The sequence below is a fragment of the Kitasatospora sp. NBC_01539 genome (assembly GCF_045040525.1).
Taxonomy (GTDB): Bacteria; Actinomycetota; Actinomycetes; order Streptomycetales; family Streptomycetaceae; genus Kitasatospora.
The window spans coordinates 6,689,231-6,746,901 of record NZ_CP109390.1 but is presented as its reverse complement, the minus strand read 5'-3'; the positions used below and the strand labels follow the sequence as shown (position 1 = coordinate 6,746,901).

At 70.6% G+C, this 57,671-nt stretch carries 41 protein-coding genes, 1 tRNA gene and 1 pseudogene (1 of these 43 cut by a window edge); 13 read left to right on the top strand and 30 right to left on the bottom strand.

Annotated elements, in window-relative coordinates; genetic code table 11:
- Nucleotides 1–57 carry the 3' portion of a rhamnogalacturonan acetylesterase gene (locus OG335_RS29255; RefSeq protein ID WP_405014126.1) on the top strand. The gene continues 777 nt to the left of window position 1, outside the view, so the window shows 57 of its 834 coding nt (coding positions 778–834); its start codon lies off the left edge, out of view; its stop codon occupies nt 55–57.
- Between the two features lie 23 nt (nt 58–80).
- On the opposite strand, the gene OG335_RS29250 is transcribed toward OG335_RS29255, so the two are convergent.
- Nucleotides 81–1,211, bottom strand: a complete 1,131-nt coding sequence (locus OG335_RS29250; protein ID WP_405014125.1) for a hypothetical protein — start codon at nt 1,209–1,211, stop codon at nt 81–83.
- 64 nt (nt 1,212–1,275) lie between these two features.
- Nucleotides 1,276–2,205 (bottom strand): 5-dehydro-4-deoxyglucarate dehydratase, encoded by a 930-nt coding sequence (locus tag OG335_RS29245; RefSeq protein WP_405014124.1) that lies wholly within the window; start codon nt 2,203–2,205, stop codon nt 1,276–1,278.
- 317 nt (nt 2,206–2,522) lie between these two features.
- Between OG335_RS29245 and OG335_RS29240 the strand changes: the two genes are divergently transcribed.
- Genes OG335_RS29240 through OG335_RS29220 form a run of 5 tightly spaced genes read left to right on the top strand, consistent with a single transcriptional unit; the run spans nt 2,523 to nt 7,677 of the window.
- Entirely contained in the window at nt 2,523–3,431 is a 909-nt protein-coding gene (locus tag OG335_RS29240; protein WP_405014123.1) for a carbohydrate ABC transporter permease, read from the top strand.
- Nucleotides 3,432–3,442: 11 nt separating this feature from the next.
- Nucleotides 3,443–4,345 carry a carbohydrate ABC transporter permease gene (locus tag OG335_RS29235; protein WP_405014122.1) on the top strand — a complete coding sequence of 301 codons (903 nt, stop codon included), beginning with the start codon at nt 3,443–3,445 and terminating at the stop codon, nt 4,343–4,345.
- A 55-nt stretch (nt 4,346–4,400) separates the two neighbouring features.
- Nucleotides 4,401–5,705, top strand: coding sequence for an ABC transporter substrate-binding protein (locus OG335_RS29230; protein WP_405014121.1), 1,305 nt, complete (start codon nt 4,401–4,403; stop codon nt 5,703–5,705).
- Nucleotides 5,706–5,707: 2 nt separating this feature from the next.
- Entirely contained in the window at nt 5,708–6,868 is a 1,161-nt protein-coding gene (locus OG335_RS29225; protein ID WP_405014120.1) for an enolase C-terminal domain-like protein, read from the top strand.
- Entirely contained in the window at nt 6,865–7,677 is an 813-nt protein-coding gene (locus OG335_RS29220) for an NAD-dependent epimerase/dehydratase family protein (protein WP_405014119.1), read from the top strand. Before OG335_RS29225 ends, OG335_RS29220 begins: the two co-directional genes overlap by 4 nt.
- Nucleotides 7,678–7,732: 55 nt before the next feature.
- On the opposite strand, the gene OG335_RS29215 is transcribed toward OG335_RS29220, so the two are convergent.
- From OG335_RS29215 to OG335_RS29140, 16 genes are all read right to left on the bottom strand, one after another.
- Nucleotides 7,733–9,133, bottom strand: a complete 1,401-nt coding sequence (locus OG335_RS29215; RefSeq protein ID WP_405014118.1) for an aspartate aminotransferase family protein — start codon at nt 9,131–9,133, stop codon at nt 7,733–7,735.
- Nucleotides 9,123–11,033 carry a 1-deoxy-D-xylulose-5-phosphate synthase gene (gene dxs / locus OG335_RS29210; protein WP_405014117.1) on the bottom strand — a complete coding sequence of 637 codons (1,911 nt, stop codon included), beginning with the start codon at nt 11,031–11,033 and terminating at the stop codon, nt 9,123–9,125. Before dxs ends, OG335_RS29215 begins: the two co-directional genes overlap by 11 nt.
- Nucleotides 11,034–11,126: 93 nt before the next feature.
- Nucleotides 11,127–12,152, bottom strand: coding sequence for an adenosyl-hopene transferase HpnH (hpnH, locus tag OG335_RS29205; RefSeq protein WP_405014116.1), 1,026 nt, complete (start codon nt 12,150–12,152; stop codon nt 11,127–11,129).
- Between the two features lie 2 nt (nt 12,153–12,154).
- On the bottom strand, nt 12,155–12,832 hold the full coding sequence (locus OG335_RS29200; RefSeq protein ID WP_405014115.1) for a 1-hydroxy-2-methyl-2-butenyl 4-diphosphate reductase: 678 nt from the start codon (nt 12,830–12,832) through the stop codon (nt 12,155–12,157).
- A 57-nt stretch (nt 12,833–12,889) separates the two neighbouring features.
- The gene (shc, locus tag OG335_RS29195; protein WP_405015567.1) at nt 12,890–14,884 is read right to left on the bottom strand and encodes a squalene--hopene cyclase; all 1,995 of its coding nucleotides are present in this window, start codon (nt 14,882–14,884) and stop codon (nt 12,890–12,892) included.
- 123 nt (nt 14,885–15,007) lie between these two features.
- Nucleotides 15,008–16,171, bottom strand: a complete 1,164-nt coding sequence (locus tag OG335_RS29190; RefSeq protein ID WP_405014114.1) for a polyprenyl synthetase family protein — start codon at nt 16,169–16,171, stop codon at nt 15,008–15,010.
- Nucleotides 16,168–17,568, bottom strand: a complete 1,401-nt coding sequence (hpnE, locus tag OG335_RS29185; RefSeq protein ID WP_405014113.1) for a hydroxysqualene dehydroxylase HpnE — start codon at nt 17,566–17,568, stop codon at nt 16,168–16,170. The genes OG335_RS29190 and hpnE overlap by 4 nt, the downstream gene beginning before the upstream one ends.
- A 103-nt stretch (nt 17,569–17,671) precedes the next feature.
- The gene (gene hpnD, locus OG335_RS29180; protein ID WP_405015566.1) at nt 17,672–18,529 is read right to left on the bottom strand and encodes a presqualene diphosphate synthase HpnD; all 858 of its coding nucleotides are present in this window, start codon (nt 18,527–18,529) and stop codon (nt 17,672–17,674) included.
- Nucleotides 18,530–18,570: 41 nt separating this feature from the next.
- On the bottom strand, nt 18,571–19,521 hold the full coding sequence (gene hpnC / locus OG335_RS29175) for a squalene synthase HpnC (RefSeq protein ID WP_405014112.1): 951 nt from the start codon (nt 19,519–19,521) through the stop codon (nt 18,571–18,573).
- A 128-nt stretch (nt 19,522–19,649) separates the two neighbouring features.
- Nucleotides 19,650–20,465, bottom strand: coding sequence for an ABC transporter ATP-binding protein (locus tag OG335_RS29170; RefSeq protein ID WP_405014111.1), 816 nt, complete (start codon nt 20,463–20,465; stop codon nt 19,650–19,652).
- Nucleotides 20,458–21,375 (bottom strand): ABC transporter permease, encoded by a 918-nt coding sequence (locus tag OG335_RS29165; RefSeq protein WP_405014110.1) that lies wholly within the window; start codon nt 21,373–21,375, stop codon nt 20,458–20,460. The genes OG335_RS29170 and OG335_RS29165 overlap by 8 nt, the downstream gene beginning before the upstream one ends.
- A 63-nt stretch (nt 21,376–21,438) precedes the next feature.
- Nucleotides 21,439–22,311, bottom strand: coding sequence for a glycosyltransferase family 2 protein (locus OG335_RS29160; RefSeq protein ID WP_405015565.1), 873 nt, complete (start codon nt 22,309–22,311; stop codon nt 21,439–21,441).
- A gap of 8 nt (nt 22,312–22,319) precedes the next feature.
- A complete protein-coding gene (locus OG335_RS29155; RefSeq protein ID WP_405015564.1) occupies nt 22,320–23,057 on the bottom strand; it encodes a CDP-alcohol phosphatidyltransferase family protein in 738 nt (245 codons plus the stop codon).
- A gap of 70 nt (nt 23,058–23,127) precedes the next feature.
- On the bottom strand, nt 23,128–24,189 hold the full coding sequence (locus OG335_RS29150) for an iron-containing alcohol dehydrogenase family protein (protein ID WP_405014109.1): 1,062 nt from the start codon (nt 24,187–24,189) through the stop codon (nt 23,128–23,130).
- Nucleotides 24,177–24,932, bottom strand: a complete 756-nt coding sequence (locus OG335_RS29145) for a sugar phosphate nucleotidyltransferase (protein WP_405014108.1) — start codon at nt 24,930–24,932, stop codon at nt 24,177–24,179. Before OG335_RS29145 ends, OG335_RS29150 begins: the two co-directional genes overlap by 13 nt.
- Nucleotides 24,929–26,776, bottom strand: coding sequence for a DUF5941 domain-containing protein (locus OG335_RS29140; protein ID WP_405015563.1), 1,848 nt, complete (start codon nt 26,774–26,776; stop codon nt 24,929–24,931). Before OG335_RS29140 ends, OG335_RS29145 begins: the two co-directional genes overlap by 4 nt.
- 732 nt (nt 26,777–27,508) lie before the next feature.
- Between OG335_RS29140 and idi the strand changes: the two genes are divergently transcribed.
- Complete coding sequence (gene idi / locus OG335_RS29135; protein ID WP_405015562.1) at nt 27,509–28,036, top strand: isopentenyl-diphosphate Delta-isomerase; 528 nt, start codon at nt 27,509–27,511, stop codon at nt 28,034–28,036.
- A gap of 30 nt (nt 28,037–28,066) precedes the next feature.
- Here the strand turns inward: idi and OG335_RS29130 are convergent, their stop codons facing one another.
- Complete coding sequence (locus OG335_RS29130) at nt 28,067–28,609, bottom strand: ATP-binding protein (protein WP_405015561.1); 543 nt, start codon at nt 28,607–28,609, stop codon at nt 28,067–28,069.
- A gap of 599 nt (nt 28,610–29,208) precedes the next feature.
- On the opposite strand from OG335_RS29130, the gene OG335_RS29125 reads away from it, so the two are divergent.
- Nucleotides 29,209–29,293: transfer RNA gene (locus tag OG335_RS29125), tRNA-Leu, on the top strand.
- Here the strand turns inward: OG335_RS29125 and OG335_RS29120 are convergent.
- From OG335_RS29120 to OG335_RS29075, 10 genes are all read right to left on the bottom strand, one after another.
- Nucleotides 29,275–30,879 (bottom strand): recombinase family protein, encoded by a 1,605-nt coding sequence (locus OG335_RS29120; protein WP_405014107.1) that lies wholly within the window; start codon nt 30,877–30,879, stop codon nt 29,275–29,277. The genes OG335_RS29125 and OG335_RS29120 overlap by 19 nt on opposite strands.
- A gap of 131 nt (nt 30,880–31,010) precedes the next feature.
- Complete coding sequence (locus tag OG335_RS29115) at nt 31,011–31,901, bottom strand: IS3 family transposase (protein ID WP_405014096.1); 891 nt, start codon at nt 31,899–31,901, stop codon at nt 31,011–31,013.
- Nucleotides 31,898–32,206 carry a transposase gene (locus tag OG335_RS29110; protein WP_405014097.1) on the bottom strand — a complete coding sequence of 103 codons (309 nt, stop codon included), beginning with the start codon at nt 32,204–32,206 and terminating at the stop codon, nt 31,898–31,900. Before OG335_RS29110 ends, OG335_RS29115 begins: the two co-directional genes overlap by 4 nt.
- Before the next feature lie 421 nt (nt 32,207–32,627).
- Entirely contained in the window at nt 32,628–33,305 is a 678-nt protein-coding gene (locus OG335_RS29105; protein WP_405014106.1) for a hypothetical protein, read from the bottom strand.
- A 297-nt stretch (nt 33,306–33,602) separates the two neighbouring features.
- Nucleotides 33,603–34,448 carry a DUF429 domain-containing protein gene (locus tag OG335_RS29100; protein ID WP_405014105.1) on the bottom strand — a complete coding sequence of 282 codons (846 nt, stop codon included), beginning with the start codon at nt 34,446–34,448 and terminating at the stop codon, nt 33,603–33,605.
- Between the two features lie 56 nt (nt 34,449–34,504).
- Complete coding sequence (locus OG335_RS29095) at nt 34,505–35,725, bottom strand: McrC family protein (protein WP_405014104.1); 1,221 nt, start codon at nt 35,723–35,725, stop codon at nt 34,505–34,507.
- The gene (locus OG335_RS29090) at nt 35,722–37,875 is read right to left on the bottom strand and encodes an AAA family ATPase (RefSeq protein ID WP_405014103.1); all 2,154 of its coding nucleotides are present in this window, start codon (nt 37,873–37,875) and stop codon (nt 35,722–35,724) included. The genes OG335_RS29095 and OG335_RS29090 overlap by 4 nt, the downstream gene beginning before the upstream one ends.
- 2 nt (nt 37,876–37,877) lie before the next feature.
- The gene (locus tag OG335_RS29085; RefSeq protein ID WP_405014102.1) at nt 37,878–41,897 is read right to left on the bottom strand and encodes an Eco57I restriction-modification methylase domain-containing protein; all 4,020 of its coding nucleotides are present in this window, start codon (nt 41,895–41,897) and stop codon (nt 37,878–37,880) included.
- Nucleotides 41,897–44,800 carry a DEAD/DEAH box helicase gene (locus OG335_RS29080; protein WP_405014101.1) on the bottom strand — a complete coding sequence of 968 codons (2,904 nt, stop codon included), beginning with the start codon at nt 44,798–44,800 and terminating at the stop codon, nt 41,897–41,899. The genes OG335_RS29085 and OG335_RS29080 overlap by 1 nt, the downstream gene beginning before the upstream one ends.
- 61 nt (nt 44,801–44,861) lie before the next feature.
- The gene (locus OG335_RS29075) at nt 44,862–51,206 is read right to left on the bottom strand and encodes a protein kinase domain-containing protein (RefSeq protein WP_405014100.1); all 6,345 of its coding nucleotides are present in this window, start codon (nt 51,204–51,206) and stop codon (nt 44,862–44,864) included.
- A gap of 363 nt (nt 51,207–51,569) precedes the next feature.
- Between OG335_RS29075 and OG335_RS29070 the strand changes: the two genes are divergently transcribed.
- Nucleotides 51,570–52,367, top strand: coding sequence for a hypothetical protein (locus OG335_RS29070; RefSeq protein ID WP_405014099.1), 798 nt, complete (start codon nt 51,570–51,572; stop codon nt 52,365–52,367).
- A gap of 109 nt (nt 52,368–52,476) precedes the next feature.
- Here the strand turns inward: OG335_RS29070 and OG335_RS29065 are convergent, their stop codons facing one another.
- Nucleotides 52,477–54,126: an ISL3 family transposase gene (locus OG335_RS29065; RefSeq protein ID WP_405014098.1), complete on the bottom strand. Its 1,650-nt coding sequence runs from the start codon at nt 54,124–54,126 to the stop codon at nt 52,477–52,479.
- Nucleotides 54,127–54,451: 325 nt separating this feature from the next.
- On the opposite strand from OG335_RS29065, the gene OG335_RS29060 reads away from it, so the two are divergent.
- From OG335_RS29060 to istB, 4 genes and pseudogenes are all read left to right on the top strand, one after another.
- Entirely contained in the window at nt 54,452–54,760 is a 309-nt protein-coding gene (locus tag OG335_RS29060) for a transposase (protein ID WP_405014097.1), read from the top strand.
- A complete protein-coding gene (locus tag OG335_RS29055; RefSeq protein WP_405014096.1) occupies nt 54,757–55,647 on the top strand; it encodes an IS3 family transposase in 891 nt (296 codons plus the stop codon). The genes OG335_RS29060 and OG335_RS29055 overlap by 4 nt, the downstream gene beginning before the upstream one ends.
- Before the next feature lie 13 nt (nt 55,648–55,660).
- Nucleotides 55,661–56,899: pseudogene (gene istA, locus OG335_RS29050) on the top strand (IS21 family transposase); the annotation flags it as partial.
- A complete protein-coding gene (gene istB / locus OG335_RS29045) occupies nt 56,896–57,666 on the top strand; it encodes an IS21-like element helper ATPase IstB (protein ID WP_405014095.1) in 771 nt (256 codons plus the stop codon). The pseudogene istA and the gene istB, both read left to right, overlap by 4 nt.
- The last annotated feature ends 5 nt before the right edge of the window (nt 57,667–57,671 follow it).

The following is a 57,671-nucleotide window of genomic DNA, read 5'->3' as shown; positions in this document are numbered from 1 at the left end:
TGCGGGCTGCACGCCCCGGTGGCGGACGACCGGCTGGTGTGGCCGGCGGCGATCTGAGCCCCGGTGACCGCCGCGCGGGCTCAGGCCAGCAGCGCCCGGATCGCCGCGAGGTCGGCGTCGGAGGCCAGCCCCGCGTGGTAGAGCCGTAGTTCGTCGGCCTCCGGCACGAACGCCGGGGCGCCGCCGCCCATACCGGCGACGACCGGCAGGTTGGCCGCCAGCACGCTGCCCGGCCGCCGGTGCGGCGCGGCGAGCGGCAGGGTGCGGCCGGGTTCGGGCAGCACGAGCCCGTCCGCGAGCGCGAGCACCCGGGCGGCGTCCACGCCCGGGTTGGGGCCGCTGCGGTGCACCAGCGGGTCGCCGTGCAGCAGGATGCGGAAGCCGGGCGGCGCGGCGGCCCGGACGGCGCCGACCGCCGCCTGCTGGAACGCGAGCGCGGCGGCCGTGCGGTGGGCCAGCGCGGCGGCCGCGGGCCCGGCGCCGAGCAGCGTCTCGACGCGGCCCCACTCGTCCGCGGCCTCCGGTTCGGCCCCGCCGCGCCAGAGCGGTTCGAGTGCCGCCCGCACGGCCTTCCGCAGTCCGGCGGCGTGCTCGCCGTAGCCGCGGGTGCAGACGTCGCAGAAGCAGAGCGACATGAGGAACTGGCCGGCCTGGCCGAGCGGCACCCCGGCGATCTTGTCGTGGGCGTGCAGGTGCGCCAGCCCGTACCAGCCGCAGGACTCCAGTTCGGTGCCGGCCGTGCCGGGGCGCACCGCCGCCTCGGCCGCCAGGTCGGCGGCGTACTCGACGACCTCGGGCCGCGCGACGCAGGGCGCCCACGGGTAGTGCTCGCCGTAGGCGTTCTGCACGGTGCTGCCCGGATGCTCCTCGCCCAGACGCGAGTTGTGCGCGAGGACGACCCAGGTGTGCACCTCGATCCCGGCGCGGCGCAGGGCGTCGGCGGCCTCGCCGAACGGGTCGGCGGAGTCCAGCCAGCCCTGCGCGTACGGGCGCAGCGCGCGGCCGCGCCAGCGCTGCGGGGAGGCGGGGTAGTAGACGGCGGAGTGGCGGGCGGTGACGATGCGCCGTTCGGGGTGACGGGGGGTCAGGGCCCGGGTGGAGTGGTAGGCGGAGGCGAGGGTGACCCGGTCGAGGCCGAGCCCGGCGAGGCGCGCTGCGGCGTGCGGGTCGCCGAGCACGTCCCAGGGGTAGAGGAAGGCGGAGGTGCGCACGGCGGCTCCGGGGTGAGGGGCGCCCGGTCCTTCGGACCGGGCGCCGGGGTCGGCGGGGGGTCGGTCAGATCAGGGTGCGGCCGTGCTTGACGAGGGCGGCGAGCTGCTCGACGTGCTCGGGGGCGGGCTCGGTGAGCGGCGGGCGGACGGGGCCGACGTCCAGGCCGTCGAGTCGCACGCCGGCCTTGACCAGGGAGACGGCGTAGCCGGAGCCCTGCGCTCGGAGTTCGACGAGCGGACGGAAGAAGCCGTCGAGCAGGCGGTTGACCGTGTCGTCGTCGCCGCCGTTGAGCGCGCGGTGGAAGGCGAGCGCGATGTCGGGGGCGAAGCAGAAGACGGCGGAGGAGTAGAGGGTGACGCCGATGCCGCGGTAGGCGAGGCCGGTGAGCTCCGCGGTCGGCAGGCCGTTGAAGTAGCGGAACGGCAGGCCGGGGCGGGCGGTGCGGACGGCGCTGACGATGCGCTGCATGCGGTCGAGGTCGCCGATGCCGTCCTTGAAGCCGACGATGTTGTCGATCGCGGCGAGTCGCACGACGGTCTCGGGGTCGATCACGGCGTTGTCGCGCGCGTAGACGATGATCTCCAGCCGGGTGGCGGCGGCGATGGCGCCGTAGTGGCGCAGCAGCCCTTCCTGGGAGGGCTTGACCAGGTAGGGGGGCAGGGCCAGCACGCCGTCGGCGCCGGCGCGTTCGGCGCGGCGCAGGAAGTCGAGGGCGAGGGCGGTGCCGTGGCCCACTCCGGCCACGACGGGGACGGCCCCGGCGGTTTCCTCGACCGCGGCGGCGATGACAGCCTCGTACTCGTCGAGGCCGAGCGCGTGGTACTCGCCGGTGCCGCAGGCGGCGAAGACCGCGGCGGCGCCGTCGTCCAGGCGTGCGCGGACATGGGCGCGGAAGGCGTCGAGGTCGACGGTGCCGTCCGGCGCGTAGGGGGTGACGGGGAAGAAGAGGAGGCCGTCGAGGCGGTCGACGAGCGGGGTGCGGTCAGCAGGCATGGGGGTCGCTCTCCAGAGAGGGGCGGCAGAGGGGCGGGGTGCGCGGACGGTACGGCACCTCTCGACAGCGTTATACATCATCATGACCCCAGTCCACATCCATGAACGTCGAGATCGATGCAAGCGGCCTCTACTCTGCCATCGCACGGTCCCGCAGGAGGGGTTGACGCCAAGAGATGGCAAACCTAGGGTGTCCACACCTGTGAACGACGTCCACGAGCATGGAGCTCACGTTCCACCGCCGAGGCCTGGCGCCCGTTCCACCCCACCCATCTGCCCCTGACTTTGCCCCCGGCAGAGAGGAGGCGAGCTCAAGCGTGGCTCTCGCCGGCACTCCCACCCACCGCGGCGCCCGACTGCGACGGGCTCTCACGCCGTACACGCTCATCGCCCCGACGGTCCTGCTGCTGGCGGTCTTCCTGGTCGTCCCCGTCGGCAGCGTCGTCTACTACGCCCTGCAGCACCACGTCGTCAACGAGCCCTACGACGACGCCTTCGTCGGCCTGGACAACTTCCGCCGGATGTTCGCCGACACGCAGTTCTGGCAGAGCCTGGCCTTCTCCGCGAAGTGGGTGTTCGCCGAGGTCGTCCTGCAACTGCTGCTCGGCCTGGGCCTCGCCCTCATCGTCAACGAGACGTTCATCGGCCGGGCGATGGCCCGCGCGCTGGTCTTCTCCCCCTGGGCGGTCTCCGGCGTGCTGACCACCAGCATCTGGATGCTGCTCTACAACCCGGCCACCGGTGTCTTCCACTACCTCGGGGAGGCCGGCATCGGCGACAGCGCCACGTCCGTCCTCGGCAATCCGGGCACCGTCTTCTCGGCCGCCGTGGTCGCCGAACTCTGGCGCGGCGTCCCCTTCTTCGCCATCCTCATCCTCGCCGACCTGCAGTCCGTGCCGAAGGAGCTCTACGAGGCGGCCTCCATGGACGGTGCCGGCCGGATCCGCAGCTTCTTCCACGTCACCCTGCCGCACCTGCGGGACGCCATCGTGCTGGCCACCCTGCTGCGCTCGGTGTGGGAGTTCAACAACGTCGACCTGCTCTACACCCTCACCAACGGCGGCCCGGCCGGCGCGACCACCAGCCTCCCGCTGTACGTCGCCCAACTCGCCCGCAAGTCGTACGACTTCGGATACGGCTCGGCCCTCACCACGGCGGCCTTCGTGATCCTGCTCTTCTGCTCGGTCCTCTACCTGCGGCTCAGCAGATTCGGCGGCGGGAAGTGACGGCGTCCGCGATGACCACCCCCGACCTGGAGCCCGCCCCCGTGACCACCGCAGCCCTGCCGGCCGGCGCCCGCACCGCCGCCGCACCCGTCCGACGCCCCGGCGGCATCGGCGGCCGGACCGCCCGGATCTTCCTGCCGCTCGGCCTCTACCTGTTGTTCACCGTCGTGCCGTTCTACTGGATGCTGCTCTTCGCGCTCCGCCCCGCCGGCTCCACCTCGCTCCTGCCCTGGCCCGTGACCACCGCGCACTTCGAGACAGTGTGGAACGGCATGGGCTTCAGCACGTACTTCCGCAACAGCGTGTGGATCGCCCTGGTCACCCTGGTGTTCGTCACGTTCTTCGCCCTGATGGGCGGGTACGCGCTGGCCCGGTTCGAGTTCCGCGGCCGCAAGGTGTTCATGCTCGCGCTGCTGTGCACGCAGTTCGTGCCGGGCGCGATGATGCTGATCCCGCTGTTCAACATCTTCCAGACCTTCGACCTGATCAACTCCCGCTGGAGCCTGATCATCGCCGAGACCACCTTCCAACTGCCGCTCGCCATGATCCTCATGAGCGGCTTCGTGAAGAACGTCCCGGTCGAGCTGGAGGAGTCGGCGATGGTCGACGGCTGCGGCCGGATCCGCGCCTTCCTCGCCGTCGTGCTGCCGCTCCTGCGGCCGGGCATCGTCGCCGTCGGCTCGTTCGCCTTCATCGGCAGCTGGAACAACTTCCTGTTCGCGCTGATGTTCCTCAACGACCCCGAGCTGCAGACCGTGCCGGTCGGCCTGCAGACCACCATCGGCGAGAACACCGTCGACTTCGGCGCGCTCGCCGCGGGCGGCGTGGTCGCGGCCGTCCCCGTGGTGCTGGTCTTCGCCGTCGTCCAGAAGTACCTCGTCCAGGGCATGAGCGCCGGCGCCGTCAAGGGCTGAACCCGCTGCCAGGACCACCCCCGAGCAATCCCCCGTCTCCCGACAGGAATCCGCCATGAGCCGCACCCTGCGCACCACCGCCGCCGCCCTCGCCGCCCTCGGCCTGCTGACCGCGTGTTCCTCGTCCGGCTCCTCCTCGGACGGCGCCGGCGGCAAGGTCACGATCACCTACTGGGACAACAACGCCGGCCCGGCCAGAACGCCGCTGATGCAGCACCTCATCGACGAGTTCGAGAAGGCCCACCCGACCATCACCGTCAAGTACGTGGGCGTCACCAGCTCGGAGATCTCCGAGAAGTACAACACCGCCGTCGCCTCGAACTCCACGCCGGACATCGGCGGCGTCACCACCGCCCTGCTCGCCTCCCTCACCGCGCAGAAGGCCCTCGCGCCGCTCGACGACCTGTACGCGAAGAGCACGCTCAACGGCAAGCTGTCGGAGAACTTCCTGACCATCTCGAAGAGCGCCGCGGGCGGCAAGGGCCTGTTCCAGCTGCCGTCCTCCGGCAACCAGGACGTCATCTGGTACCGCGCCGACAAGTTCAAGGCCGCCGGCATCGCGACCCCGAAGACCTGGGACGAGCTGTTCGCCGCCGCCACCACGCTCACCGACCGGTCGAAGAACCAGTACGGCTTCACCATCCGCGGCGGCGCCGGCTCCGGCTTCCAGGTGCTCTCCGAGGCGTACGCCTACTCCGGCGTCGACGCGATGTTCGACGCGAGCGGCAGGTCCACCGTCGACGACCCGAAGAACGTCGCCCTGATCGAGAAGATCGCCGCGCAGTACAAGGCCACCACCCCGGAGGCCGACGTCTCCAACGCCTACCCGCAGATGCTCGCGCAGTTCCAGGCCAACCAGGTGATGATGGTCCACCACAACCTGGGCTCCACCAAGGACGTGAAGACCGCGCTCGGCGACAAGGTCGCCGGCATGCTGCTGCCCGCGGGCCCGGCCGGCACCTCGATCCTCGCCAACCCGGTCGACGGCTTCGGCCTCTTCAAGAACAGCAAGCACCAGGCGGAGGCCTGGACGTTCATGGAGTTCCTCGACTCCCACGACTCCAACAGCTACTGGAACGAGAACGTCGGCCAGATCCCCGCCAACACCGAGGCGTACGCCGACGAGTGGTACACCAAGTCGGGCATCACCAAGCAGGCCGGCGACGCGCTCAACTCCACCAGCATCAAGATCGTCCAGCCGCCCGTCTACCTGCCGCAGTACTCGAAGATCACCAAGACCGACGCCGAGCCCAACTTCCAGAAGGTGCTGCTCGGCAAGATGTCCGCGGCCGACTTCGCGAAGTCGATCGCCGACGCGTTCACCAAGGCCCAGGAGACCTACAAGGCGAAGAACGGCTGACCATGACCGCGACCATCGAACGCATCGAGCTGTCGGTCTTCACGACCACCGCCGCCACCACCGTCGACGCGCACGGCCACCGCCACCCCGCCCCCGCCCACGAGGTCCGCGAGGCCCTCCTCACCGTCACCGACACCGACGGGGCCTGCGGCCGGGTCCTGGCGCAGCCCGACCACCTGCGGCCCGCCGTCCTCGACAAATACATCCGCCCCGCCCTGCTCGGGCAGGACCCGCTGGACCGCGAGCGCCTCTGGACGTCCCTCGCCCGCAAGCAGCGCGGCGCGCACGGCGGCCTCACCGACCGGGCGATCGGCTTCGTCGACCTCGCCCTGTGGGACCTCGCCGGGCACCGCCTCGGCCTGCCCGTCTGGAAGCTGCTCGGCGGCGCCCGCAGCGCGATACCCGCCTACGCCTCCACCATGTGCGGCGACGAGATCCCGGGCGGCCTCGCCACCCCCGCCGACTACGCGGCCTTCGCCGTGCAGCTCGTCGAACGCGGCTACCGCGCCATCAAGCTGCACACCTGGATGCCGCCGGTCGCCGGCGCCCCGTCCGTCGCCCTCGACATCGCGGCCTGCACCGCCGTCCGCGACGCCGTCGGCCCCGACGTCGAGCTGATGCTCGACGCCAACCACTGGTACTCCCGCACCGAGGCCCTCAGGCTCGGCCGCGCCCTCCAGGAGCTCGGCTACCACTGGTTCGAGGAGCCGATGGAGGAGGCGTCCATCGCCTCGTACCGCTGGCTCGCCGACCAGCTCGACATCGCCGTCATCGGCCCCGAGACCGCCTGGGGCAAGAACTTCACCCGCGCCGAGTGGGTCACCTCCGGCGCGTGCGACATCCTGCGCACCGGCACCACCGACGTCGGCGGCATCACCCCGGCCGTCCGCACCCTGCACCTCGCCGAGGCCTTCAACATGGAGTGCGAGGTGCACGGCAACGGCTCCGGCAACCTCTCCCTCCTCGGCGCCACGACGAACGGCCGCTGGTACGAACGCGGTCTGCTCCATCCGCACACCGACTTCGACGCCGTTCCGCCCCACCTGCACTCGATCGTCGACGCGATGGACGAGCATGGCATCGTCCGGTTCCCCGACCGGCCGGGCCTGGGTGACGACTTCGACCTGGACCACATCAAGCGCCACACGATCACGACGGAATGACGATGTCTCAGACCATCCTCCTCACCGGGGCCGCCGGCGGTGTCGGCAGCCTGCTGCGCCACCTCCTGCCCGCCTTCGGCTACAAGCTGCGCCTGGCCGACCTCGCCCCGCTGCCGGGCGAGGACGACGCGCACACCTTCGACCTGCGCGACGCCGGCGCCGTCCGCGAGGCCGTCCGCGGCGTGGACGCGATCGTCCACCTCGGCGGCATCTCGCTGGAGGACACGTTCGCGAACATCCTCGGCGCCAACATCGAGGGCAGCTACCACGTCTACGAGGCCGCCCGGCTGGAGGGCGTGCAGCGGGTCGTCTTCGCGAGCTCCAACCACGCCGTCGGCTTCACCCCGCTGGAGGGCGCCGGCCCCGGCGGCAAGGGGCTGATCGGTACGGCCATACCGCCCCGGCCCGACACCTACTACGGCCTGTCCAAGGTCTTCGGCGAGAGCCTGGCCCAGCTCTACGCCGACAAGTACGGCATCACCACGGTGTCGATCCGGATCGGCTCGTGCTTCCCCAAGCCCCGCTCGACCCGGATGCTCTCCACCTGGCTGAGCCCCGCCGACTGCGCCCGGCTGGTGCACGCGTCGCTCACCGCCCCGGTCGACGGCCACACCGTCGTCAACGGCATCAGCGCCAACACCCGCGCCTGGTGGGACCTCGCCCCGGCCCGCGCGCTCGGCTACGAGCCGCAGGACGACGCCGAGGAGTACGCCGCCGAGGTGATCGCGGAGCACGGCGAGCTGCCGCCGGACGGTGTCGACGCCCGGCTGCTGGGCGGCGGCTTCACCACGGTCGAACCGCCGCGCTGAGCACCGCCGGTGCGGGGAGAGGCGGCGGCCTCCCCCCGCACCGGCGTCACCGGCGTCACCGGTTCGAGACGGCCTGTTTGACCAGGGTGCGGCCGAAGTCCCACATGAGCCCGCTGCCGCGGTGGGCGTCGTCCATCACCTCGGTGAAGGCGTCGACGAACCGGTCGACCTCCTTCTCGGTGATGATCAGCGGCGGGATCAGCTTGATGACCTCCAGGTGGTCGCCGGAGACCTGGGTCAGGATGCGGTGCTTCTGCAGCAGCGGCACCACCACCATCTGGGCGAACAGTCCCTTGCGTGCGGCCTGCAGCGCCGTCCAGCCGGTGCGCAGCTTCAGCGACTTGGGCCGGCCGAACTCGATGCCGATCATCAGCCCGCGGCCGCGGACATCGGCCAGCAGCTCGTACCTGTCGGTCAGCGCCGCCAGCCGGGCCCGGAGGAGGTCGCCGATCCGGCGGGCGTTCTCGACGACCTGCTCGTCCTGCACGACCTGGAGGGTGGCGAGACCGGCGGCCATCGCCTGGGCGTTGGAGCCGAAGCTCGCCGAGTGCACGAGCACCCGGTCCATCGAGGAGTACACCTTCTCGAAGATCCAGCTCTTGCCGAGGGTCGCGCCGACCGGCACGTAGCCGCCGGAGAGCGCCTTGGCCGCGCAGACGAGGTCGGGGCGCACGCCCTCCTCGTGCTGGTAGGCGAAGAACGTGCCGGTGCGGCCGATGCCGGTCTGCACCTCGTCGCAGATCAGCAGCGCCTTGTGGGCGTGCAGCAGCTCCTGGGCGGCGAGCAGCCAGCCGGGCGGGGTCTCGTGCACGCCCTTGCCCTGGATCGGCTCGACGATCAGCGCGGCCACGTCGCCCTTCCTCAGCTCCCGCTCCAGCGCGGCGAGGTCGCCGAGCGGAACGGCGGTGTCGGGGAGCAGCGGGTCGAAGCCCTTGCGGAAGCCGCTCTCGCCGTTGACGGAGAGCGCGCCGGCGGTGAGGCCGTGGAAGGCGTGGTCGCAGTAGAGGACGCGGGGCCGGCCGGTGGCGTACCGGGCGAACTTGAGTGCCGTCTCGACCGCCTCGGTGCCGCTGTTGCCGAAGAACACCCGGTCGAGGCCGGGGGCGTGGGCGACGAGCCGCTCGGCGAGCAGGCCGGGCAGCGGCGGGCAGTCGAAGCGGGTGAGGTCGGGCAGGTCGAGGTCCATGACCTGCCGGAGGGCGTCGCGGACGACGGGGTGGTGCCGGCCGAGGGCGAAGATGCCGAAGCCGGCGAGCATGTCGAGGTAGTCGTTGCCGTCGGCGTCGTAGAAGTACGCGCCCCGGGCCCGCTCGTAGGTGCGGTCGAAGCCGATGGTGTGCAGCATCCGGGGCAGCTGCGGGTTGAGGTGACGGGCGTGCAGCTCGTACCGCTCGGCGCCGCGGTCGGCGAGCAGGGCGGCGAGGTCGAGTCCCCCGGTGGGGCGGTCAGCCGGCATTGTGCGGGTTCGCTCCTCTGATCGGCAGCAGCTGCTTGGCGAAGACGGCGGTCTGGGCGGCGACACCGGTGCCGGTGAGCCCGATCTCCTCCAGGATCTCACCGCGGCCGGCGTGGGCGAGGAACTCCTGCGGGATGCCGAGGTCGCGCAGCGGGGTGTCGACGTCGGCGTCGCGCAGGGCCTGGGCGATCGCGGAGCCGACGCCGCCGGTGCGGCCGTTGTCCTCGACGGTGACGACGAGCCGGTGGGCGGCGGCCAGGGTGACGAGGGCGGGGTCGACCGGCTTGACCCAGCGCGGGTCGACGACGGTGGCGCTGAAGCCCTCGGCGAGGAGCAGGGCGGCGGCGTCGAGGCAGGCGGGGGCCATCGCGCCGACGGCGACGAGCAGGATGTCGGGGGTGGGGCCGGTGCGCTGCAGCACGTCGACGCCGCCGACGCGCTCGATGGCGGGGACGCCCGGTCCGAGCTCGCCCTTGGGGAAGCGCAGGACGGTGGGGGCGTCGCCGACCTCGACGGCCTCGCGGAGCTGGGTGCGGAGCTGCTCGGCGTCGCGCGGGGCGGCGAGCCGCAGGCCGGGCACGAGCTGGAGGATCGACATGTCCCACATGCCGTTGTGGGAGGCGCCGTCGTTGCCGGTGACGCCGGCCCGGTCGAGGACGAGGGTGACGCCGAGGCGGTGCAGGGCGACGTCCATGAGCACCTGGTCGAAGGCGCGGTTGAGGAAGGTCGCGTAGACGGCGACGACCGGGTGGAGGCCGCCGGTGGCGAGGCCGGCCGCGCTGGCGACGGCGTGCTGCTCGGCGATGCCGACGTCGAAGGTGCGCTCGGGGAAGGCCTGGGCGAACGGTCCGAGGCCGACGGGCTGCAACATGGCGGCGGTGACGGCGACGACGTCGGGGCGGTCGGTGCCGAGCTCGACCATCTCGGCGCCGAAGGCCGAGGTCCAGGACTGTCCGGCGGCGGGCGAGACGGGCAGGCAGGTGTACGGGTCCATGGCGCCGACGGCGTGGAAGCGGTCGGCCTCGTCCTGCTCGGCGGGCCGGTAGCCGTGGCCCTTGCGGGTGATGCAGTGGACGATGACGGGCCCGCCGAAGTGCCGGGCGCGGCGCAGGGCCTGTTCGACCGCGGCGATGTCGTGCCCGTCGACGGGTCCGACGTACTTGAGGCCGAGGTCCTCGAACATGCCCTGCGGGGCGAAGGCGTCCTTGAAGCCCTTCTTGGCGCCGTGCAGGGCGCCGAAGATGGGCTGGCCGACGATCGGGGTGCGTTGCAGGGCCTCCTTGCCCCAGGCGAGGAAGCGCTCGTAGCCGCGGGTGGTGCGCAGGGTGGCGAGGTGGTGGGCGAGGCCGCCGATGGTCGGCGAGTAGGAGCGTTCGTTGTCGTTGACGACGATGACGAGGGGGCGGTCGTCGGCCTCGGCGATGTTGTTGAGCGCCTCCCAGGCCATGCCGCCGGTGAGGGCGCCGTCGCCGACGACGGCGACGGTGTGCCGGCCGGTCGCGCCGAGCAGTTGGTTGGCCTTGGCGATGCCGTCGGCGTAGCCGAGCGCGGTGGAGGCGTGGGAGTTCTCGATGAGGTCGTGGTCGGACTCGGCGCGGGAGGGGTAGCCGGAGAGCCCTCCCCTGGCTCGCAGCCGGCTGAAGTCCTGGCGTCCGGTGAGCAGCTTGTGCACGTACGCCTGGTGGCCGGTGTCCCAGAGGATGCGGTCGCGTGGGGAGTCGAAGACGCGGTGCACCGCGATGGTGAGTTCGACGACGCCGAGGTTGGGGCCGAGGTGTCCGCCCGTTCGGGTGACGGCGTCGATCAGGAAGTCCCGGATCTCGTCGGCGAGCAGCGGGAGGTCGCCGGCCGGCAGGCGTCTGAGGTCGGTGGGCCCGGTGATCGTGGACAGGAGTGACATGGCTTCACCTCGCGGCTCGGGTGGAGAGCGATGACCGTCAGTGTCCAGCGTGCGCCCGGCGTGCGCGGGTGCGCACGCCGGGCGGACGGTCCGCTACTTCCCGCGGCCCGCGCCGAGGGTCTCGCGGGCGGCGCGCAGCGACTCCTTGAGCGAGCCCATGGTGGCGAGGACGGCGGTCGGCTCGTAGCCGCAGTGCGCCATGCAGTTGTCGCAGCGGGCGTCCTTGCCGCGGCCGTACTTGTCCCACTCGGTCTTCTCGATGAGCTCCCGGTAGGTGGGCACGTAGCCGTCGGCCATGAGGTAGCAGGGCCGCTGCCAGCCGAAGAGGGAGTAGTTGGGGATGCCCCAGGCGGTGCACTCGAAGTCGACCTTGCCCTCCAGGAAGTCCAGGAAGAGCGGGCTGTGGTTGAGCCGCCAGCGCAGGCGGTTGCCGCCGGCGAACGACGTGCGGAAGAGCGCGCGGGTCTGCTCGACGCCGAGGAAGTGGTCCTGGTCGGGGGCCTTCTCGTAGGCGTACGCCGGGGAGATCATCATCTCGTCGACCTGCAGCTCGTCGTTGAGGTAGTCGAGCACCTCGATGACGGTCTGCGGGGTGTCGGTGTTGAAGAACGTCGAGTTCGTCGTGACCCGGAAGCCGCGCCGCTTGGCCTCCTTGATGGCCTCGACGGCCTCGTCGAAGGTGCCCTCCTTGGCCACCGACGCGTCGTGCCGCTCGCGCAGCCCGTCGATGTGCACGGTGAAGGTGAAGTACGGCGAGGGCGTGAACTTGTCGAGCTTCTTGCGCATCAGCAGGGCGTTGGTGCAGAGGAAGACGTACTTGCGGCGGGCGACGAGCTGGCGCACGATCTCGTCGATCTGCGGGTGCATCAGCGGCTCGCCGCCGGCGATCGACACCATGGGCGCACCCGACTCCAGCACCGCGCCGACCGCCTGGGCGACGGGCATTCTCTGCTTGAGCACCCCGGCCGGATGCTGGATCTTGCCGCACCCCTCGCAGGCCAGGTTGCACGCGTACAGCGGTTCCAGCTCGACGATCAGCGGGAACTTCTCACGGCGCTTGAGCTTCTGCTGCAGCAGGTAGGTGCTGACGCGAAGGGACTGGCGCAGCGGCATGGCCATGGCTAACTCGCCTCCTGAGGGAGCGTCGATGGCTTGGGGTGGGGCTCGGACTGTGCGGGTTCGCCGGTGGCGGCGAGCCGGTGCCACTCGGTGAGCGCCGGTACGGCGGCGCGCAGCGTCCGCCAGGACCGGACGCCCGCGGGCAGCGTGCCGGGCCGGAGGAGTTCGCGCTCGGGGGTGTCCACGACGACCCGCAGGACGGCGGCGGGCAGCCCGGGCCGCAGCTCGGCGCGGGCGGCGAGGACGGCGGCGGCCTCCATGTCGACGGCGAACGCGCCGCGGGCGTGGAGGGCGCGCCGCTGCACACCGCGGACGACGTGGTCGGCGGTGTGGTGGAGGCCGATGTGGGTGGTCATTCCGCAGGCCTGGAGGGCCTTGGCGAGCGGCGCCGCGGAGTCGAGCTCGTACCGGCCGCCCTCGGAGTCGCGGACGGCGTCCGCGACGATGATGTCCCCCGGATCGGTGCCCGGGGCGACGGACGCGCCGAAGCCGGCGACCACCAGGGCGCCGTAGCGGCCGGTGGCGAGCAGGGTGCGCAGGCTGCGGCGGGCCCGGGTGCGGCCGATCCCGGTCCGGACGAGCACCGGTGAGCCGCCGACCGCGCCAGCCCAGTCGCCGCCGCGCAGGGCCCACGCCTCGGGGCCGAGCGCGCACACCACCAGCAGGGGTTCACCGGTCATCCTGGGCCTCCGCGCGGTCGGGGTCGTCGTATCGATCGGGGTCTCCGTGGTGGTCCTTCACCGGCCACCGCCTCCTGAGCCGAGCGCGCGGCCGGTGACGTACCGGCCGAGGGCCGTGACGGGGAAGACCAGCCGGTAGAGGTGGTAGTTGATGGAGAAGTCCCAGGGGAAGCCGGTGCCGGTGAACTGCGGTTCGTCCCAGGTGCCGTCGGCCCGCTGGGTGCGGGTCAGCCAGCGGACGCCGCGCTCGACGGCCTCGCTGCCGGTGCGGTCGGCGCCGCCGGGCTCCCCGGCGGGCCCCTCCCCGGCGGCGAGGAGCGCCATCAGGGCCCAGGCGGTCTGCGAGGCGGTGGAGTCGCCGCGGCCCGCCCAGGTCGCCGGGTCCTCGTAGGAGCGCATGTCCTCGCCCCATCCGCCGTCCGGGTTCTGCCGGCTCTCCAGCCAGCGGACGGCGCGGCGTACGGCCGGGTGGCCGGGCCGGACGCCCGCGGCGACCAGGGCGGGGAGGACGGAGCCGGTGCCGTAGATGTAGTTGGTGCCCCAGCGGCCGAACCAGGACCCGTCCGCCTCCTGCTGGGCGAGGAGCCAGGCCACCCCGCGCCGGGTGCGCGGGTCGCGGGCCTTGCCGACCTCGGCGAGCATCTCGACGACGTGGGCGGTGACGTCCGCCGACGGCGGATCGATGACCTCGCCGAAGTCGCAGAACGGCAGCTTGTTGGGGAGCGGGCTGGTGTTGTCGACGTCGAAGGCGCCCCAGGCGCCTTCGCGGGACTGCATGCCGAGGTTCCACTCGACGCCCCGGTCCACCGCGGCGTCGATGCGCTGGGGCTCGGGGTGGGCGACCCGGCGCAGGGCGAGCACGACCTCGGCGGTGTCGTCGATGTCGGGGTAGGTGTCGTTGTGGAACTCGAACGCCCAGCCGCCGGGGGCGAGGTTGGGCCGCCGGACGGACCAGTCGCCGGGGGTGGTGATCTCCTCGCCGAGCATCCAGTCGGCGGCGCGGACGAGCGCGGGGTCGTCCGCGGGCAGGCCCGCGTCACGCAGGGCGACGGTGGCCAGGCAGGTGTCCCACACCGGCGACTGGCAGGCCTCCATCCAGCGCCGGCCGTCCTCGGTGTGCACGGTGAAGCCGTCGAACGCGGTCAGGCCGGCCTTCATCACCGGGTGGTCGAGCCGGTAGCCGAGGAGGTTCAGGGCGATGAGCGAGTAGACGGCAGGCGGCTGGATGCCGCCCCAGCAGCCGTCGGCCTCCTGCCGGTGCACGATCCAGCGGCCGGCCCGGGCGAGCGCCAGCCGGCGCAGCGGCCGCACGGCGTACCGGTGGTAGTGGTGCATCAGGCGGTCGAGCCGCTGGAACAGGCCGTCCCAGCTGGCGGCGGGCGCGAGCGGGCGGAGCGGGTACGGGTCCGCGGGGTCGGCGTGCAGCTCGGTGAGGGCGAAGGGCGCCGGGTGCACCGGGCGGTGCGCGGAGACCACCGTGAGCGGGACGATCGTCTGCCGGGCCCACTGGCCGAAGGCGTAGATGTTGAGCGGCGCCCAGCGGGGCAGGAAGAGGATCTCGGGGGGCAGCTCGGGAAGGCGTTCCCACGGCCACCAGCCGAACAGGGCCAGCCAGATGCGGGTGAAGACGCGGGTGGCGGCGATGCCGCCCGCCTCGCGGACGTAGTGGGCGGCCGCCGCCATGTGGGGGGCCTGTGGGTCGTCGCCGGCGAGTCTGAGGGCGACGTACGCCTCGACGGTGGTGGAGAGTTCGGGCGGCCCGCCGTGGAAGGTCGCCCAGGTGCCGTCCGCACGCTGCTTCGAACGGATCCAGGCTGCCGTGGCCAGGGTCTGCTCAGGGGTGCGGATGCCCAGGAACTCGCGCAGTAAAAGGTCCTCGGCGTCCATGGTGACGTTGGTCTCCAGGTCGCCCTTCCACCAGCCGTCGGAGTGCTGGAGTGACAGCAGGTGGGCGGTGGCCCGGGCCAGCGCCTCCTCGGCAGGAACATCGTCGGACAGTCCTACCGCAGTCGCGCCGTCGGCCGACGCCTGCGCGGCGTCGGCGGGTGGCACGCCGCCGTCCGGTACCGACCGGGCCTGCGCCCGGTCGGGTGCCGGAGGGCGGTCACCCACCGCGGCCGGCTCGGAATCGTACTCGGGGTCGAGCCGGCCGCCCGCGGTTGCTGTCAATTCACGTCACCTCTCTCGTACCACCACGAATTCGGCGAGTGCGACGAAGTGCTCGCGCACCTCGTCGGCCATCGGCACCTCGTCCAGTGCGGCGAGGGCGGTCTGGTGCTGGCGGCGGGCCTCGTCCTGCGTCCAGGCCCGGCCGCCGGCCTCCTCGATCAGGGCCGCACGGGCGGCGAGCGCCTGCTCACTCTCCTCACCCCGACCTTCGGGGTCGGCCAGCAGTTCGGCGAGTCGGCGCGAGGCGGCGCCGCCCTCGGCGAGCGCCGCGCACACCGGCAGCGACTTCTTGCGCTGGCGCAGGTCGCCCCAGTGCGGCTTGCCGGTCACCTCGGTCGCGCCCCAGATGCCGAGCAGGTCGTCGACGGCCTGGAAGGCCAGGCCGAGGTGGTGGCCGTAGCGCTGCAGCGCGTCGGAGACCCGGTCGTCGGCACCGGCCAGCACCGCGCCGATCGCGGCGGAGGCCGCCAGCAGGGCGCCGGTCTTGCCGCCCTCCATCTCCAGGCACTCCTCGACGGTCACGACGTCGCGCTGCTCGAAGGCCACGTCCATCGCCTGCCCGTCGATCAGGCGGCGGGTCGCGGTGGTGATGAGCCGGACGGCGCGCGCCGCGTCGACCGCGCTCGCCCCACCGGTCACGGCGGCGTCGAGGAGCACCTCGGTGCCCAGCGTCGCCATCGCGTCGCCGGCGAGCACGGCCTGGGCCGGACCGAAGACCGTCCAGGCCGTCGCCCGGTGCCTCCGGGTCTCGTCACCGTCCATCAGATCATCATGGAGCAGCGAAAAGTTGTGCACCAGTTCGACGGAGACGCCGCCGGGCACGCCGGCCTCGGCCGATGCCCCGGCCGCCTCGGCCGAGAGCAGGGCCAGCGCCGGGCGCACGGCCTTGCCGCCGTCCCCCGCCGCCGGGCGCCCGTCCCGGTCGATCCAGCCGAAGTGGTAGGCACCGACGGTGTCCATCGGTGCGGCCAACCGGGCGACGGCCTCCCGCAGCGACGGGGTGCACATGGTCCGGCCGCGTGCCAGCAGGTCCAGCACCGAGGTGGTGTCCTTCACCGCTCCGGTGCCCTGGGTGCGAGCCTCCACGTGCGTTCCCTCTCCTTGCGAATGCCCGGCCTTTGCGGGGGCCGGGCGTGTAGCGGTGTCGGTGGTGCCCGGGCGTGCCGTCATCGCGGCCACCGCCCGTCCCCGCGGTCGGCGGGCGACCGCCGGCCGGTGGCGGCGAGCTCGGCGTCCGCCGCGGCATGGCCGCTGCGCACCGCGCTCTCCATCGTGGCGGGCCATCCGGTGGCCGTCCACGACCCGGCCAGCAGCAGGCCGGGAACGTCCGTGCGTGCCCCGGGCCGCAGCCGGGCGGTGCCGGGGGCCGGGTCGAACGTCGCCGTGCGCTCGCGCGTCACGAAGAAGTCGAGCACCTCGGCCGTCCGGGCGCCGGGGATCAGCCGTTCCAGCTCCGGCAGGTAGCGGGCCCGCAGCTCGGCGACCGGCAGGTCGATCTCGTCCTGCACGGCCGACTGCGAGAGCGCCAGGTACTGCGCGCCGGGCACGGCGAGGCCGGAGTGCGGCGTACGGTCGAACACCCACTGCACCGGCGAGCCCAGCGCCGCGAAGAACGGCTGCCGGAGCAGGGTGCGGTCGTAGACGACGTGCACGTTGAGGATCGGCGCGTGGCCGAGCGCCGACAGCCGGTGCTGCGCGGGGATCGCCCCCGGCGGCAGCAGGGCGGCGGCGGCCTCCTGCGCGCCGGCCAGCACCACCGTGTCGGCGGTCAGCAGCTCGCCGTCCTCCAGGCGGACGGCGTGCCGGTCGGCCGGCTTGATCTCGGCCGCCCGGGTGCGCAGCCGGACCTGCACGCCGGCGCGCTCCAGCTCCGCGAGGGCGGCGTCGTGGTGGATCTCCCCGAGCGGCACGTTGGCCATGCCGATGTCGGAGGCGCCCGGGTCGGAGAGCAGGCCGGTCTTAAAGACCATCGCGGCCAGCGCGAGCGAGGTCTGCTCCGCGGTGGCGTTGAGCGTGGCCACGCCGACGAGGTCCCACAGGGCGGCCACGGTGGCCGGGGTCTGCCCCTGACGGCGCAGCCACTCCCCGAAGGAGAGGTCGTCCAGTGCCGGGTCGGCCAGGTCGAGGGCCTTCAGGGCGAGTGCCGCCCGCACCACCCGCAGCCGGTCGGCCGGGCCGAGGTGCGGATATCCGCCGAGGCTCGCCGCCAGGTGCAGCGGCACCGGGAGCCCGGCCCGCCGCAGCCGGCCGAACGTCCGCTGGCCGTCGGCGGTGACGCTGAGCACCGGCACGTCGAGCCGCGGCTGGACGTCCACCAGACGGCCCGCGCCCAGTCGGTCGATCAGGCCGCGGTAGGCGGTGCAGCAGCGCAGGAAGACGTGCTGGCCGTTGTCGACGACGAGGTCGCCGCGGCGGAAGGAGAAGGCCAGCCCGCCGAGGCGGGGCCTCGTCTCCAGGAGCGTGACCGCGTGGTCGGCCTCGGCCAGCCGCAGCGCGGCCGTGATCCCGGCCAGGCCGCCGCCGACGACCACGGCGGAGGACCGACCGGCGGTCGTCCGTGCACTCATCGATGCCACCCCCTGCCCTGGTCGCGCTGCCGCTCCGAACCCAACGTCGCCGCACATGCAGGTGATTCCCTGTTGACACAGCGTGACATAACTCGGGGGAGAATCAAGAACGCCCTCCGGCGAGCCCGGACAGCGCCACGTAGGCCTTCTCCCAGCCGGGGAGCGAGACGCGGCCCCGCAGCACCGACTCCGGATCGGCCGCGATCCGGCCGAGCAGGCGGTGGTAGATGCCGGCCATCGCGGCGGTGCAGGCCCGGCTGCGGCGGTCGAGCATCGGCAGCAGCCGCAGGCCCTCCTCGAAGGCCTGCTGGGCGCGCTGCGCCTCGAAGGCGACCAGCCCGGCGAAGTCGGCACCGACCGGCGGCGCGGACAGGGCGAAGCCCTCCTGGCACCCGAACCGGACGAGGTCCTCGGTGGGCAGGTAGGTGCGGCCGTTGGCGGCGTCCTCCCGCAGGTCGCGCAGGATGTTGGTGAGCTGCAGGGCCAGGCCCAGCGTGTCGGCGTACTGCGCACCGAGCTCCGGGTCGTCGCAGCCGTACACGCCGAGCGAGAGGCGGCCGACGGAGCCGGCCACGCAGCGGCAGTAGACCTTGAGGTCCTCGAAGGTCCGGTACTCGACGCCCTTGAGGTCCATCTCGACGCCGTCGATCAGCTCGTCGAAGCCGCCGAGCGGGATCGGGAAGCGCCGGGCGGCGTCCGCGAGGGCCACCTTGATCGGGTCGGTGTCGTCCTCGCCGACCGTGCCGGCCCGGACCCCGTCGAGCAGCTCGCGGGTGCGCTGCAGGTGCTCGGCCTTGCGCTCCGGGGGGAGGTCGCCGTCGCCGATGTCGTCCACCCGGCGGGCGAGGGCGTAGAGCGCGGACATGGCGAGCCGCTTGGGCTCCGGCAGCAGCCGGATGCCGTAGCTGAAGTTGCGGGCCTGGAGCGCGGTGACCGCCTCGCAGTACCGGTAGGCCGCCATGACCGGCGCCGACGCCAGTGGTGATGCCGCCACGCGGGCGTTCACCTTCCCTTCGCGAAGAGTGCCGCCGCTCGCAGGGCGAGGCGGCGCTTGTCCGGCTTGGGCTGATGCGCGAGCACGTCGTACCCGGCGGCCTCGACGGCCGCCAGGGCCGCGTACCCGCCGGCGGTGAAGCCCGCCAGCAGCAGCCGTAGCCTTCCGTGAACCGTACCCACCAGCGGCGCGCCGCGGTCCAGCAGGGTCCGGGCGCGTTCGGCCTCGAAGGCGACGAGCTCGCGCACCCGGGGACCGGCCGTCGGCTCGGCGAGGTCGGCCTCGGTCACGCCGAAGCGCTCGCGGGAGTCGGCGGGCAGGTAGATGCGGCCGCGGCCGAGGTCCTCGGCGACGTCCTGCAGGTGCTCGACGATCTGCAGGCCGCTGCAGATCGCGTCGGAGAGGACGATCCGCTCGGGGGTGGCGACACCGGCGACGGCCAGCACGAGCCGGCCGACGGGGTCGGCGGAGAGCGTGCAGTAGCCGATCAGGTCCTGGTACGTCGCGTAGCGGGTGGCCGTCTGGTCCACCCGGTTGGCCTCGATCAGACGGCGGAACGGCTCCGGCGTGACGGGGTGCCGTTCGACCAGCGGGACGAGGGCGCGCATCAGCGGGTGGCGCGGTGGTTCGCCGCCCCGGCCGAGGGCGGCCTCGAAGACGCGGTCGAGGTCGCGCTCCAGCCCGTCGAGCAGGGCGAGGCGGAAGGCGGTGGTGCCGCCGGGGGTGTCGCCGTCGTCGGCGGGCACGTCCAGCAGTGCGGCGACCTGTCCCGGGTCGGCGAGATCGCCGTCTCCGGCGTCGTCGACCAGACGGGCGAAGCCGTACACCGCCATGAGGTCGGTGCGCCAGGCGGCGGGGAGGAAGGCCGGTGCGACCGGGAAGTTCTCCAGGTCCGCCTTGTCCAGCGTGGTCCCGCCTGTCTGATTGTCTGATTTGGCCGAAGCCGCCACTGCCGTCACTCCCCCGTTCTACACCGCCGTCCGCCGCAGGTCCGCCTCGGACACGGCCGGATTGGTCCGTTCAACGCGTCCGTTCAACGCGGAGGCCGGTGCCGAGAGATCCCGGCACCGGCCCCTTCTTGCGGTGATCAGCCGCGGTTGTGCTTCTCGTACGCGCGGACGACCTCGTCGGTGTGGCCGTCCATGACGAGCTCGCCCTTCTCGATCCAGATGGTGCGCTCGCAGGTGTCCCGGATGGCGTTGTTGTTGTGGCTCACCAGGAAGACCGTGCCGGCCTCCTTGCGGAGCTCACGGATGCGCGCCTCGGAACGCCGCTGGAACTTCTGGTCGCCGGTGGCCAGCGCCTCGTCGATCAGCAGCACGTCGTGCGTCTTCGCCGCGGCGATGGAGAACCGCAGGCGGGCCGCCATGCCGGAGGAGTACGTGCGCATCGGCAGGGTGATGAAGTCGCCCTTCTCGTTGATGCCCGAGAAGTCGACGATGTCCTGGTAGCGGTCCTTCACCTCGGCGGGCGTCATGCCCATCGCCAGGCAGCCCAGCACGACGTTGCGGTCGCCGGTGAGGTCGTTCATCAGCGCGGCGTTCACGCCGAGCAGCGAGGGCTGCCCGTTGGTGTAGATGCCGCCCCGCTCGGTCGGCAGCAGGCCGGCGATGGCCGCCAGCATCGTCGACTTGCCGGAGCCGTTCGAGCCGATCAGGCCGACGGCCTCGCCCTTGTACGCGGTGAAGCTGATGCCGCGCACCGCGTGCACCTCGCGGATCGAGGGCGCGCGCTTGCGCGAGATGATCCGGCTCAGTGCCGACGTGGCACTGCCCTTGCCGGAACCGGCACCGTGCACCTTGTAGACGATGTGCACGTCGTCCACCACGACGGTGGGGACGCGGGTCTGGTCGGCGTCCACCGGGGCCGCCTCCTTGACGTTGCTCGTTGCGATGTCAGCCACGGCCGTACTGCTCCTCTGCCTTCCAGAAGTAGACGAACCCGAGCAGGAACGCCACCAGCGCCCAGGCGATGCCGATCGCCCAGACGTGCGGCGGCAGCGCGCCGCGGTTGAAGTCGGTCGGGTCGAAGGCGAACCGGATCAGGTCCATGTAGACCGACGCCGGGTTCACGTCCGCGATGATCTGGATCCAGCGCGGCCAGGACTTGATGTTGCCCTCGATGCTGTAGAACACGCCCGAGAGGTACATCCAGGTGCGCAGGATGAACGGCATCAGCTGCGCCATGTCGCTGGTCTTGGCGCCGATCCGGGCCATGACCAGCGCGATGCCGGTGTTGAACAGGCAGAGCAGCAGCAGGGTCGGGACCACCAGCGTCCAGGTCACCGCCGGCATGATGCCGCTGGCCAGCACGATGCCGACGAGCACCACCATCGAGATCAGCAGCTGCTGGAGCTGGATGATCGTGAAGGCGATCGGCAGCGCCGCCCGGGGGAAGTGCAGCGCCCGGATCAGGCCCAGGTTGTCCGAGATCGACCGCGTACCGGACTGCACCGCGCTCTGGATGAACTGGAAGATGAAGACGCCGATGCAGAGCCAGGGCACGTAGTTCGGGATCGACTTGTTGCCCAGGATCAGACCGAAGACCAGGAAGTAGACGATGCAGTTCAGCAGCGGCGTCACGACCTGCCAGACCTGGCCGAGCTTCGCCGTGCTGTACTGCGCCACCAGCCTCGCGGTCGCGAACGACACGATGAAGTGCCGCCGGGCCCACAGGTCCTTGATGTACTGGGCCAGGCCGGGCCGGCGGCCGCTCACGGTGAGGCCGTACTTGGCCACGAGCTGCTTCGGGGTCAGGCCCGCGTCGGCACCCCTCGGGGCCGAGAGGTTGAGCGGGTCACTCAGAGTCGACACATTCGTCCTTGATCACGGGAAAGATTGATTCGACCGGCAGGGGGGTACTACCGGCAGCAGCGATCAGATGATTGGCGGTCTGCCCAAGCGGGTCAATCGCCATACCGTACGCCATCGCATCGGCCGTCGCGGCCCGCAGGGCTCGCGCCAGCCTGCCCGGAAACCGCCCGTCCAGGCCTTCAGCGCGTCGCCGGACGGGCGGCGGGCCAGGGTGAGCAGGAACCAGGTTCCCAGGTAGAGAGGCACCAACAGGGCCGGAAGGTTCCGTCGGGCCAGCCAGACCCTGTTCCGGGCCACGTTGTGGAAGTACGTGGCGTGCCGGGCCGGGGACGTGGTCGGGTGGTGCAGCACCACGTCGGCCCGGTAGTCGATGGCCCAGCCGGCGTCCTGCGCGCGCCAGGCGAGGTCGGTCTCCTCGTGCGCGTAGAAGAACTCCCCGGGGAGCTGGCCGGCCTGCGGGAAGACCGCCGTGCGGACGGCGCTGGCGCCGCCCAGGAAGGTCGTCACGCGGGAGGAGCGCAGCGGGTCGCTGGCGCGCAGCCGGGGGACGTGCCGCCGGGCGGTGACGCCGGTGTCCGGGTCGGCGATCCGGAAGGAGACGATGCCGAGCGACGGGTCCTCGGTGAAGGCCCGGCGCAGCAGCTGCGCGGAGTCGCAGTTGGGCAGCAGGCCGTCGTCGTCGAGGAAGAGCACCACGTCGACGTCGGCGCCGTCGGGGCCGAACAGCTCGATGCCGACGTTGCGGCCGCCGGGGATGCCGAGGTTCTCGGGCGTCTCGGCGGTGCGGATGCCCTCGGGCAGCTCGGGCAGCGGGGCGCCGTTGGCGACGACCGCGATCTCGACCGGCGGGCCGTCCTGGGCGCGGACGGACGCGATGAGGGCGTTCAGCTCCGCGGGGCGGTTGCCCTGGGTGATGACGACGGCGCCCAGCCGCAGCGCGTCGCTCATCGCAGCCTGCTGGAGAGGACGATGCTCAGCAGGTGCAGCACGGTCTGCAGCATGGCGATGGCCGCCAGCACGACGACCGCGAGGCGGGTGTAGAAGAGGCCGCCGGCGACCGCGTCCGCGATGCCCGCGGCGAGGATGAACAGCGAGGCCTCGACGGCGCCGACCAGCCGGTGGAACTTCAGCAGCGAGGCGGCCTTGCGGGCCTTGGCGACACCGGAGGAGCGCGGCACGGAGGCGGCGTCCTCGACCGCGGTCATGCCGCTGCGGGCGCGGGCCACGTCGACGAGGTCGGTCTCCGACTTGATCAGGATGGCGCCGAGCGCGGCGAGCGTGCCGAGGAAGGCCCACTGCCAGGCGGAGGAGGAGCCCTCCTCGTGGAGGAGGTCGGTGGCCCGCAGGCCGAGGCCGGTGAGCAGGGCGGCCTCGGACATGTAGTGGCCGACGCGGTCCAGGTAGACGCCGGTGAGCGAGGTCTGGCGGCGCCAGCGGGCGACCTCGCCGTCCACGCAGTCGAGCAGCAGGTAGAGCTGGATCAGCACGGCGCCCAGGACGGCGCCGGTCAGGCCGGGGACCACCAGGGCCGCACCGGCCAGGACGCCGGTGAACATCATCAGGTACGTCAGGCCGTTCGGCGTGATCACCGTGACGGTGCTCAGCACGCGGGTGATCCGCAGCGAGATCCTCCGCATGTAGAGGCGGCCGGCCCAGTGCTCGGCGCTACGGCGCTGGAGCATGCCCTCGGGGTGGATGACGGCCCGCAGCTCCTCGATGGAGGGGCGGCGGGTCAGGTCGACCGGAGGGCGTTCAGCGGTGGACTGATTGGACATAGTCGGCGTACGCGTCCCTGATGTCGGATGGGGAGAGGTCGAGGTGTTCCAGGATGGTGAAGCGCCCGGGACGGGTGTTCGGGGCGTAGTGCACCGCCTCGGTGAACTCCGCCTCGGTGAATCCGATCTCGTCGGCCGTCACCGGCAGGCCGTGGCTCGCCAGGCGTTCGACGATCAGGCCGGTCAGCTCGCGCTCGCCCCGCAGGAAGCTCGCGAAGGCCGCGCCGAGGCCGACCTGCTCGCCGTGCTGGGCGGACCGCTTGGGGTGGAGCACGTCCAGGGCGTGCGAGATCTCGTGGCAGGCCCCCGACGAGGGCCGGGTGCTGCCCGCGATGTTCATCGCGATGCCGGACAGTACCAGGGCCTCCGACAGGGTCATCAGGAGGTCCTGGTCCTCCAGGCACCCGGGGTGCCGGAGGAGGTTCTCGCCGGCCGAGCGCGCCATGGCGACGGCCAGGCCGTCGACGGGCTCGCCGGTGACCCGGTGGGAGAGCTCCCAGTCGGCGCAGGCCGAGATGTTGGAGATGACGTCGCCGATGCCGGCCGCCACGAAGCGCTGCGGGGCCTTGCGGATGACGTCGAGGTCGACGACGATCCCGATCGGGCTGGGCACCCCGTACGAGCCGCGGCCGGCGTCGTTGTCGAGGATGGAGACCGGCGAGCAGATGCCGTCGTGCGCGAGGTTGGTGGCGACCGCGACGACCGGCAGGCCGACCCGGGCGGCCGCGTACTTCGCCGCATCGATGATCTTGCCGCCGCCGAGGCCGACGAGGGCGTCGAAGTGGCCGCCGCGCATCTGGTCGGCGAGGCGCACCGCGCTGTCGAGGGTGCCGTCGGCGACCTCGTACCAGGCGGCGCCCGGGAGCAGCGGTTCGAGCCGCTCCCGGAGCACCGTGCCGGAACCGCTGCTGATCGCCACCGCTATCCGCCCGGAGGCGGACAGCCGCTGGTCGGCGAGGATGCCGCCGAGCGCGTCGAGGGCGCCCGGGCGGATCTCGACGAAGACGGGCGACGGCAGCAGCCGGGTCAGTACTGGCACGCGATCTCCCGCGCACGGGCCAGGTCGTCGTGGTTGTCGACCTCGACCCAGGTGACCTCGCCGATCGGCTGCACGTCGATGCGCAGGCCGCGGTGGACCATCTCCTGGTAGCCGTCCTCGTAGTACAGCTGCGGGTCGCGCTCGAAGGTCGCCTGCAGGGCGTCCGCGAGGGCGTCCTTCGCGGACGGGTTGATGATCGTGACGCCGATGTACTCGCCGGTGGCCTCGGAGGGGTCCATCAGCTTGGTGATGCGGCGCATGCCGAGGGCGGGGTCGACGACGACCTTCATCTCCTCGTCGGCCAGCTTCTTCACGGTGTCCAGGGCCAGCAGGATGCCGGGGGCGGCGCCCTCCGCGGTCAGCCGGTCGTTGCCGTCGAGCATGGTGCGCTGCACGGACGCCGGGTGCACGGTGTCGCCGTTGGCGAGCAGCAGGCCCTCGCCGAAGAGGTCGCGGGCGCACCACAGGGAGTAGGCGTTGTTCCACTCCTCGGCCTTGTCGTTCTCGACCAGGGTGAGCTTGACGCCGTACTTCTGCTCCAGGGCGTCCTTGCGGTCGTAGACCGCCTCCTTGCGGTAGCCGACCACGATGGCGGCCTCGCGCAGCCCCACCTCGGCGAAGTTGCCGAGGGTGAGGTCCAGGACGGTCCGCTCGCCGTCGACCGGCACCAGTGCCTTGGGCAGGGTGTCGGTGTACGGGCGGAGCCGGCGGCCGGCGCCGGCTGCCAGGACGAGGCCGATCATGCGGTGTCTCCTGATTCGTCGTGTTCTGCCGTGGCGTCGCCGAACACCCAGAAGTGGATGGACTCGGCGACGACGACCAGGGCCAGGACGGCGGCCAGCGCCACCAGCACGCCCTGCAGGGCGGCCGCTCCGGGCCCCTCGTGGCCGACGGGCCCGGTCGGGGCACCGCCGTACACGAGTGCGGCGCAGAGGGTGACGAGCAGGACCCGGCCCTCCTGTCCGCCGGTCGCGCGTACCAGCCAGCGGGCCGGCGCGCCGGTGCCGCCGCGGAGGCGGTACACCGTGTCGTAGTGATGGTAGGCGACGGCCGCGACCAGCCCGAACGCGGCCGGGAGGGCGGCGGTGTCCAGGCGCAGCGCCAGGGCGAGGACGGTCAGGTACTCGCCGGCGCGGAAGAACGCGGGGGCGAGCCAGTCGAGGGCGCCGGTGAGCCGGCGGGCCAGGACGAGGGAGCAGAGCAGGACGTAGCCGGCGGCGGCGCCGACCGCGCCCCAGGTGCCGCCGAGGCCGTACGCGGCGAGCGGCATGCCGACGGCGGCGACGGCGGCGGCCAGCAGCGGGACGGCGAGGGAGGGCAGCCGCCGGGCGACGGGCCGCAGGACCGGGGCGAGCAGCTCGGCGAGCGGGCCGCCGTCGGTGAGCACCGCGACCTCGCGGGCGGCCTGGTCGGTGCGGGGACGGCGCCGGTTGACCGAGCGCAGCACCCGGCCGGCCGTGGTGTAGCAGCAGGCGAGGGCGCAGCCGACGAGGAGCACGGTGAGGGTGATCCGCGGGGTGGTGAGGGCCGTGAGCAGGGCTATGAGGGCCCAGCGCTCGCCGATCGGCAGCACGACGATCCGGCGGGCCCAGACCGTCCAGCCGAGGCGGTCGAGGCGGTTGGACAGCTGCGCGGTGGGGCTGCTGTTCGCGGACTGCGCCTTGGTGCCGGCGGTGGCGGGGTTGCGCGCGGTCTCCTGGTCGGCGGCCATGAAGGCGAAGTCGACGCTGTGCCGGAAGGTCATGAGGACCATCGCGGCGAGGGCGAGCGCCCACACGTGGTCGCCGGTGCGGGTGCCGGCGATCGCGAGGCCCGCGTAGAACGCGTACTCCTTGGCGCGGTCGAAGGTGGCGTCGAGCCAGGCGCCGACCGTGGAGTACTGCAGGGAGTAGCGGGCCAGCTGGCCGTCCGTGCAGTCGAGCACGAAGGAGAAGAGCAGCAGGAGGCCGGCGGCGACGAAGCCGGGCCGGGTCGCGGTGGCCGCGCTCGCGGCGGCGGCGAGCGCGGTGACCAGCGAGGCGGTGGTGACCTGGTTCGGCGTGAGGCCGCGGCGGGCGCACCAGCGCGCGAGGTACCGCGAGTACGGGCTGACGCAGAACGTGGTGAAGAAGCCGTCCCGGCCCTTCACCGCGCGGCGCAGCCGGACGGCCTCCTCGTCGACGGCGGCGACGCCGGCGCGGGCGGCGGCCAGCTCGTCGCCGGTGCCGGGCACGGTCGCGACGAGGGTGCCGAGGTCGGGGTGCTGCACGGGGGTGCCGGCCTCGTGCAGGGCGGCGGCCAGCGCGTCCGGGAGCGGGGTCGCGGTGTCCGCCGTGTCGGCCAGCCGGCGGGCCGCGGCGCGCAGCGCGTCCAGGGCGGGTGCTCCGGCGACGGCGAGCGCTCCGGGCACGGCGCCCGCCGGGTACCGGGGGTCGGTGAGGCCCAGGCGCAGGGCGTGCCGGTGGCCGACGAAGCCCGCGTCGACGACGGCGACGCGCTCCGCGGGGCCGGTCTCGGCGAGGAGGGCGGCGACGTCGCCGGCGTCGGCCGCGTGCAGGACGCGGTCGAAGCCGAGGTCCGCCAGGTCGGCGGCGAGCGCCGCGGGCACGGTGCGGGGGACGGGGCGGCCGGTCTGCACGGGGATCGGCAGTGCGGTCACGGTGGCGGTGGTTCCCGCCCCGGCGCGCCCGCCGGAGCCCGTCGCGACGAGCGGCAGGGAGCCGCCCGGTCCTTCGACGGCCGACGGCTCGGAGCCGGTCACGATCACGGTGGACAGCGGGACTCACTCCCTGGCGTTGTGTACGTCCGGCCACAACGGGGTGCGGTGGGACAGGATGTGGGTGGCGGCGCCGCCCTGCGGGTCCGGCGCACCGGTCGAGGCTACCGGACGGGGCGTTTGCCCCCGAATCGGGCATCCTCTGCGCGGCGGCAGGACGGGTCGGGTGCGGACCGCGTCCCGGCGGGCGGTCTGCGGCCGAGCGGGCCGCGGAGCCGTTCGGATCATCATTCCGGACGGTGCACTCCGCATTCAAGCCGGGGACCGGCGGATTTAGGGCACACGTCCGATCACCGAACAGGCACAAGATGAAGAACCGGGAACGAAATCGTTCAGCACTCGAACGCATCTCCCGATCATTCGCCCCTTCCCGGGCCGCATGTGCGTCGCACGGCCGGGACCTCCGGCGATGGGGCAGACTTGGGGCCCGACGCCACTTGCGAAGGGGACCCCATGTCCGACATCTCGTCGACCGACCGGACGCACACCCTCCCGGAGATCGACACAGATCTCGACACGGATCCCGGAACGGCGACCGGCCCCGCCGCGGCCGCGACGGAGATCATGCTGGAACTCGTCGACGACGACGGCTTCACCATCGGCACCGCCGAGAAGCTCTGGGCCCACCAGCAGCCCGGCCGCCTGCACCGCGCCTTCTCGGTGTTCCTCTTCGACCAGCAGGGCCGCCTCCTGCTGCAGCGCCGCGCCCTCGGCAAGTACCACTCCCCCGGGGTCTGGTCGAACACCTGCTGCGGCCACCCGTACCCCGGCGAGCAGCCGTTCGTCGCCGCGGCCCGCCGCACCGCGGAGGAGCTCGGCGCCGCACCCGCGCTGCTCTGCGAGGCTGGCACCGTCCGCTACGACCTGCCCGACGAGGCCTCCGGCCTGATCGAGCGCGAGTGGAACCACCTCTTCGTCGGCCTCGTCACCGCCGACCTCGTGCCCGACCCGGACGAGATCGCCGACACCCGCTTCGTCACCGCGGACGAACTCAAGGCCCTGGAGGCGGAGAAGCCGTTCTCCGCCTGGTTCCGGACGGTCTTCGACGCGGCCCTGCCCGGCATCCGGGAGATCACCGGCCGCGGCTGGTAGCAGGCTCGGACCGGCCGGGCGTCCGGGGCGTCACAGCTCCCAGGGGTGCCCGGCCGGCTCGTCCGCACCCGCCGCCGGGATCGGCAGGGAGGCCCAGATCACCTTGCCCCCGTCGCCGGTGCGCTCCACGTCGCACACCCCGCCCGCCTGCAGGGTCACGCTCTTGACCAGCAGCAGGCCCCGGCCGCCGAGCTTGCCGAGATCGCTCTCCAGCGCCTTCGGCCGGTAGGGGTGGAGGTCCTCCACGGCGATCCGCACCCGGCCGTCGCCGATCGCCAGCTCCGTGGTGAGCTGCGGCGACACCACGGCGGCGTGCGTGACGGCGTTGCTGACCAGCTCGGACACGATCAGCAGCAGGTCGTCGATCAGCTCCTGGTACCGCTCCCCCGCCATGCCCTGCGCCAGCAGCCGGTCGCGGACCGCATGACGGGTCCGCGGCACCGCCGCCTCCTCCGCGACGGCGGCGAAGCGCCAGACGCCCGGCGCGGGGCCGGCACCGCCCTCACGTCCCGGGGCGAGGGCCTCTCTCGGTGCGGGGTCCTCACGGCCGTCGGCCGGGTCGTCGCGTCGCAGGGAACGCTCCTCGCGCCGCGCGCCGGAAGGGGCCGCCCGGCCCGCGTCCGGGGCCTCCGCCGACGGCCGGCGCGAGGCCGCCTCGCTGATCTGTTCCACGTCCAGCCACCCTTCGCATCGTGACGGGAGGCTCCGCCGCAGGCCGCGCGAGGGCCCTCACGAGCCGGCGGCCTTTCGGGAATCGGGCGTTCCGCAAGGCTCCCTCGGTCCACAGAGGCTAGGAGAGCACCCGTCGCCCCTGGGGAAGGGACTGGAACTTGGCGGCGGGTGAACTGTTCAGACCACTTGCGAACGCAACCGGACCGCATCGGTCCGATCTCGACTCGTTCTACCAGCGGAACGGTCAGTCTGCCGACGGTTTTCCCAGATCAGCACGATCGCCGGGCGCAGCCTTCACGCCTCTCACCACGGCACCTCCCGCTCTCGCCCTCGCCCGGCGCATGTCCGTTTCGCCATGATCCATGCCCATTCGCCGGCATCTCCTCGCACCCGCCGCCCAGGGGTGCAGAAACGCAGGTGAGAAGCACTCCCGGGGCCTGGTAATGTTCTCTCTGTCGCCAGGGGGCGAAGGAAACGGAAGCCCCGAGGCAACACACCCCGTCCGGGTGGCGGAATGGCAGACGCGCTAGCTTGAGGTGCTAGTGCCCTTTATCGGGCGTGGGGGTTCAAGTCCCCCCTCGGACACAAACCATTTCCCCACGGGGAGATGATGCAGTGAGAAGGTGCGGGTCGAGGTTCGCCTCGATCCGCACCTTCTGCGTTCCCGGGTGATACGTTCCTCGGATGCCGAGCGTCCGGTAGACCTCGGCCTTGTCCTCCAGTGCAGCGTTCTGGATCACCTTCGCCATGTCGCCGAGGCCCGTGATCATCTTCCGGATCGTCGCCTTGGACGGGGCCGTTGAGCGGGGTACGGTCCGCAGCCGTGCCTGGGCCTGGGTCCGCTGTGCCCGGACCTCGTTGGTCCACTGCGCGATGGCCGCCGGGTCCCCGCCGGCGTCGAGGGCCGCCTGGTAGCGCGCCAGCTTCGTGTCGCACTCCTTCACTTGCCGGCGGGCCCGCTCGATGTCGGCGCCGTCGTCGGTGTGCGCAGGTGTGGCTTGGAGGAGCGCGTCGATGGTGCTCTCCAGGCGGTGCGGGGCGAAGGCGCGGGCCAGCCAGGCGTCCAGCGGCAGCAGGACGTCTGCCTCGCGCAGGTAGATGTTGCGGGGATGGTGGACGTGGTTGGCGAGTGCGTACTCCTCGGGGAAGCGGCAGCGGTAGTAGGGCTTGTCGTGGTTCCACTGGCCCTGCATCTTCCGGTCGCAGAGGCCGCACATCAGGGCTCCGCGCAGCGTGTAGTGGCGCTTGGCGCGGTGGGTGGCGTGTTCCTTGGGCCCGCGCCCCCGGGAGGCGAGGAGGTCCTGGGCGGCCTGGAAGGTGTCGTCGTCGATCAGCGGCGCGTGGACGAGCTCGTCGGAGGTGATCCACTTGTCTTTTGGGTTCCAGCGCATCACGCCGATGTGCCCCATGGTCACATCGTCAGTGTCGAGGAGGACTTCGTCCTTGCGCTGCTTGTTCCAGACCTGGCGGCCGGTGTAGCGGGGGTTGGTGAGGATGACACGCACCGCGCTCTTGGCCCAGGCGATGCCGATCCGGTGAGGATTGCGCGCGGGGTCGTGGGCCGACGGGCAGGGTATCCCGTCCCGGGTCAGCCCCTCCGCGATGGCGAACAACCCAAGACCCGCCAGGTACTCGGCGAAGATGCGCTGGACGACCACGGCGGCAATCGGGTCGGGATCCAGGCCGTGGAGCATCCGGCCGTCGGCGGCCTTGGACGGGTTCGGGTGCGGCCCGAGCGCGACGATGGCGTAACCGTAGGGAGGGCGGCCACCCAGGAACCGGCCCTCGATCTTCGTCTGGGCGGCCATCGAGGTACGAACGCGGAGCTTGATGCGGGTGCGCTCACCCTTCGACATGCCGGCGAAGACCGACATGATCACATCGTGCGCTTCGTTGTCCGCATCGACCGCGCCACCGACCTCCGGCACCCAGAGCGGCACCCCGAAGTGGGTGAACAGTGGGAAGGTGTTGCCGAACTGGTTTCCGTAGAAGGCGCGGTGGGGCTCGCCGATCACCACGGCGTCAAACCCCCGAGCCGGGTCCTTCAGCGCGTCGAGCAGCCGGTTGGCCTGCGGACGGCGCTTCCACGGAACCGACCGGGACAGCCCCGCATCGAAGAACTCCTCAACGATCTCACCGCCGTGAGGCGCAATCAGTGCGGTCGCCCGCATCAACTGCCAAGCACGGGAGGACTCCGGGTCCTGCTGATCCTGAAGTTCCCCCCTGATGCTGGACAGCGGGTTTCTACGCTGCGGGGGTGAAGTCGTGCTGAAGTTCCACCCTGCGGTTGGACACCGATCTTCTACGCCGCGAGGGTATGACCTTGCTGGTGTCGCTGCCGGATCTCGAGTGGCGTGAGGTAGCCCCACTCCGGGTGCCTGCGTAGGCGCCTGCGGTTGTAGAAGGTCTCGATGAACTCGAAGACCTCCGCGCGGGCACTGGCGCGGTCAGGCCAGACCCGGGTGCCGATCTCCTCCTTCAGTACGGCGAAGAAGCTCTCGGCAGCGGCGTTATCGTAACAGGAGCCGACTCGCCCCATCGACTGCCTCATCTTCAACTTGCCTATTTCGGCTCGGAATTCAGTCGACGTGTATTCGCTGCCGCGGTCCGAGTGAAAGATGCAGCTGCGCTCGAGGCCGCCGCGTCCGGCCGCCATCCGCAGTGCGGCCACCGGCAGCTCGGCGCGGTGGTGGTCGGCCATCGCGTAGCCGACCACCTCGCGGGTGGCCAGGTCGATCGCGGTGGCCAGGTAGAGCCAGCCCTCCTCGGTCGGCAGGCAGGTCATGTCGCCGACCAGCCGCACTCCAGGGCGGGGCGCGGTGAAGTCGCGCCCGATCAGGTCCGGAACATGCACCGGCTTGCGGGCCTGACGAGTCAGGTTGCGGCGCCGGCGGCGGGTGACGCCCGCGATCCCACGCTCGCGCATGATCCTCTCCACCCTCTTCCGGTTGACGAGTCGGCCCTGGCGGCGCAGTTCCGCATGCACGCGCGGCACCCCGTAGGAGCCCCTGGAGGCGAGGTGGATCACGGTGATCTCGGCGGCGAGCAGGTCCTCGGCCCGCATGCGGGCGCGGCGGTCCTGCTCGCCGGCCCGCCAGGCATAGAAGGAGGAGCGGGCGATCCCCAGTACTCGGCAGATCCGCTTGACGCCCCAGGCGCCGTGGTGGTCATCAACGAAACGGAAGCGGATCACCGTATCGTCTCGGTCGCGAAATAGGCGGCCGCTTTGCGCAGGATCTCGATCGTCTTCTGCTGCTCGACCGTCTGCCGCCGCAGGCGGGTGAGCTCCTCGCGCTCGGCACTCGTCAGCTCGCCCGGTCGGCCCTCACCCCGGTCGGTCTTGTCCTGCTTCACCCAGCCCCGCAGCCCCTCCGGACTGACCCCGAGCTCCCGGGCGATCTCGGTGACGTTCCGATGCGGCGAGGACCGGACGAGCGCGACCGCGTCCCGCTTGAACTCCGCCGTGTAGCGCTTACTCATGTTGCTCTTGGTTCCCACCTGGCACTGCTTCCTCTGGGCTCACACGTCCCAGTGTCCAGGTGTCCAACCGCAGGGTGGAACTTCAGTTCTCCGCGCCCCGCAGGAGCCGCAGCAGCGCCCTCGCCACTGCTGGATTGAGTTGTGGCTCCTCTTCCGGCAACAGCACAACAAGCCTGCCGTGATCACCAGGATCCACCAGAGGATTTCCACCAACTTCGGCTACCCGTGCCATATCGTTCCCCCAACGTCTCCGGACGACGGCGCTCTTCAGTCAAGACGCGAACAAGGAGATCCTCCGCGCTGCCGTCGGACCACGGACATTAGAGCCGAATTCCGGCCGCACCAAACGAAACCCGACCGCCGACCCCCACGAAGTAGGTCGTCAACTGTGGGTCGATGAGCAAGCCGCGGTGAGGCAGCTCACTGCGGCACCCGATCGTCAGAACGACTGCTTGCCGTTGGCGAACAGCGCTGCCTCGACCTGGTCCGGCAGGACGCCTCGTTTCTGCGCACAGTCGTGCACTCCCGCCAGGTACTGCCTGTACTGGTCGGTGGTCCAGCCGTTCTCCGGCCAGTCGGCCTCGACCGTTCCCTGCTCTTTGAGAGCTCGCGAGACGACACTGTCCAGGATGACCGGCCGGTACGGCCCGGCAAGACTCGCATCCCCAGCGAAGTACAGCACCTTGGTGAAGAACGCTGCCCCCAGGTGGGGAATGTGCTGGTCGTTGTTGAAGGCCCAGTACGCTTCCGCCACTCCTCGCTCTCGGAGCGCCTCGATTGCCGCGCCGAGTCGCGCGTCGATGCCAGCAGCGGGAGAGTGGACGAAGATTTGCGCGCGCCGGTGCACTGACTGGGCCTTGGTGCCCGTGCCCCAGACCAGGGCCGCGACGAGCAGATGCCGGCGCCCTTCGACGGTGTCCACCTTGCGAGCGATGCTGAACACGGTTCGGCGGTCCACTCGCGGCCACTTGCCTACGAGCGGGCATGAGTCGAGTTCGGTCGGCCACCAGGCGGCGTCCGGCAGCGCGGCAATCCAGCGGGCTCGGTCGAAGGGGATCGCCTGGCCGAGCACCGAGTCGTGGTCCGGCAGGTCGAGGTCATATGGCAGGACGATCACGGCGGCTCCTTGATTCGAAAGCGAAGGAAGCGAGTACCGATTCCACACGGGTAGTCAGTCACGCCCCGTACGTCATGACGCCACGTCAGGTGTTCACCGAGCACAGCGCGCGACGCGGGCGATCTCGACAGAACGGCGTCAGGCGAATGACCCTCGAAGATCATGTTCATGACGGATAGGAGACGTTGATGCCGACAGCATCATCGCCATCGCCCTGCCCGTTGCCACGCCCCCATGTGATCGGGCGTTGTCTCCGGACCGCCATACAGCCCATGCCTGGAGAACCCACCCCTGGGTTTAGGGCGCGGTCTGACCCCGGACCGCAGCAAGGCTTACGTCACGACGGGGCAGGTGCATCCAACCCTCGACTGCAGCCATGGCTCGCTCGTGGTCGGTGACGGGCACCTCGGTCAGTCCACGTGCAGCGGCTCGCGCGACGACCGCTGAGATTAGGGCGTCCAGGTCGTGGTCACTGGCCACACACCGGTCACGAACCCGGCCGGAAAGGTCCAGGTCCAGGCCGGCCTCAAGACCGGCAAGAATCCGGGCCCGCGCGGCCGTGGCTTCCTTGCCCTTGTAGGTCCCCTCCGGGCCGAGTCCCCACTGGATCAGCGCGAACGCCGGGTATACCTCGGCAACGGGCCCCGAGCCGTCGCGCGGTACCGCCAGACCGCCCTCGGCCAGCCGAGCCAGCAGACCGACCGCGCGGATTGCGACGATGCCAAGCTTGTCGGCCGACACCGACAGCGGACGCTGCTTGCCCGCCCCAGTGCGCTTCCACGCCACGTCATCGGTCAGCCGGTGAGTGAAGGTGTTGCCGAGTCCAGGTCGACCGTCGGCGCAGGCTGCGTGGTGAGCGAGCGCAGGCAGCTCGACGCCGGTCCGGTGTGCGGCGAGCAGGGCGGTGAAGGCGACGGGCCAGCCCAGGGGCGAGTCTAGCCCGGTCTTGTCCGCGGACCGCATCGCTGCCAACAGGTCGTCGTCATGCCTCGCGGGAAGCAGTTCAACTGCAGGCCGCCGGCCCCACGTCACGCGGCAGACGCCTGTGGTTCCGGTGCGCCCGGCCAGGTCGACACCCACCGTCACCATGGCGGCGTCCTCCACCGCATCATCGGCCTGCTCTATCACGGGCTTCATCTGCATTTAGAAGTCCCCTCTCTCCTGTGCGGAATGTGCACGGATCAGTGATACACACGCATTCATGACGCCTTGTCAGATATTGCACCGAGCGCAGCGGCGATGCGTGAGATGTCGGCAAGCAGAGCGTCGGGCGGTTGATCGAGGTCGAGCGCGTTCTGGTGGATACGGATGCCCGTGTTGCGGATGTGGTGCGCGGCATGCGGGGCGCTGCCCTTGGCGTAGATGAGATGGCCGGCGGGCAGGCGCAGTGCTGTGCAGTAGGCGAGGAGTTGGTACAGGTCGGCGTCAGGGAAGCCTTCGGGGCGTTCAGCCTTGTACTTGGCGTCGACGACAGCGAGGGGGCGGTCGGAGTCGTCGTACCAGACGAAGTCCGGCTTGATGCGGACGGTTTCGGCTTCGTCGAGGTGGATGCCGCCGGCCTGGAGTTCGGTACGGCCGCCGCACTCACGGAGCGCCTCGCGAAGGGCGACGCAGACGAAGTCCTCGAACACCTTGTTCATGTCGAAGAGGAAGCCGTCGATGCGAACCGTGCCCTCGTGGTGTTCCACGGAGGCACTGTTGAGGATGAGCTCGGCGAGGCGCAGCGCGGGATGGTAGCGGTCGTTCAAGCGGGACGGTCGCCAGCGCGGAAGCGGCTGCCCTGTGGTGAGTGCCCGGACGTCGGCGAGGCGGGCCCGGAGGGCGAGCAGTCGCCTGCGCACGTCGAGGTGAACCCCGGGGAGTCGCAGCAGGCGCAAAGTCGCGGCGTGGAGGAGCTGGTTCTCGGCGATGTCGGGGGTGTACTCGTCGTAGGCGATCTCGATCGGAAGGGTCAGGCCGAAGCGTCTGCGTAGTTGATCGTGCTCGCGGATGCGGCCCCGGACCACTGTGGTGGACTCCTCAGTGTGCCGGTATCCCTGGAGCAGGCCCGGCCGCACCGCTCGCTCCGCCTGGCGTTCGAAGGCGTGGGCGACGGCGGGGAGCAGGTCCCGCTCCTGGTCGACCTGCACCTCCCCACCGATCGGGCGCTGAACGCCTCGGGGGTCGGCGGCGTAGCCGAGCAGGAAGAACAGCCGACGGATCGGCAGCTTCGGGGTGATCCGCAGCTCCACACCGCCGATCCGCACCGCACCGACGTAGTTCAGCGCCCGGACCTGCCAGCGGGTGGAGTCGCCGGGCCCGTCCACGTCTGGGCGTGCCTCGACGATCCGGGAGGCGGCCAGGGCCTGTCCCACGGCGGGTGCGAGTCGGGCTGCCATCCAGGGGCCGTACTCGGTGAGGCTCAGGGATGCCTCGGTCATTCAGCGTCGACTCCCGGCGCCGCGTCGGACACTGCGGGGTCGTCGCTGTGCGCCGGACTCTGCTCGGCGGCGGCGAGGGCCCGGCGGAGCGCGGGGAGACCGTAGCGCTTGGCGACGTCAGTGCCGTCGCCGTAGTGGTGTTCCTCCAGGAGAGGGAGGATCGCTGTGCGCCAGGCGCGTTCGAGGCCACCGTCGGCGTAGACGGACTCGCGCATCAGGTAGGAGGGGCCGATCCGGAAGTCCTTGTCCTCTATGCGGCTGTTGAGCACGCGCAGCAGAGCGGGGACGTCGTCGGAGCTGTGCGCCAGGCCCTCGCGGGCGAGCCAGCGCGGGAGCAGGTCGCGTGTGGGCTCCTCGTCCGGGTGCAGCGCGACGAACGCGAAGCGGCGGCGCATGGCGGCGTCGACGAGGGCGATGGAGCGGTCCGCGGTGTTCATGGTGCCGATGAGGTAGATGTTCGAGGGGAGCGTGAACTCTCCCGAGTACTGCAGGTCGACGGTGCGGTTGCGGTACTCCAGGACGAAGTAGAGCTCGCCGAAGACTTTGGCCAGATTGGCACGGTTGATCTCGTCGATGATCAGGAAGTGCGGCGTCTCGGAGTTCTCCTCCGCGAGCGCGACGAGCTTGCGGAACGGCCCTGGGCGCAGCTCGAAGCCCACGGCACCGCTGCCGCCGTCAGCCGACTGCTGGACCGGGCGGAATCCCTCGAAGAAGTCCTCGTAGGAGTAGGAGGGGTGGAACTGGACCAGCTTGACGGCGTGCGGGTCGCCGGCCAGGTCTTCGGCGATTGCTTGGGCGAGGAACGTCTTTCCGGTGCCCGGCGGCCCGTAGAAGATCAGCTGTCGCCTGTCGTCAAGCAGGTCGCGAACCTCCTGCAGCCACGGGCGGTCCACCAGCAGCTCATCGGCCAGCTCGGCACTTGGGTCCGGCAGGTTCGCTCGAACGGCCCGGCGGGTGCCCGACACCTCGGGGTCGTCCTCGGGGGAACGGTCCAGCAGCTCCTCCAAGGTATCGAGAAGTTGAGTGAGGTCGACCAGATCATGCTGGCTGGTGAGCTTCGCCTGAAGTTCCTCGGGCAGGTCTGCGTGGTCGAATTCGAGGGTTGTCCAGTCGACGGTGCGGCGGAGGTTGGAACGGCCGTCCGGGGAGGCCGTGAACTCGGCCGGGCCGATGACAGTGCCGAGGTGGAGGTGGCCGGCGGAGAAGGAGGCCACCAGATCGCCAGGGTGGACGCGGTCGAGAAAGACGGCGAACTGATCGGCCAGCTCGGTGCGCTGGTTGTAGGAGAGGTGACCGTACCGGTCGTCAACGAGCAGCTTCAGCTGATCTTTCGTCAAGCCCTGCGGAAGGGACTGAAGACGGGACGCAGCGAGGGAGCAGAAGCCCTCCGCCAGCCACTTTGGCACCACGTTCACGCCCTGGACCGCCGCACCGCGGATCAGCCAGCCCCGCCGGACGGCGTTTCGCTCGCCGTCGACGCGGGCGGCACGGGCCAGTGCGGCGCCGAGTTGGTCCCGAGTAACGCGCTGAGCACTCGGGGCTGCCCCCGTGGCGTCCAGCGAGAGGCCCTCGGCGGCGAGACGCTTGCGCCAGCGCTGGATCTGATCCGGCTGGGGTTGGATCCGTTGCGGGGGCTTGCCGTCCTGTCCGAGCACACGCTGCCCGCCCAGGGGTCTGATGCCGCACAGCCAGGCCGCGAGCCGGCCCGGATCAAGGTCGGCCATCTCGGCCACGTCGTCCAGAGCTACCCACTGGCCCGGCTGGACCGCAGTCTCCAGGATCTTGGTGGCGTACTGGTAACCGGCTCGGTGCTTCTCGGCGTAGTTCAGGGCGCTGCGGGTGATCTCCAGAAGGTCATCCGGGTCGTCGGACTGCGCGAGCGCGTGCCGACCCAAACTGGTGATGCGCCAGACGCCCTTCTGCTTCCAGATCAGCCCCGCGAGGACGGCGTCGGAGGTGTACCAGCGCCAGTTGTTCTCACCCTTCGTCTGGCGACCGGTCTTGGTCGGAACCGCCTCGTGCTCCTCCAGCGGGAGGTCGGCGACGATGCGCGCCCACAGCTCCTGGACGTGCAGCCCACCGGGCTGCTCGGCGAGGATCTCCAGCGCCCGGCGAAGGCGGGGCGGCACCCCCTGACGGAGCGTCGGCATGGTCAAGCCTCCGGGAGAGTGGCAACGGTTGGGGTGGCGGCAGAGGAACCGAGGCTGCGATCCGAGGTCGTGGGGTGGTCGGGAACCCCGGCTAGCGTCGGGTTCAGATCGCTTGAGGCAAGTCGGTCGAACGCGCGAAGGGTGAGTTCACGGGTGCGAAATCGCCCGTACAGGCGCTGTTCATTGCGCTCAAGCGTGGGAAAGGTAGACACGATGTGCTCGAGCTCTGCGCGGCTTAGGCGGAACAGGAGCTTTGCCACAATTGCATCGATCTCGGCGCGGACTTCAGCCCGATCAGTGTCATCGAGGAGCGCCTCAGCTGGAACCTGCCCCTCGGGTGCCGACGATGTCCAGCCGTACTCGGCCATGCGATTCCAAAATGGAGTCATCTCCGGGCTGGTGCAAGTAAGGCGGAGGACGAGCGGCGCGAGGTGGTCGAGAATCGGGTGACCCGGACGAAGCCGGGGAAAGGGGAGGCTATCCAAAACACCCAGTTGTACATGAAGCGTGATTTTCTTGCGCGCCAAAAAGTCCAATACAAGAGAATTAGCTGTAGCCAGCCACAGGAGGAAAGGCCATTCTGCCCCATCCTCGAAAAGGATGGTCGGCACTGGGTCGCCGCAGATCACATTTGGGGGAATGATCGCAGCGACCAGTGATCGCTCATTGCGGGGGGACGCCACATTGCAAAACCCCAAGCGGAATCGGTGAATACGACCCATTACCTTGTTGGGGATTTTCCGCTCGGGTACGACCCACTGAGGGATGATGGCCTTCTCCTGGTCGCCAAACTCCAGACTGTGCCAAACCGCCGAACGGCCTCGTCCGGATACGTACGCCTTGGCTCGGTGGTCGTATTGGGCCACCATTCGCCCTTCATACAGCGGCAGGCCGGGCTCATCGTCGGTATACCTATCGCGGTCCGTTCCCATGTCGATCTCCCGCTGGTACACCCGCTTCGGGAAGTCGTCCGAGCTTGCCGCGAAGGCCGGCCACTGAAGGTAAAGGTGATCAGTCACTGCTGCATCGATGCCGCCCGCCGTATCGCTGATCGCGAGAGCATCCGGCGACTGACTCTTTACGACCTCTACGGAAAGGCGGTGAGGGCGGTCCAGTGCCGCCATCAGATCATTGGGGTTCTTGATCTGAAAAGCAGCACTGAACTCGGTCGTTCTTCCAAATCGGCGTGCAGTGTACGCAGCGAACCGCATGGTCGCGTCCGCGCCACGGAACCATCCCTCACCCGTGTTGATGAGTCCCATCATCAGCATCAGGGTCCAATGGTCGAAGAGTTCCTCACGGATGGCCTGAGCATTCGCACCGTTATAGATGCCCGACGGGGTGACCTGCGCGACAGAGCCACCCGGTTCAGCCAGCGCAAATGCCGTTTCCACGAACATTCGATAGACGTTGAAGTCACCCTTGCCCAGGTTTCCCTTGGCGAACAGGCGATAGCGGCCACCGGATTTGAGGAAATGAACCAACGCGTACAGATCCCTCCGCGATCGCTCCCAACTCTCGCGGATCGTCGGAATCAGAAGAAGTTGACTAACAGCCGCTTCCCGCTCGTCCTTCTTCATTGCACGGACGCTGGGGTCGTACGTCGAGAAGAACTCCTTCTCGTCCGGGCTCAGTGTGTCCCATGGGGGATTCCCGAGAATACAGCTGAACCCGCCCGTCCGCCTGTCCTGCGTATTGGCATGAGCATCCGCCGGCGGGTGCACCTCGAATACCTCTGGGAATTCGAGATGCCAGTGGAAGAACCGATAGTGGCCGCTTAGACGGACGATCTCCTCATTGGTTGCGGCGGTGGCGCCTGCCGCCTCGGGGTCCTGGAGACCACGGTAGATGCTGTCGGTGACTGGGGGTGGGGCATCGGGAGTCTTGCGCGAGACGAAGGCTGCGCACCAGGCGTCGGCGACATGGCGTGTGTGGAGGTAGACGGGGTCCTGTTCCCAGGTGCGGTAGGCGGCGGACTGTAGGCGGACCTGCCTGAGAGTATTCGCCTGCGCGGCGGTGATGCGGCGCAGGGTAGTGGCGAAGCTGGTGTTGAGGGCCTTGGCCTCGGTGCTGTGGTGGAAAAGGGCGTCCTGGCCGGCGCGTTCCTTCGCGTTGATCTTCTTGAGATCAGCTACGAACTTCTTGTCGTCGCCCTCGATGGGCTTGAACGCGTCGTCAGGGATGCCTTCCGCGAGAAGTTCCGGAGTGGCGCCCATGAGGGCGTTTCCGCCCTTGATGTGGGCGTCGAGGAAGCCGAGCGGCTTGCCGGGTTCCAGGGCCTCCATCCATAGGGAGACCTTGGCGAGTTCGACGGCCATGGGGTTGAGGTCAACGCCGTAGATGCAGCGGGCAGTAACCTCGCGCAGTGCGTGCCGGAGGGCGTCGACGGTAGGTTCGGGGTTTTGTTCGCGTACGGCGGCGAGGTGTTTGGCGATGCGGCGGGCGGCGGCAACGAGGAAGTGGCCGGATCCGCAGGCGGGGTCACAGACAGTCAGGGAGAGCAGTTCGTCGGCGATGGCATCGCGCGGGTCAGGCTGGTCGGCCGCGGCGGCGCGGGCTTCGCCACGCTTTACGGCGTCGTCGATGACCGGATCGAGGGCCGAGTCGAGGAGGCAGTCGATCAACGAGGTCGGCGTGTAGTAGGAGCCGGTGGTCTTGCGGGCGTTGCCGGGGAGTTCGACGAGTTCGAATGTGGGGCCGGCGGGGTCGTGCTTCGGGACGAGTTCGAGCAGGGACTCATAGACGGAGCCAAGCTCTTCCGCGCCGAGGTGCTGGTAGTCCACGGACCGGTTCCGCTTGGCGCCACTGTCGCGAACGACGGACAGGGCGCGGACGGCAGTGAGCAGGTCCTCGTTGGCGAGTTCCAACGAGTGCAGCGGCGCATCCGCCTCGGTGTCGTCGAAGATGCCTCCGAGGCCTGGCAGGCCCAGTTCCGGGCGCCCGTCCTCGGAGCCTAGGCCGTCGAGGACGACGCGCAGCGCCTGGTACAGGTCGCCGTGGGCGGTACCGCGGCGCCGTTGGGCGTGGTGGCGCAGGCGGGCGGAGGAGAAGTAGTCGCGGTATCGGCGCTGGGCGGTCTCGTCGGCGTCGGGGTGGAGCAGGGCGCCGCGGTCCTCGGCGACGAAGAGGAACAGCATCCGGTAGACCAGGCGCAGCAGGGCGTCTCGGAGGGCGTCGGTGTCGAGGGTGTCGCGCAGGGCGGCGTTGCGGGGGTGGCGCAGGAAGCCGGTGCCGAGGGTAGTGATGGCATCCTCGACGCCCTTGCGGAGCTGTTCGAGAGCGCGGACGCCGGATTCGATGGCTTCGGTGCGCCACTTCTCCAGGCGAGAGGCAGAGGGTGCGGCGCCGTCGGGGACCTCGAAGCGGGAGACGTGCAGGAGTCGGTAGAGCAGCACGAATTCGCTGAACAATTCGCCGTCGAAGATGGCTTCGAGGTCGAACTCGACGTATGCGGCTCCGGCCAGGGAGGTGGAGTCGCGCAGCAGGCGGAGTTGGCGGCCGTTGGAGAGGACCGCCCACAGGTGGCCGCCGGTCCGGTTGAGGCATTCCTGGATGAGGGACTGCGGCGGGACGGTGCCTGCTCCGCCGGGCCGCTTGTCGAGGTCGGTGTTCCAGGCGGTGAGGTGGATGGGAACGTGCTGCCAGCGGTGGCTGATGGGGAAGGTCTTGAGGCCGTCGTCGGAGGTGATGCCGGCGGCGGGGCGGGTGAGGCGACCGAAGCCGAGTTCGGCGAAGAGGGGTTCGAGCCACTGGGTCTGGGCGTGGCCGGTGGGGTCGGCCGGGACGGCGTTGTCGGGTGCGTAGGCAAGCTTGGTGCGCAGTTCGCGCCAGACGCCCTTGAGGTAGTCCCAGTGGCGTTCGGCTTCGTCTCGGACGGAGCGGGCGCCGATGAGCTGGTAGTCGGCGGGGGTGGAGCCGGAGACGTCCTTGCCCTCGGCGATGCGCAGCAGCATGTCCGCGGGGATGAGCGCGCCGATGGTGTGGACGGCGGTGAAGACCTGGGTCTTGGCGGTGGACGACATCAGGCGGCTCCCCCGGTGGTGGCGGCGCTGCCGGGCGACGCGGTGGTGGTGGGCAGGTAGACGTAGACGCCGAGGATGTCCGCGGGCTTCTGAGCGATGACCTTCAGGCCGCGCCGGATCTGGTCGGCTTCCTTGCGGACGCGGGTGTGGGAGTCACGCAACTCGGCCGCTAGGGCGTCGCCTTGGCGCTCCAGCTCGTCCATCACGTCCGGCAGGCCGTCCAGGACGCGCTCGATGGTGGATTCGGCGAAGGCGGGGGCGGTGTTCTCGTCCGGGCCGGCGTCGAGCAGCGCGGTGGCCTGGTCGGGGGTGAGCCAGGTGGCGTTGGCGGGTGAGCCCTCGAAGGCGAGGAGGCGGGCGTCCTCGGCGACGAGCTGCTTCTCGCCGCTGCGCGAGGGCAGGGTGAGGTGGAAGCGGTAGCGCACGAGCAGCAGGGTGGTGCGGGTGGTGACGGCGTGGGTGCGGACGACGCCGCAGCGGCGGGCGGGGCGGTGGGGTTCGGGGATCTCGCGGTCGAGGGCGGCGTTGAGGACATAGCCGGCGAGCGCGCCGACGGCGGGGTCGGTGCGCACGAGCGCGGACTCGCCGCGCGCCACGGCCGGGGTACTGCGGAACGGGACGGGGTGGCCGGAGGTGAGCGCGAGGCCACCGACGGCGGGGGCGAGGGCGTCGCGCAGCCCGACTGGGACGCCGTCCAGGGCGGCGGTGAAGTCGCCGCTGATGGCAGTGCCGCCGCGCAGGTCTGCGCCGAGTGAGCGCAGTGAGTCGCGGACGAAGGCGCGAACCTCCGCCGAGGCGCCGAGCGCGGCGCGGACGGAGGCGAGCTCGCGGGCGACTTCGTCGGGGTGGATGGCGTGCTGGGCGAACCGGGAGCGGGAGGCCCGTTCGCGCTCGGCGGTGGAGTGCCACTCGATTTCGAGGGCTTCGGCCTGCTTGTCGATGGTCTCGAACATTGGAAGTTGATCGCCGGTGCCGTGGTCGCGCATCAGCAGCCACTCGATGATGGCGTCGGTGACCCCGGTGGCGGTCTCGTCGGGGATCGAGACGGAGATGCCGAGGTCCTTGCGGATCTGCCGGTGCTTCTTGATAAGCACCTCCAGGACCTTGCCGTCGATGCCGTTGTCACTGCCATAGAGCGTGATGACACGGACCTTGTCACGCTGCTGCCCGAACCGGTCGGCGCGGCCTTCGCGCTGGTCGTGACGGGTGGGGTTCCAGGCGAGGTCGTAGTGGACGACGGCGTCGAAGTGGTGCTGGAGGTTGACGCCTTCGGAGAGGCAGTCGGTGGCGACCAGGACGCGGCGGGCGGCGGGGTCGTCGGCGGTGGCGTCGGCGATTTCCTCGATTCGGGCGAGGCGCTGCTGCGGGGAGATGCTGCCGGTGACGGCGCGGACCACGGTCTTGCGGCCGAGGGCGCCGGTGAGGTGTTCGGCGACGTATTCGGCGGTGGGGATGTAGCGGCAGAAGACGATGGGGTGGTGGCCCTCTTTGAGCAGGGCCTTGAGGTGCTTGGTGAGGACCTTGAGCTTGTGGTCGCTCTCCACGCCTTCCAGTTGCTCGGCGCGGTCGGCGAGGTCGGCCAGGCGGGCCTGGGCGGTGCCCGAGTCGGCGCCGGGGGCGGCGTCTAGGCCCTCCAGGTTCTCGTCGTCGGCGAGGTCGTGCGTGAGCGGGCGCCCGAGCAGGTCGGCTTCCTCGGCGGTGGCGGCCTGGGCGGAGGCGGAGCGGGTGCGCAGGGTCTGGGCTGCGGCACGCGGGGAGGAGACCAGCGAGCGTAGCAGGGCGATGGCGGACCACCAGGCGATCCGGGCCTCGCGCTTGCCCCGCCCGGTGGCGTCGGCGACATGCTCGCCGGCGTAGGCGATGGCATCGTCGAGCAAGGCCCGGTAGGCGGGGGCGAGGCGGTAGGGCTCGTCCGCGGTATCGCGGTCGGAGGGGAACGCGGTTTCCTGGTCGAGGTAGCGGCGGATGTCGGCGCGGCGACGCTGGACGAAGTACCGGGCCAGCTCGACGCGGCCTGCCTCGCTGCCCATGTCGGTTTCGGCGAGGCCGGGCCGCAGCAGGCCGAGGAGGTTGCGGAATGCCGCGACCTTGCCCGAGTGCGGGGTGGCGGTGACCAGCAGCAGGTGCCGCTCGGTGTCCTCGGCAAGGCGGCGCAACAGTTCGTAGCGCAGCTGGCTCTGCTTGCCGCCCATGGCCGGGTCGGCGGCGACGCAGGTGTGCGCCTCGTCGACGATGACCAGGTCGGGGCAGTGGCGAAGAAAGTCCTCCCGGTGGCGGGCAGACTTGATGAAGTCGGTGGAGACGATGACGTGGGGGTAGCGGTCGAAGAGGGACTGGCCCAGGTTCAGACCGCGTTCCAGCCGGGGCACGGTAGAGGAGAGCACGAGCTCAGCGTCGATGCCGAACTTGGTGCGCAGCTCGCCCTGCCACTGTTCGGCGAGCGCCGGGGAGCAGAGCACGGCCAAGCCCTTGGCCTCGCCCTGGGCGAGCAGTTCGCTCGCGATGAGCCCGGCCTCCACCGTCTTGCCGATACCGACGTCATCCGCGATCAGCAGCCGCACCACGTCCTGGCGCAGCGCCATCAGCAGCGGGACGAGCTGGTAGGCGCGCGGTTCGACGGCGATGCCCGCCAGCGAGCGGAAGGGGCCGGCGCCGGAGCGGAAACCGATCCGCAGCGCGGTGCGCAGCAGCGCGGCGGCGCGGGCGTCGCCGAGGTCGTCGGCGCTGGGGCGGATGAACTGGGCGGGCTCGACCTGCTCGAACGCGGGGAAGACGGCGGCGACGTCGTCGTCGGAGCCGCCAAGCGGGCGCAGCACCAGCATGTCGTCGACGCTGTCGGGCAGCACCACCCACTCCCTGCCGCGCGCCGAGACCAGGGATCCGGCGGAGTACGTGATGGTCATCGGGCAGCTCTCCGGGGTCCTCGGTGCGCGGGGCGGGCAGTGCAGATCAACGTGGCGGCGGTCATGACGGGGTGCCGGTGCCGAAGTACCGGTGCTTGCGGGCGGCGATGGCGGGCCAGTCGGCTCCAGCGGGGAACCTGACGACGTCCCAGCCCTGTTCGATCAGTCGGTCTTCGGCGGCGGCGTCGCGGGCGGCGATGGCCTCGTGATCATGGACCGGGCCGTCGACGAACACGGCGACATCGACGCCAGGGAGCCGGTAAATGTAGTCGGGACGCGCCCGCGCGCCCTCGACATACGTCTGGGCCTCGTCCGGGAGCCGGTAGCCGCCCGCCTTGAGCCAGTCGATGAACTCGGACTCCAGCGTGGACTCGGCGCGGGCGTCGAGGCGGCGGTGCTGCTCACTGCGGGTCTCACCACCCCGGCTGGCCAGCGCCCCCGCGTGGGCGAAACGCAGCAGCAGGCTGGTGATCTGGTGGCGGTCGATGGCCTCGTGGTCGAGCTGGTTGGCGTAGGTGAGCAGGCAGTCGTAGCAGCCACGGGCGCACGGGCGCTCGAGGCTGATGCCGCCCTTGTCCTTGCCGTCCTGATCGAAGTGCGCGATGCGCAGTGCCTCGCGGGCCGCGCGGGCGAGCGCATCCGGCTCGGCCTGCAGGCGGCGCAGCACGCCGGCCCCGCCCTCGGCCGACTCGGCGAGCAGGATGCGGTCGCGCAGACCCTCGGCCGGGGGCAGCAGTTCGCTGCTGAGCTCAGAGTCCTCCAGCTGGAACACCGCTTCGATGCCGCGCTCCAGTGCGTACATCAGCGACAGTGCGACCGGCTTCTCGACCGGTTCGTTGAGCTGGATGACGAGGATGTTGCGGCGGTCCTGGACGTAGGGCAGGACGCGGATCTTGCGACGCTGCTCGGCGTCCTCCAGCGCGAGCATCTCGGTGGAGTCGCCGGACGCCTCCTGGGCCTGCTTTTCCGTCAGCCAGCGGCCCTCGACCGGATCCAGCCAGAAGCCCAGCGGCTCGTCCTCCTTGGCGCGAGTGCGCCCGGTGTTGGTGATCCGCACGGTCGCCGAGTCGCCGTAAGCCAGCCGGGCGAGCGGCTGTCCGGCCTGGTCGATGACGGCGGCGTCCATCCGGCCCGAACGGGCGCCGTGGTCATGGAAGCGGTAGGAGGTGACGAGTTTGAAGCCGGCGCGGCGGCGCTCCTCCTCGTCGGAGGAGATCCGCTCGCGCGGGGTGGTGTAGACGGTATGCAGCTCCAGCAGGCCGTAAGTGGGCTCACCCAGGGGCTCGTCACACATCTGGCAGCGTTCCGCGCCGGCATTGGCGTCGTGGTGGTAGCCGCACTGCGGGCAACGGCGGGCGGTGCTGGTCACCAGATCGCCCGAGCCGTCCGGCGGCAGCTGGATACGGGTGACCTGGTAGCGGGCGCCCTCGTGGTAGATCAGCGCACCCGGCCCGAACTCACGGATCGCCAGGAAACGCGGACGCTGCAGGTAGTCGCCCTCGCTGTAGCGGCCCGAGCCGGAGATGTACGCGGCCAACGGCAGCCGGGGGAACGAGTAGCCGGGCAGGAAGCCCTCACTGGCCAGGTACCGGTACGGGTTGAAGTCCGACAGCATCGAGTTGCCGTCCGGTCCCTCGTTGGTCAGCAACGACAGCTGCGTCTCCGCCTCCCGACGGCGTCGCGCGGCGGCGTCGCGGGCACGCTGGGTGAGCCGGGAGTCCAGGCGGCGGCGGTTCTGCTCGGCCTGGTCCACCAGCGCCACCCGATACAGCTCGCGCCACCGCTCGCAGGACTTCTCGAAGAAGTCCGGGGCCTGACGGACCGTCCGCTCAATCCAGTCCGGCTCCCACCACGACGTGCCGGACAGCTCCTCGTCCAAGCTGTCCAGCAGCGCATGCGCGCGGAACGAAGCACGGTGGCGCGCGTCCTGGTCGGCGATGGCGGCCTGGACGTGGTCGTGCAGGCGCAGCGCCGGATCCGGGCGGCGCACCGTCTCGTCGGGGACGTCGATGTCGATGATGTCGCCCATCGCGCTGCCCAGCTTCATGCCGGTCTCGGCCAGCCAGATGGCGTGCACGTGAGACCGGATCAGGTCCTCGTTACCGAGGTCCAGGCGCGGCGGCGCGACCGAGCCCGCGACCATCCGGTCCGAGCGGCGGAAGTAGTACTGGTCGTGGCTGTTACCGGTGGCGCAGTACGTCGTGACCAGGGCCGGCTGGCCCGAACGCCCGGCCCGGCCGGAGCGCTGCGCGTAGTTCGCCGGGGTCGGCGGGACGTTGCGCATCGAGACCGCGTTCAGGTCGGAGATGTCCACTCCGAGTTCCATTGTGGGCGAGCAGTACAGCATCTTCAGGTCCGCGTCACGGAACGCCTTCTCACGCTGCTGGCGCACCTCAGACGGCACCTGCGCGGTGTGCTCGCGCGCGGACAGCCCGGCCAGGCCGCTCGCGGTGTCCCGGTACAGGTGACGGAAGAACGGGTTCACCCGCGGCGCGTCCTCCGCACTGTAGGTACGCGAGAACGGGTCCAGCGCACCGGTCATCCCGTCACCCGCCCGCCATACCAGCGCCGCGGCGGGGATGCGGTAGCCGGGCCGCGTCTCGGTACGGCGATGCGGGCGGTCACCGCGGCCACCCCGACGGAACCGGTCCTCCACCGCCGGCGGCATGATCTTGGTCATCAACCCGGCGCCGGTAAGTACCTCCAGTAGCTCGGCGATCAGCTGCTGGGCTTCGTCCACACCGATCGGGTGCGGGTGGCTGGGGAACTGGCCGGTGCGCCGCAGATACCGGCCGACCTTGCCCCGCCCCGAGACGTGCAGGTTCGCGCGCTGCGAACCCGGCCGCGACGGGAACGGGTAGGCGATTCCCGCCTCCGGCCGGTCGTGCTTACCCAGCACCCAGGCGTCGATCAGCCGCTGCTCGCTGCCGAGCCGCAGCGACTCGAACTCCTGCTCGCCGAAGCACTCCACGTCGATCGCCAGACCCCGCCTCAGCTCGTCCAGCAGCGCCCGCATGATCTCCGCCCGCTTGCCCGGCTCGGCATCGCGCAGCGCCACGTGACAGGAGGACCACCTCGCCTCCTCGGCCGCCAGCCAGTCCAGATCCTCGTAGTCGATCTTCAGCAGGCCGGTCTGCTCCAGGTTGGGCATGGTGACCCGCCAGCCGCGCTCCAGATCCAGGTACAGCCGGAACGCGACCACGTCGCGCAGCGCGGCGGCGGCCCGCCGTGCCAGGCTCGGGGCCTGGCCCGGGTCCTTGGCGTAGTCGTGCGCGGACAGTCCCAGCGATTCGACCACCCGGGCCGCGAGGTCCTCGTGCCGAAGCCCCTCCTCCCCCGCCGCGGCGACCGCCTGGAAGAGCGCCCCGCGCAGCAACGTGACCTGCACGAAGTCGTTGAAGTGGCCGGCCTGAAGAGACGCGTCCTGCCGGTTGTCCACGAAGGTCAGCAGCTTGCGGGCCTTCGCCGACAACGCCTCGGCGGGAATCTCCCGCAGCGCGCGCAGAATCGATGCGGAGATCAGCGAGGTGGCCGAGGAGCGGCCCTCCTGATCCAGGGTGGCCAGCTTGGCGAAGTCCCGCCCGCGAGTCTGCTCGTAGGAGACACCGCAGCGCAGACAGAACCGGAACGGCGAGGGCAGGTACGCGGCCTCCAGCCCACCCTGTCCCTCCGTTCCGTACACATCCACGGTCACCGGGCGCGGCAGCTTGTCGCGCAGCGTCGCCCGCACCACCTCCTGGCCGTGGTCGTCGATCTCCAGCCACGAGTCCGGCAGGCGGCGCTCGGCCACCGCCTGCTGCGGATCGTGCGGCCACGGCAGATCGGCGGAGACGTACAGGTAGCCGTCGGTGGCCCGCCCACCGGTCGCGGTGGTGTCGCGACGCGGCTGGTAGACGAAGTCGCCGCCGCGCTCGGTCCGCCACACCGTCAGGTACTCCTGACCGCACTCACGGCAGAACGCCAGCGGCAGCAGGATCTTGCCGCCCGAGCCCGGCTGCTCGCGCTGATAGTCGCGGGTCAGGTGCCGGCTGCTCTCGTCCTCCAACGTGACGTGGACCGTGTCGCCCTTGGACAGGAACTGGTGCAGCCGGAACGCGAACAGCGGCTGCCCGTTCCGCGGGTCGCGGGCCTGCGCACCGCCCTCCAGCGTCCGCTGGATCGCCACCGCGCACTCGTCGGCGTCCACACCGCTCTCCGCCGCGAGCTGCTTGGCCACCTGCTCCAGGGTGCGCGGACGCTGCCGGAGCAGGCGACCGGTCGACTCGTCCCGGCGCAACCCCACCGTCGACTCGATCCACGACGCCAGCGGGTCGCGTACCAGGTCCCCGTAGTCGCGCGGCGCGGCCGGGGCCTTGATCCGGGTCGCCGGCACCAGACCCGGCACCTCCTCCGTCGCCCGCTCCAGCGTCTCGCCGATCACGCGCTCGGGTGCCACGGCGGTACCGAACAGCTCGGACGCCACCTCTGCGACCACTGCCCGGGGATCGGCCGCGACCTCCTCGCTCGCCATCGTCGCCGACGTACCCACGCACTGTACTGACGGTGCCTCACAGGCGTCGCGCACCCGGCGGATCAGCATCGCCACGTCCGCGCCCTGCCGGCCCCGGTAGGTGTGCAGCTCGTCGAAGACCAGAAACTCCAGCCCCCGCGCCATCCGGATCAGCGACCGCCGGTCGTCCGGGCGCGTCAGCATCAGTTCCAGCATCACGTAGTTCGTCAACAGGATGTCCGGAGGGTTGTTACGGATCGCCTCCCGCTGCTCCTGCGTCTCCTGACCCGTGTAGCGGGCGAACGTGACCGGCTCACGGCACTCGCCGTAGCCGTCCCGCAGGAACTTGCCCAGCTCGTGGAGCTGACTGTTCGCCAGGGCATTCATCGGATAGACGATGATCGCCCGCACCCGCTTAGCCGGATCGCTCTCACGCGCCCGCAGCACCCGGTCCACGATCGGCACGATGTAGGCCAGCGACTTGCCCGAGCCCGTGCCCGTGGTCAGCACGTACGACTTTCCCGTGCGGGCCGCGTCGATCGCCTCACGCTGGTGCCGGCGCAACGTCAACGGAACGCCGTCACACACCTGACCGTTCTCGGTCTTGTCCGTCTGGAAGATTTGCTCGCACTCCGGGTGCAGCACCCCCTCGCGCACCAGGTCACCGACCGTACCGCCGGAAGCGAACGACGGGTTCAACGACAGCCACGGGTCGGGCCACTGCGACTTCGCGTCGAGATCCGCCTCCACGAACGCCTCGATCCGCGGATCCCGGATCACCGTGCCACCCTCGGTGAACGCCCGGTAGTCCGCGATCAACCGCTGGTGAACCCTAAACACGTCCATCGCTGCGCGCTGCCCTCGTTCACTCGATTCGGATGGGGTCACTGCGTCCTCGACCGTAGACCCGCGCACTGACAACTCCCTTGCCCCCGGCGGCATGTCGGCACCCCCGCCTGCCACTGCCTGGGCCTCCGCGTCCGCATGCAACGGCGCCGTGGGGTCGCAACCCGCCAGGTCCGGCGGGACCGGACCGTCGGACGCCGCCGCCGCAAAGGGGAGCAGCGCGAGCCGGACCTCCTCCGCACCCGCTGGCCTGGCCTGCGGGTTCTTTGCCAGCAGGCGGCCGAGCAGTACCTCCAGCCCGATCGGCACCGCGCCACGCAGCGTCCGCACGGGCGCGGGCTGCTGGTCCACGTGCTTGCGCATCAGCTCGAAGCCGGACCCACCGGTGAACGGCGCAGTGCCGGTCAGCAGCTCGTACAGCACGCAGCCCAGGGCGTAGAGGTCGGTGGACGCCGTCACCGGGCGGCCCAACGCCTGCTCCGGAGCCATATACATCGCTGTCCCGACCGTGGCGTCGGTACTGGTCAGCCGGGCCGCCTCGGCGTCGTCAACGATCAGGCCCATACCGAAATCGAGGACCTTGATCAGCCCACCGCGCAGGATCATCACGTTGCCTGGCTTGAGGTCCCGGTGCACCACCCCGGCCAGATGGGCGGCCTGCAGCCCAGCGGCGATCTGCACGCCGATCGCCGCAGCCCACGCCACAGGCAGATACCCGCGACCGTCGCCCAGCAGCCACGAAAGCGGCCGCCCGTCCAGATACTCCATGACGAGGTAGGGGAGACCACCGTTGCTGGCATCCAGCCCGCCGTCGATCACCCGCGGCAGATGCGGATCATCCAGGCGCCGCATGATCCGTACCTCGCGCGCGAATCGCGCGGCGACCTTGGCAGCCTCAGGGACGGACACGACCGCACCAGTTCGCGTCCGACGAATGATCTTGACAGCGACCTGACGATCGGGGTTGCCCTCCGGCGATGCCTCGTCCACGGCGAGGTAAACCTCGCCCATGTTGCCCCGCCCAAGGAGACTGCCCACGCGGAACCGCCCGGCCACGCGGTCAAGCTCCACTCAGACTCCTCCCGCGCGCTGAGGCACCACTGGGCGCAAGCGCTGCCCCCCCAACGGCGCCATCCCAATCCTTCCGAGACGGATGACACAAGGCGATCATCCCATGGAGCGAGTGGCCAGAGCACGTGAACAGCCCGAACGCCTTCGACCTGCGTGTGTATACCGACTACGAGGGGCCTGCGCCCATCTGAAGCCACGGTCTGAAACCCCACTGCCGCCATCCTCGGTGGTTGAGGCGCCCCAGGATGGGAGGCGTTTGCTGTCCAGTGCGGAAGTAGCCCTCTCAGTGGGGTGCGTCATCCGGAATACGACTCGGCCGTTTTCGATTGGTCCTCCCGAAACGATCGCGGGAGGGGGACGCTGGTGGCCGACCTATTGCTGTTCCGGCTGGATTCCAATGGTCAGGACGTCGAGCTGCGGGGCTCGACGGTGGCGCTGGAGGTGGAGCTTCAGCGGCGGGTCGAGGCGGGGATGGAGGCGATGCTCGGCATCCGGTTCGTGGCGTCCGAGTATCCGACCGGGCCGTTGCACCGAGGGCGGATCGACTCTCTGGGGCTCGACGAGAACAACACACCAGTCGTGATCGAGTACAAGAAGGGCAGCGACCACGGAGTCGTGTCCCAGGCGATCTCGTATCTGCACTGGCTCAAGAGCAGCCCCCACGAGTTCGAGGCGCTGGTCAAGGAGCGGCTGGGCTCCGAGGCTGCCGAGGGGATCGACTGGGGAGCCCCGCGGGTGGTCTGTATCGCGGCGGACTTCTCCCACCACGACCGAATCGCGGTGCGCGAGCTGGACAGGCGGATTGACCTCGTTCGCTACCGCGTCTTCGAGGGCGGGCTGCTGAGCCTGCTGCTGGTCGAGTCGGCGCCTGGCTCCTCCCCCTCTGTCCGCACGAGACGTCAGGCCCGCCCGAACGAGGCGGGTGTTGCCACGGAGCCCGTCGTGCCGGAGTCGGCCAAGACCATCGTCGACGTACCCGACTGCCTGAGGGCCCTGTACGACGAGCTGGACGAGGAGTTCACCGCCTTGGGTGAGGTGGAGGTCAGGCCCACGCAGCACTACATCGCCTACCGGCGGCTGGTGAACGTCGCCTCCGTGCTCTTCCGGCCTTCGCAGCCAGCGATGCTGCTGTACTCTCCCGCGCCCAGTGCACCCAAGTGACCCGCTTCTCCTGGGGCGCGGCCGGGAAGCTGCCGTTCCTGCCTCGGCTGCGCCAGGGCTGTCGGCGTACACCTGAACGTGGCTCTGGCAAGATTTTCGTAGCCGGAGATCATCCTGGGGCGGCAGTGGGTCGGTCTGCGTATCGGCGACGTAGATGGGCGATCAGTACGACTCGGTGGCGGAGGAGTGGGATGCCGGCACGGCCTCCCATGATGCGCTTCTGAAGCTTCACGTCGGTGATCCGGCCCTCGTTGACTCCGGAGTTGTATGGCGTGGTGATTCCCTGGACGACTGCGTGTTGGTCTTCGCGCAGGGCGGTGGCGATGCCGGCGAGGGGCGCAAGTCCGCTGTCGGTGAGTCGTCCGAGCCAGTCCGGTAGTGGTGTGGCATCGCGGCTGTCGAGCATGGCGGCGAACTCGCGGACCAGACCGTGGGTGCGCCGGAGTTCCGGGCAGTGTCCGAGCAGCCGGCGAAGACGCTCAGCGGTTTGCGGGCCGTGCCGGCCGGGGGCGGTGATGATCCAGCGTGCGGCTTCGCGGGGAGAGGGCGGGCGTTCACGGGGCTCGTCCAGCGGCAGGCCACGCCTGAGTGGTGCGAGGGCCATCTTCACGCGCTGGTAGTGCCCCAGGTAGCCCTTGACGACGAGTTCCTGGTGGAGGATCTTTGCGCTGTGTTCGCCTTCGTCCCAGCGTTGTTGCAGGTAGTCGAGGTAGGGGTCCAGGGTGGACGGGCGACGGGGAGCGCGGCGCATGACCTCGTGCCAGGTGCGGGCCCGGGCGTACTTGCGTACCGTGCGGCGGTCCAGCCCGAGCTCACGGGCTGCAGCGGCGTAGGGACGGCCTGCATCGGTCAGTGCGTGTACGGCTTCGAACAGCCGCCGTGCGTGACGGCCGGCCGGGGTGTCCACCGGCCCGGAATCGGCGTCCACCGCCTCGGCGTGCTCCGGCCCGGCAGGATCGGGGGCCGGGAGCGCGGCGGGCAGGCAGCCGCGGTGGGCGGCAGCGATGTCCTGGACGCGCCGGGACAGGCCCTGCCAGAGATGGAAGCGGTCACTGACCTGGACCGCGTCGGGGGCACCGTCGGCGATCCCCTGCCGGTAGGTGAGCGATCCGTCGCGGCAGACGACCTCGACACCGGGATGCCCGCGCAGCCATCGGCTCAGCTGTTCGGCGTCCCGGCCCTCCCAGAGCGTCAGTGGGAGACGCGTGGTGGCGTCGACCAGGAGGGTGCCGTAGGTGTCGCCGTAGAGCGCGAAGTCGTCCACGCCCAGCACCTGGGGTGTGACCAACTGCGGCAGCGGCACCCGCATCAGCTGGGCGAGCATGGTGGACCGCGAGAGTGCGACGTTCAGAACACGCAGCATCCGGGCCCCGCCCCGGCCGGCCAGCACCACGCCGACGGCCTCGACCAGGTGCTGCAGCAGCGGGGTGCGCCGCTGGTAGCGCACGGCCAGCCCCGGCACCTGCTCGGCGAAGGTCACCTTCGGGCAGGCCGGGTTCTCGCAGTACAGGCGGCGTACGCTCAAGCCGATCCGGGCCGACCGACCGCCGATCGCGGCATCGGCGAGGTGCCGAACATAGCGGCTGTGGCACCACTCGCTCAGCTCGCCGCATCCCGTACACGCTGCTGGAACGCCGGACCGTGTGCGGGCGTGAACCACCACGACAGCATCGGAAACCTCAACCGAGACAACTACCACATTGGCCAAGTGCGGTAACAGTGCGGCCAGTTCAACAGAACACAGCCAGAGGTTGCCCACCGGCAAACCAACCGACCGCCGCCCCGGGATGATCTCCGGCTACGAAAATCTTGCCAGAGCCCTGAACGTCCCCAGCCACGTACGGATGAACGTGGCCACTTCTTGATGCGTCGGGGACCGTTGCCCGGCACTCTGCTGCTTGGTCGGTGAGGAGAGTGGCGGAGGGCGGCTGACGGTGGTTCTGGATCCGCATCGCTGGTTGGAGCTGCGGCGCTTCCGTGGTCTGTTCGAGTCCGGGGCGATGGGTCTGTCGGAGATTGAAGTTCCACCCTGCGGTTGGACACCTGGACACTGGGACGTGTGAGCCCAGAGGAAGCAGTGCCAGGTGGGAACCAAGAGCAACATGAGTAAGCGCTACACGGCGGAGTTCAAGCGGGACGCGGTCGCGCTCGTCCGGTCCTCGCCGCATCGGAACGTCACCGAGATCGCCCGGGAGCTCGGGGTCAGTCCGGAGGGGCTGCGGGGCTGGGTGAAGCAGGACAAGACCGACCGGGGTGAGGGCCGACCGGGCGAGCTGACGAGTGCCGAGCGCGAGGAGCTCACCCGCCTGCGGCGGCAGACGGTCGAGCAGCAGAAGACGATCGAGATCCTGCGCAAAGCGGCCGCCTATTTCGCGACCGAGACGATACGGTGATCCGCTTCCGTTTCGTTGATGACCACCACGGCGCCTGGGGCGTCAAGCGGATCTGCCGAGTACTGGGGATCGCCCGCTCCTCCTTCTATGCCTGGCGGGCCGGCGAGCAGGACCGCCGCGCCCGCATGCGGGCCGAGGACCTGCTCGCCGCCGAGATCACCGTGATCCACCTCGCCTCCAGGGGCTCCTACGGGGTGCCGCGCGTGCATGCGGAACTGCGCCGCCAGGGCCGACTCGTCAACCGGAAGAGGGTGGAGAGGATCATGCGCGAGCGTGGGATCGCGGGCGTCACCCGCCGCCGGCGCCGCAACCTGACTCGTCAGGCCCGCAAGCCGGTGCATGTTCCGGACCTGATCGGGCGCGACTTCACCGCGCCCCGCCCTGGAGTGCGGCTGGTCGGCGACATGACCTGCCTGCCGACCGAGGAGGGCTGGCTCTACCTGGCCACCGCGATCGACCTGGCCACCCGCGAGGTGGTCGGCTACGCGATGGCCGACCACCACCGCGCCGAGCTGCCGGTGGCCGCACTGCGGATGGCGGCCGGACGCGGCGGCCTCGAGCGCAGCTGCATCTTTCACTCGGACCGCGGCAGCGAATACACGTCGACTGAATTCCGAGCCGAAATAGGCAAGTTGAAGATGAGGCAGTCGATGGGGCGAGTCGGCTCCTGTTACGATAACGCCGCTGCCGAGAGCTTCTTCGCCGTACTGAAGGAGGAGATCGGCACCCGGGTCTGGCCTGACCGCGCCAGTGCCCGCGCGGAGGTCTTCGAGTTCATCGAGACCTTCTACAACCGCAGGCGCCTACGCAGGCACCCGGAGTGGGGCTACCTCACGCCACTCGAGATCCGGCAGCGACACCAGCAAGGTCATACCCTCGCGGCGTAGAAGATCGGTGTCCAACCGCAGGGTGGAACTTCAGTTCGCTCCGCTGGTCGACTCGATGCTGCGGGCGGAGATCCTGATGAAGGCCGCGGTGATCCACGAGCGGCTGGCCACGGAGTACGGGTTCACCGGGAACTACCAGCGCGTCAAGCTCTACGTGCAGGAGGCACGCCCGCGGATCGCCGACGAGCTCGGGATCACGCCCAAGGAACTGGCGGGGATGCATCGCCGGTTCGAGGTGATCCCGGGCGCTCAGGCCCAGGTCGACTGGGGTGACGAGGGCAAGATCCTCGCTCACATGGGCACCGACAAGGTCTACTCCTTCCACATGACGCTGTCGTACTCGCGCGACCCGTTCTGCTGCTTCACCACCAGCCAGGACCTGCAGACGTTCTTCGACTGCCACCGCCGGGCCTTTGCGCACTTCGGCGGGGTGCCGATGACGATCGTCTACGACCGCACGAAGACCGTCGTCCGTCGGCACGTCGCCCCGGGAGAGGCGGTCCCGCTCCATCCGGAGGCGGTCGGCTTCGCCGGTCACTACGACTTCGACATCGACGTCCTGGCTGCCTACCGCCCCACCGGTAAGGGCCGGGTCGAACGTCAGGTGCTGATCGTCCGCGACCACGTGCTGTCCGGCCGGGCGTTCTCCTCCGTCGAGGAGATGGACGCCGCGTTCGCCGCCTGGGTGCCCGTGCGGCGCGCTCAGGTCCACAAGACGCACCAGGAGGTCATCGGCGAGAGGGCGGCCCGTGACCACGCGACCCTCAAGCCGCTGCCGCCCACGCCGTATCTGGTGGCCGAGCGGCATCTGCGGCCGGTCGGCAAGGACTGCCTGGTCGCCTTCGGCGGCAACCTCTACTCGGTGCCGGCCCGCAAGGTCCGCCCACGCCAGCTGATCGAGATCAGGGCCACGAAGTCACAGATCATGCTGCACTCGACCGTCCCCCGCGCCGATGGCGAGACGCTGCTGGCCATGCACGCCAGGGCGGTGGGCCGCGGAGTCCGCGTGGTCGAGGAGACGCACTGGGACGGCCTGCCCACCGGCAAGGGACGCCGGACCACCACGGGTGATGTCCCTGTTCAGTCCCGCCGCGATCGGCCTGCGGGCCTGGAGGCCGGGCCGCTGCAGGCCCTGCTGAACCGGACCGCGATCACACGTATCGAGGTCGGCCGGCGTCCGTTGTCGGTCTACGACGAGTTGACCGGCACCCGCCCCTTCACCACCGACCGAGCGACGAAGGAATCCTCTTGAGCCAGCTGACCGGCAACCGCATTCGGACCACGGCCGCCAAGCTTGGCCTGCCCCACCTGGCGGAGACCATCAACGAGTTCACCCGGCGGGCGGACGAGGCGAAGATGGGCTACCTCGACTTCCTCGACCTGGTCCTGTCCGAGGAACTCGCCGTCCGTGACGACCGGCGCTTCCGCCAGGGGCTGCGGCTGTCCAGGCTGCCGCACCACAAGACGCTGGACGAGTACGACTTCTCCTTCCAGTCCGAGCTCGACCCGCGCAAGGTCAAGGACCTCGCCACTCTCTCGTTCGTCGAGGCCAAGGCCAACGCCGCCCTGCTCGGGCCGCCCGGGGTCGGGAAAACACACATCGCCGTCGGGCTCGCGGTCGCGGCCTGCCGGGCCGGCTACTCGATCTACTTCACCAGCCTCGACGACATGGTCCGCAACCTGAAGGCCGCGGAGACAGCCGGTCGCCTGGCCAGCAAGCTCGGCACCTATCTGCGGCCCGCCGTCCTCGTGGTCGACGAGGTCGGCTACCAGCCCCTGGAGCGCGCCGAGGCGAACCTGGTCTTCCAGGTGATCTCCAAGCGCTACGAAAAGGGCTCGATCATCCTGACCTCGAACAAGACCTTCAGCGAGTGGGGCCAGGTCTTCGGCGACGAAGTCCTCGCCACCGCCATCCTCGACCGGCTCCTCCACCACTGCGACGTTATCTCCATCAACGGCCCCAGCTACCGCCTGAAGAACCGCCTCAAGGCCATCGAACGAGACACCGAAGTGGCCTGACAGGC

Excerpts from the sequence above, each read along its gene's own strand:
- OG335_RS29245 (WP_405014124.1), bottom strand. The coding sequence starts at position 2,205 with ATGCCTGCTGACCGCACCCCGCTCGTCGACCGCCTCGACGGCCTCCTC.
- OG335_RS29235 (WP_405014122.1), top strand. The coding sequence starts at position 3,443 with ATGACCACCCCCGACCTGGAGCCCGCCCCCGTGACCACCGCAGCCCTG.
- OG335_RS29230 (WP_405014121.1), top strand. The coding sequence starts at position 4,401 with ATGAGCCGCACCCTGCGCACCACCGCCGCCGCCCTCGCCGCCCTCGGC.
- OG335_RS29225 (WP_405014120.1), top strand. The coding sequence starts at position 5,708 with ATGACCGCGACCATCGAACGCATCGAGCTGTCGGTCTTCACGACCACC.
- OG335_RS29220 (WP_405014119.1), top strand. The coding sequence starts at position 6,865 with ATGACGATGTCTCAGACCATCCTCCTCACCGGGGCCGCCGGCGGTGTC.
- OG335_RS29215 (WP_405014118.1), bottom strand. The coding sequence starts at position 9,133 with ATGCCGGCTGACCGCCCCACCGGGGGACTCGACCTCGCCGCCCTGCTC.
- dxs (WP_405014117.1), bottom strand. The coding sequence starts at position 11,033 with ATGTCACTCCTGTCCACGATCACCGGGCCCACCGACCTCAGACGCCTG.
- hpnH (WP_405014116.1), bottom strand. The coding sequence starts at position 12,152 with ATGGCCATGCCGCTGCGCCAGTCCCTTCGCGTCAGCACCTACCTGCTG.
- OG335_RS29200 (WP_405014115.1), bottom strand. The coding sequence starts at position 12,832 with ATGACCGGTGAACCCCTGCTGGTGGTGTGCGCGCTCGGCCCCGAGGCG.
- OG335_RS29190 (WP_405014114.1), bottom strand. The coding sequence starts at position 16,171 with ATGACGGCACGCCCGGGCACCACCGACACCGCTACACGCCCGGCCCCC.
- hpnE (WP_405014113.1), bottom strand. The coding sequence starts at position 17,568 with ATGAGTGCACGGACGACCGCCGGTCGGTCCTCCGCCGTGGTCGTCGGC.
- hpnD (WP_405015566.1), bottom strand. The coding sequence starts at position 18,529 with ATGGCGGCCTACCGGTACTGCGAGGCGGTCACCGCGCTCCAGGCCCGC.
- OG335_RS29155 (WP_405015564.1), bottom strand. The coding sequence starts at position 23,057 with ATGCTCCAGCGCCGTAGCGCCGAGCACTGGGCCGGCCGCCTCTACATG.
- OG335_RS29145 (WP_405014108.1), bottom strand. The coding sequence starts at position 24,932 with ATGATCGGCCTCGTCCTGGCAGCCGGCGCCGGCCGCCGGCTCCGCCCG.
- idi (WP_405015562.1), top strand. The coding sequence starts at position 27,509 with ATGCTGGAACTCGTCGACGACGACGGCTTCACCATCGGCACCGCCGAG.
- OG335_RS29120 (WP_405014107.1), bottom strand. The coding sequence starts at position 30,879 with ATGCGGGCGACCGCACTGATTGCGCCTCACGGCGGTGAGATCGTTGAG.
- OG335_RS29100 (WP_405014105.1), bottom strand. The coding sequence starts at position 34,448 with ATGCAGATGAAGCCCGTGATAGAGCAGGCCGATGATGCGGTGGAGGAC.
- OG335_RS29095 (WP_405014104.1), bottom strand. The coding sequence starts at position 35,725 with ATGACCGAGGCATCCCTGAGCCTCACCGAGTACGGCCCCTGGATGGCA.
- OG335_RS29090 (WP_405014103.1), bottom strand. The coding sequence starts at position 37,875 with ATGCCGACGCTCCGTCAGGGGGTGCCGCCCCGCCTTCGCCGGGCGCTG.
- OG335_RS29085 (WP_405014102.1), bottom strand. The coding sequence starts at position 41,897 with ATGTCGTCCACCGCCAAGACCCAGGTCTTCACCGCCGTCCACACCATC.
- OG335_RS29080 (WP_405014101.1), bottom strand. The coding sequence starts at position 44,800 with ATGACCATCACGTACTCCGCCGGATCCCTGGTCTCGGCGCGCGGCAGG.